Origin of the sequence: Levilactobacillus fujinensis, assembly GCF_003946335.1 — a bacterium.
GTDB lineage: Bacteria > Bacillota > Bacilli > Lactobacillales > Lactobacillaceae > Levilactobacillus > Levilactobacillus fujinensis.
Genome location: NZ_RHNX01000019.1, coordinates 1 through 55,759 on the forward strand (window position 1 = coordinate 1; position 55,759 = coordinate 55,759).

Genomic DNA, 55,759 nt, shown 5'->3' on the forward strand with positions numbered 1-55,759 from the left:
ATTGTAAGCGGACTTGGTTTGGTGTCCAAGTGCGATTAGCTGGCGACTAACTGTATTGGTTGAGACGTTGTATTGGGTGGCGATGCTGGACATTGTTCGATCTGAAGTTAACTGTTGAATGATACCATGTTGAATGTTTTGAGAGATTTGATGTTGCTTCTCCACAATTGGTGTTTGGGCAATCTGGGTGTGTCCACATGCCTTACACAAAAAACGTTGTTTACGTAAGATCAATAACGCCGTCCGTTCACTTATGTTAGGAATTCTAATGCTAGCGGTTTTACATCCGTTCTTAACGATTTCATGTTTGCCACAACGTGGGCAAACACTGATGGTATAGGAAAGATCGGCATAAATACGCAAAGCATCAGGCGAACTATCCTGGACTCTGAAATTAGTAATATTTTGGTCTTTAATCTGTAGGAGATTTCTTGTAAACTGTTCTTGGGACATATTGTCATTCTCACTTTCAATTAGTTTTGGTCGACGATGTTGATGTGGGGCAGTGTGCCCCTTTTATTATACAGAAAATGGCGTCGACAGATTTCTCTATCAACACCAAATATCATAGAACCGTTAAAATTGGGTAACGTCGTTCAGGCATCGCCTTGTTGGCCGGCAGAAATGGGTTTCTCGCGCGATTCAAAGCTGCGAATCGCACGTCTTCAAAGTTGACTAAGGTGTAGTCCGGGCAAGGCTCCTAACCCAAACCAGGACCACAGCTGGATTCGTCCCTAATCGTCATTAATTTTGCGATTCACAGACAGTACGATTTTTAGTTTAGGTATGATACAATGAAGCCGACTCATCCATTGGAGGGAATTATATTTATGGCAGATGAAAGTACCAATGACGAAGCAACCAATCCGTTGTTTTTCCGGCGAATTTTGATTACCATCGATGAAGATGACCGACCATCGACTAGTCGGGCGTTTCGTTTTGCACTGACTATGGCACGTGATTACCAGGCGCATCTGGGCATTGCGTCCGTCCTGGAAAGTGATGATATTAGTATCTATGAATCTTTAATGCCCACGAAATTAAATGAAAAGCGTGAACACTTACGGAACATTGTTCAGGAGTACGCTACGAAGGCTAAAGCCTTTGGTGTCGACGATGTTCGGTCCATTATTGCCGAAGGTGGCGATGTGGACGACGTGGTTTTACAGAAGATTATCCCGGATTTTCAACCGGACCTTGTAGTTTGTGGGGCCGATGTTGACTTCGCTAGCCATGGTCATCCCGGTGCCATCGGGTTACGCCTGGCTAAGAAGTCAGACGTTTCAGTTATTGTGATTCGTTAAACAAAAGGAGCCCTCGCGATTTAGGCGGGGGCCCTTTTGGTGTATAATATATCTTACTAAAATATTCACGGAAAGGGGAGAAGCTGACGATGCAAGCTGGTCTAATTCGAGGATTTTTATTTGATCTGCATGGCGTCATTGCGGACTCCTGGCAGTATCATTTGGCGTCTTGGCAAGCAATTGCGGTGGAGCTGAAGATTCCCTGGACGACAAAATTAACGCAGATGCTCCCCGGGATGAGTCGTCGCGATTCGCTAATAACGATTCTGGCTTCTGTGAACCGGCAAGCAGAGTTCGATGAGGACCAATTACTAGCCGTTACAGATCATGAAAATGAGCTTTACCGTCAGTTCGTCGCGCAAATGACGCCGGCGAACCGGTTGCCAGGCATCACGGCTTTTCTTGATGAGTTGCAGGTGGCCAACTATCCGTTGGCACTCGCCTCAGCTTCAACGAATGCGCCAGCCGAAATTGAAAGATTGGGATTGCGTCCGGTTTTCACTAAGATTGTTGCAGCGGCGGACCTGTCCGCCAGCAAACCAGCACCAGATGTGTATCTCGCAGCAGCTAAATTGATTGATCAATCCCCACAACGGTGTGTGGCCTTAGAGGATACCGTGACCGGCGTTCAAGCGGCCAAGGCCGCCGGGTGCCTGACGATTGGTATCAATGTCAAGCAGTTACCTGGTGCGGATGGCATGTTGTCAACGACCGCTGACCTCAGTCTTGCAGCCGTGCAGCGGGTACTCGGTCTGCCAACCGTTTGAGTAGAAACTGTTTGAGAACCACAGCTTGGTTGTGAGTCTCGTCCTTAGCGCCGTAGAGCAAGATAACGTCTTGGTCGGGTAATTGGCCCACCAGCAGGTCTAAGAAGTCTGAGAGGGCTGGATTAGCCTGTAATTCGTCCAAGTAGCGTTGCTGGAACTCAGGAAACTTTTCGGGTTCGTGGTTAAACCATTTTCGCAGGTCGGTCGTCGGACCGATTTCTTTTTCCCAAGTGGCGAGTTGCGCGTTTACTTTAGAAATGCCACGGGGCCACAGGCGGTCGACCAGGACACGATAACCAGTGAGATCAGCAGGTTTCGTGTAAATTCGTTCGCATTTAATTGCCATAAAAAATCATCTCCATGGGTTCATTTTAGCATAGCCGTTTGAGAGGAGGCGTTTTAATCATGCAGAATACGATCGGTGATTTCTATACGGGTCGGCCAACGGAACAAATTGCACGGGAGTTATTGGGGCACGAGTTGGTTTACACAACACCAGCGGGTATCATGAGCGGGTGGATCGTTGAAGCCGAAGCCTATCTCGGTGAACAGGATACGGCGGCACATGCATTCAATGGGCGCTATACGGCGGCTAACGCGGCGCTATATGATGCACCGGGCACAATTTATATTTACATTTTACGGGGCTACTATATGTTTGATGTGGCAACGCAACCTGAGGGAACGCCGCAAGGAATCTTGATTCGCGGCATCGAACCGCACCAGGGATTGGACCTGATGCAGCAAAATCGTGACAAGCCAGTTCCAGCTGTGACGAATGGGCCAGGAAAGCTGATGGCGGCGCTGGGCATTCAATCAAAGGATTTAAATCGAACCATGTTGGGAGCCAATCAATTGACGATTACAGCCGATGTGACCCGACAGCCCAAGCACATTGAAGCGACGTCGCGAGTGGGTGTGAGTGCCGGGAGTTGGCAGGATCGGCCCCTACGATACACGGTGACGGGTAATCCCTTTGTTTCTGGCAGTCGGAAGCGCGACTGGGATCGCGAAAGTCATGGCTGGCAGGACTAGTCGTCAGTCATTTGGATTGTTATAATAAGCGCATAACGTTTAAGGGATGGCTAATTTAAATGAATGTTGATATCTTTATCGAAACGCGAAAGCGACTCCATTTGTCGCAGGACCAGCTGGCCCGGGGAATCTGTACGCAGGCGACTTTAAGCAAATTCGAACGTAACGGCAAGGTGCCGTCATTAAAAATTTTACTACAACTCTGTGACCGGTTGGAACTGACCTTAAACGACCTCTTTCCATTGAATCATGATGAGGATTCTGTGCGCTCAAAGACGCTGGAACAGGCTGAGTTTCAACTGTTGCAAGGGGAGTATGACCAAGTTAAAGCTAGCTTGAAACAGCTGGGAGATCCGGCGAATGGGACGGTTAATTTTCAAATGCGGTTTTACTTTATTCGCGGCTATTTGACGGCACTCAACGGTGGGACGATTGCGGACGCCCTCTATGATTTTTCGCAAATTTTAAATCGTTTTGATGAGGGGCATCACTCGATGTACGCGACGTTAGCTTACACTGGGATGGGAATTGCTTACAGCAATCATGGTGACAACGACCGCGCGGCATTTTACTTCAACAAGGTTGCTGGTGAAGCACGCGAACTGAGTTTTAAGAATCGGCATAACATCTGGCGGGCCTTGAATGTGGTCTACTATACCGGTTGTTTCTATGGGAAAACCCATGATTTGGGCACCAGTAATGAGCTGCTGACGTACGGCGTTAAAATCTGTGCGCAGTACCACGTGACCTACTATCTAGCCCGAATTCTCTACCAACGGGCAATCAATCGCCGGGAACAGCACGCTGACCCCGTTGCTATTCGGCAGGATCTACAGGATGCGGCGGCCTTTGCGCGATTGAATGATAACCAGAAATTGTTGCAGCAGATTGCGCGTTTTTCTTTAGATTAATGGCAACACCCATGAATGGTTTGTGGAATGTTCGAATGGGAAAGGACGCGATTGAAGGCGCTTCGTTTGGGAGCACGATTGCGATTAAATTAGTGTAAATTGATTGCGCTTCGGTTGCCAGGAGTTTCGCCCGTTGTGAGAACGTTTCAGCCTGAGCTTCGAGCTTCTCGTTCAAATTGCGGTCAAAAAAACTAGAAAGCTTGCGGCCAGAGAAACCGGTCCAAGCTTTCTAGTTTTTGGTAAATCATTTAGAGGAGGGTGTCTTTATTAATTTTAAGCTAACAGCTGATTACCATTCGTAATCGGTTGGATCTTGTAACCCATTACCTGTGGCCTTATCCAACATAATTCTTTGTTCAAAGTGAGCAACGTTACGCTTAGTTTCTTTGACCATATCTGGATTAACAGAGACATAATCAATCCCACTTTGAATTAAGAAGTTAGTGAAGTCTGGGAATTCCGAAGGTGCTTGGCCACAGATTGAAACTGTCCGCCCGTCCTTGTGTGCTGTCTTGATCAAGTGACGAATAGCACGTTTAACGGCAAGATTACGCTCGTCAAACAATGGTGAAACAGTATCATTGTTCCGGTCACAACCAAGAAGCAACATGGTTAAGTCGTTGGAGCCAATTGAGTAGCCATCGACGAATTCATTGAATTTGTCAGCCAAGATAATATTCGAAGGAATTTCAGCCATCATGTAAACTTTGAAGTCTGCACTTCTGACTAATCCTTGGTTCTTCATGATTTCAGTGATCTTTTGAGCTTCTTCAACTTTACGAACGAATGGAATCATAACGTTTAAGTTCTTCAACCCAAAGTCGTTACGGACTTTCTTAACCGCTTCCAATTCAAGCTTGAAGGCCTCAATGTATTTAGGATCGTAGTAACGGGAAGCACCACGCCAACCTAACAAGTCAGCTGGTTCATGTGGTTCAAACTTTTCGCCACCCTTAAGGTTACGATATTCGCTTGACTTAAAGTCTGAAAGACGAAGAACAACAGGTCTTGGTGCCATCGCACGAGCAACTTTAGAAACACCTTCAGCCAACATGTCGACCACTTTTTCTGGATGGCCTTGTTCGATCAGGTATAGTGGGTGTTCGTGAATAAATGATGTCCAGATGAATTCTTCACGCATCAACCCAATTCCATCCGCTGGCAGGGTTGAATACTTATCAGCCAAATCGGGATCACCGAGGTTCATCATGACACCGGTTGCGGTTGGCGCAAATGTTTCTGCGGCAACGACTTGTCCGCCGGCTTGATTTGCCGAACCTGGTTTCTTAAGCAGCGCTTCAACTTTACCATTGTAGACAATACCGTTTTTGGCATCAACGGTTACGATATCGCCATCTTTCATGGCATCGGTTGCGGCGGTGCCTTTACTACCAGTACCAACGATACATGGAATCTGCATTTCACGAGATACAATGGCAGCGTGACAAGTCATACCACCGTTATTCGTAACGATTGCGGCAGCCTTCTTCATAGCTGGAACCCAGTCAGGGGAAGTCATTAACGTCACAAGGATTTCACCCTTCTTGAATTGATCAATATCCTTAGGATCGTCGATGACGTGAACGACACCACTAGCTACACCAGGACTTGCTGGTAAGCCACGGACAACAGCTTTAGCATCTGATTCTGCAACCACGTTATCATCTCCAGTATCAGTGTCTGAATCGGTTCCCTTTTTCTTTTGTGACCAGAATGTTTCTGGACGTGCTTGTACGATCCAAAGACGATTGGTGTTGACGTCCAGAGCATATTCCATATCCATATAGCAACCGTAATGCTCTTCGATCTTCTTAGCATAGCCGGCTAATTCAGTTACTTGTTCATCGGTAATCACTTGTTTGTCCTGTAACTCTTCAGGAACCGCTTTTTCTACAGTACCACCATCAGGGCCTCTCATTAACTGAATGGTTTGTTTAACAACATTCTTGTCGATAATCTTCAATGATTTCTTATCAATGACAAAGTGGTTGGGGGTGACTTTACCCAAGACAATATATTCACCCAAGCCACGAATGCCGTCGATAACAATCTTGGAATCATCACCGTTGGAAACATCAACTGAGAACATGATACCTGAGGCCTTTGAGAAGACCATCATTTGAACAGCCGCTGATAAGGCAACTTTTTCATATGGGAACTGTTGCTTGTAACGATAGTAGGTAGCACGGTCGGTGAACAGTGATGAGTAGCATCTTTGAACACGGTCAACTACATCATCTGCGCCTTTAATATTTAGATAGGATTCTTGCTGACCGGCAAATGATGCATCTGGCAGGTCCTCAGCGGTGGCGGAAGAACGAATCGCAACGAATGGATTCTCTTGCCCCATCTTTTTTGATAAATCTGCGTAGGCCTTCTTAATGTCCGCGGCCAAATCATTTGGCATCTTAGCGCCAACGATCAAATCCCGAATCTGTGTACATGCTTTGTGAAGCTCATCGGAATTCTCGTAGTCCTTGATGCCGTTAAGTAATGTGCTAACTTGGTCATTCAAGCCAGTTGCCTGCATGAAATACCGGTATGCACTTGCCGTAGTGGCAAACCCATAAGGGACTGGTAAATCCATTGAAGAAGTCATTTCTCCTAATGAAGAAGATTTACCACCAACCAGATTAACATCTTCACGATGCAATTCATTGAACCATAAAACGTTTGCTATGTCACGTGTACTCATAAAAATTGCCTCCTTTTACTTGCGAAAGAGAAGAACGAAAAAGTTATGATAGCGCTTTCAGCTATGGCTCAATTGTAAGCTACTTGTGAATAAAGTTCAATATTGTTTTTATAAAATTTGGATTAAAGATGATTCTAGAGTATTTTGTAAAGGCAGTCAGTGAGTTGCTAGGGTAGTGATGACGGCCCTTTAGCGTACGTTTTAATAAGATACTAAAGATTGAAAGCTAAGATGTTCACCTCATTCTTCTGACCGTAGGAATTGTCACCGTTAAATTAGGGACAATGGCCGTACTGCCGCTGCCAGGGATTCCGCCTACGGGGGATGCCGCCAGTCAAAGAACGGGCTTCCGGCTCGCCTGAAAGTCGCCAAGCCAAAGGAGTTCTCACGCCGCAACGTCATTGGTTGCGGAATGAGAACTCCTTTGGCTTAGCTCGTATTGGATTACTGATTAACCATGACAACTACTGTTTTAGTAAGGCTTCGTCCCGAAGTGTACAGCCGCTGCCCCCAGGTTGAACGGGGTATAGTGGACCTTGACTAAGCCAGCCTCACGAAACATCGCGGCCAGTTCATCGACCGACACAAAATGGTGTGTAGATTGCTGAAGGTAGTTGTAGGCTTGGTAATGATGTGCCACTACACGGCCCATTAAGGGGACTAAGTGGCCGAAGTATAGCTGCCAACCGGCATGCACGATGGGATTTGTTGGTTGCGACGTTTCCAAGCAGACCACTTGGCCGCCGGGTTTGACGACGCGCGTCATTTCTCGTAGAACTTGGTTGGCGTCAGGAACGTTGCGCAGGCCAAAGCCAATCGTTACCACGTTAAAGCTATTGTCTGGGTAGGGCAACTGCATAGCGTCTCCCTGACGTAGTGTGATGCGGTCCTCGCGTTTTGCTGCCCGTACTTTAGCTGTGGCCTGTGTTAACATGACTTCGCTAAAGTCCAGACCGACCACGTGACCCGCAGGACCAACGGCATTGGCCAAAGCTAACGTCCAATCGCCCGTGCCGCAACAGAGGTCCAGTGCGAAATCGCCAGGATTGATGGTCATTGCCTGCATCACGTTTTTTCGCCAGATGCGGTGGGTGCCCAAACTGATTACGCTATTCATTTGGTCATATTGGGGGGCAATATGGTCAAAAATCTGTTGCACCTTGTCCTCCGAGGTATGATTCGTCAGTGCCATGCCGTGAAGCCTCCTAGATTAGAGCAAGTATTTAGCGTCGATGTCGGGATCTTGTGACGTTAAGATCTTTGGACCGTCGTCGGTGATGACTAAGGTGTGTTCATATTGTGCAGACAGTGACCCATCAGCCGTGACGTAGTATTCCCAAGACTTGTCGTCGGTTTCCCGTGAAGCAATTTCCCAAGTACCCAGGTTGATCATGGGTTCGATGGTGATGGTCATGCCAGCGCGTAAACGCAAGCCACGACCCGCTTCGCCATAGTTAGGAACGTTAGGTTGTTCGTGCATGGTTGGTTGAATCCCATGACCAATCAATTCACGGACATCGCCCATGTGTTCTTGACCTTCTGTGTAGGCTTGGATGGCGTGGCCAATATCACCGATCCGGTTACCAACGACGGCTTGGTCGATTCCCAAGTAGAGGGACTTCTTGGTAACATCCATCAAGTGTTGCGCTTCTGGACTGATTTTACCAACGGCATAGTTCCAGCAAGAGTCACTTTCAAAACCGTCTAAGTTAACAGTCATGTCGACAGCGACAATGTCGCCTTCCTTTAGTAACAATTCCTTACGGGGAATGGCGTGGGCCACTTCATTGTTAACGCTGACACAAGTAGCGTATTTATAACCTTCAAAGCCCTTTTCGGATGGGGTAGCGCCATGTTCAGCAATATATTTATTGGCAAAGCGTTCGATTTCCCAAGTTGAGATTCCGGGTTTGATAATGTCCCGTAAGCCAACGTGCACACCGGCCAGAACGGCACCGGATGCAGCCATTTTTTCAATTTCACGATCTGATTTAAGTGTAATCAACGTGTTGCCTCCTCTAAAATTATCGTACTCTTCTAATTTACACCAATTCTGGCATTTCGGCGACTCGTGTCAGTTAAAAATGTTTAGTGAGGGCGTCTGCGGCAGTCAGATATTTTGTCCCGTGTTCTCATCTCGGCAAGACTCATCCGGACTAAGAACATCGACACTGGACGCCACACCAGACTGTCACCAACTTGGCCACCGAACATTTTTAGTTGGACTAACTCGTCATTTTTTTCAGCAGACTCGTCTCGTCGCCAATTGTAATAGAATAGGCCCCGTAGATTTGCTCCACAGCGCCCGAGTTGTTAAGCCTTCAGACTGGTGATTTTACCGTCATTGACTTGATCTAAGATTCGTTTGGCTTCGGTGATTCGTGCGTCACACAAGAAATGCATGGCGTTGTCCTTTTCTTCCTCGGCCCGATCCATTTGTTCCTTTAGAAAATTGATTTCATCCGTTAAATATGCGACTAAATCCATGTTTTACCCTCAATTCCTTGCGTAGTCCGCTGGAGTTGGTAAGGTTACCAACTGGCAATTAGTACCATTGTACCAGAGATTTACAGAGAAGTAACTTGATTGCATAAGGCGATAATGCCCCAATCATTTTACAGGACTTTCGAAAAGGACTAGAATAGATTCTAGTTAATAATGTTTCTAAAGTAGGCCTAAGGGAGTGGGAGTTACATGCAAGAAGCAATTGATTTAAATGGGCGGCCATACAGTCACCTTGGCTTTATTTGGACGTTACTAGCCGGGACCTTTACCATGTCGATCAGTCAATCGGCACTGTCGACGGCGTACCCGACTTTGATGCACTATTTCAATATTCCTGCATCGACCGTTCAGTGGTTGACGACGGGATTCATGTTGGTCATGGTGGTTATGATGCCAGTCAGTCCCTGGCTGCTGAACAACATACGCTTTCCGGTATTATTTATCAGTGTGCTTGCATTATTTGATGTTGGGACTTTCATTATTTACTTGGCGACTAGCTTTCCCCTGATGATGTTGGGGCGAGTCATGGAAGCCATGGCAGTCGGGATCATGTTTCCTTCTTATCAAACGGTTATGCTGCGGATCACGCCAGAAGCACAGCGGGGCAGTGTGATGGGTTTTGCTGGCTTAGTTATGGGATCGGCGTTAGCAGTCGGTCCGATTATTTCTGGAATTGTTTTAAAATACACCACATGGCAGGGTCTGTTCGTGGTCTTCATGCTGATCATTACGGTTGTCTTCTTCATTTCATTGAAGACGATTAAGGACGTGATGCCGCAACACAAGGCACATTTGGATTACTGGTCCGTCTTCAGTAGTTTAGGCTTCATCGGCATTCTGTACGTGGTCAATCAAATTGGTAAGGCAGCGGTCAACTGGGGTGCCATGGGTGGCCTATTGGTCGTTAGCCTGCTAGCGGTAGTCTTCTTCGTTTGGCGACAGTTCCAAGTGGATGCGCCACTATTGGACTTGCGAGTCTTGAAGACGTTTAACTTCGATTTGGCCGTCTTGTTGACCGGGACATCGTATATTGCCCTGATAGTTGTCACAATTGTTTTTCCACTTTACTATCAAGAAGTCCTGGGCATCTCACCATTTGCTTCCGGCATGGCGCTGGTTCCCGGTGCGGTATTCTTGAGCCTGTTGAACCCATTGACGGGAAAGTTGGCCGATAAAATTGGGTTCAAGGCGACCATGTTGACGGGGATGTCGATGATCGTAGTCGGTTGGTTGTGGTTGACGGTGGTTAGCGGCAAGCAGTCCTTGATCGCTATGATTCTGATTGCGGCTTTGATTGAAGGGGGCAATGCCTTTGTCATGATGCCTGCCGTCACGTTAGGAGCTAACTCGCTACCCGATCAACTGATCTCGCACGGCACGGCGGTCATTACAACCGTGCGCCAAATTTTGGGGTCAACCGGGGTTGCGGTGGCAACACTAATTTTAGCCGCCGTTACGGCTAGCCATGTGAAGGTGGAGTCTACAGCGATGGCGAATCTAGCTGGTTACCGAGCGGTCTTTGCAACGTTTTTGGCAGTGGCGGTAGTGGGGTGGATCTTTGCCGCGCTTCTCCGCGATGGTCGCAAGACCAAGGTTTAGTCGGTTACGTCTTCTGGGGCGTCTTCGGTGTGTGATCGGCGACCTGAGAAACGTCTGATTTTTATCATTTTCAGGTGAGCCGGAAGTCCGTCCTTTGGCTGAAGGCGTTTTTCGCAGCAAGCAGAATCCCTGGCAGTCGGAGGATGACCACTTTTACTAATTTCGGGGTGATAATTTCTGCTGTCACAAAGGAAACGTGAATAAGTTAGTGTTCTTTAGTCACAGAACAAAAGGGATCCGTTTAACCGTCAATTATTTGACAGCTAAACGGGTCCCCTTTGGGTTAATCAACGCGCTCAAATACTTCGCAGAGGCAAGGAATCTGTTCGTTAAATTCACGACCCATCTGCTGATAAAAAGATTTAAAAACCTTGCGATGGACGTCCCGCCAGTAAGCAAGGGTGCGATCACCTTCGCCTTCGTGGTAAGCATGTTCGGTTGAGACTAGGTCGAAAGGAACCGTCTCCACCACCTTGGTCTGTGTGACACAGACGGGCTGGTCCTGACCGTCCAAAACAATACTGTATTCGCCAACTTGAGGTCGAGCATCGTTTACATCGTAGAGGTCTAGGGCAGAAGTGGTGGCCGTCTTACGACCGATTTTGACCAGATGAGCAAGTGTATCAGCGTCAAAAAAAGCATAGGCGTCATACATATTGGTGGTTACATCGGGATGAGTCGCCTTAAACTGCTGCCAAAATTCTTCAACTGTCATGTGAGTTTCCTCCTTGAGTTGCTATATTGTGTTCAACCTTACGCTAACTAGAGGTGGAAAACCAGCCACAAAAAATACCAACTGGCCCACATGAGGCGAATTGGCATTTTGAATGCTAGTGGGTTTTCTAAGGGCTGAAAACCCACTAGCACAACTTGAGACTTTGAAAATGCTGAGCTTACAAGCTTGGCTGGTGACTAAGGCAATAGGGAAGTCACCCACCGACTGCGTAGAAACGACGCGTCTGAACCCCTATCTATCGACCTCTCGGCGCACTTGATTCTGCTTAGTGGGTTTCCGCAAAACCGCGGCGGCCACCTGGCTTTGGAATCTGGTTTTGCATCATGACGCTGAAGCCACCGTCAATGGCGATGCCGGCCGCGTTGATGTAGCTGGAGCGGTCGCTGGCTAGGAAGAGGATGGCATTGGCGATATCGTCGGTCGTCCCAATACGCTTGCTGGCAGTCAATTGTTTACGACCGGTCTCAACTTTCGGGTCGGCGTAAAAGGCAGCTGACATTGGCGTTTTGACCAGGCAAGGCTCGAGGACGTTGCTCCGGATGCCGAACATGCCCCATTCTGCAGCAACCTGCTTGGATAGCATGTTGACGCCGGCTTTGCTGGTACTGTACGCGCCACTGTAAGTTTCGGGGATGTCACTAGCCACTGTGGAAATGTGAACGAAGGTGCCGTGTTTCTGTTCGATCATGAGTTTACCAAATTCGTGGGTGACCAAGTAGTAGCCGTTTAAGTTAACGTCCAAGACCTGTTTCCAAGTGGCGTAGTCGAGATCTTCCAGGGGATCAAATTTCAAAATTCCGGCAGTATTAATGACCACGTCGACGTGACCAAAGGTGTCTTTCACTTGGTCGACGGCGCGCTGAACGCTGGTTTCCTTGGTCACATCACAGTTGACGGCGAGCCCGGCAATATGGTCATCATTGATCAATTTGGTGACCAGTTCAGCCGTCTTCGTTTGGTCCATATCGAGAGCAACCACGGTGGCTTTTTGTTCGGCCAATGCTTCACAGATCTTGGTACCCATGCCGCCTACCGCACCGGTGACGACGCAAACTTTATCTTCTAGTCCTAACCATTCTGTCATTGTGAATTCCTCCTAAAGGTTTAATTGTTTGAGCGGCATGTCTTTTCCGGTCCACAACTTAAAGGCTGCGGCACCTTGGTTAAGCAACATGCCTTGACCGTTGATGACATGGGCGACGTTGGCTTGTTGCGCAACGCCCATGAGTTTAGTCACAGTTGGTGCGTAGACGGTGTCGAAGACCGTCATATCCGGGTGAAACCAGGTTGGGTCTTCTACCAGGGCCTTATCGATCAGGTTGCCCATCCCCAGACCAGTGGCGTCGGTGTAAATATCGCTTTCACCAATAGACTGTTTGAATTGGTCACGGTCTTCTAACGGATAAAAGGTGGCGTGGCAGTTGGTCTGCTGGTTGATGACCTGGACGATATGCTTAGCGTTCTTAACGGATGGATCGTTGATGTTAAAGACGTTGAGTGTCTTTAGTCCGGAAAGGGCGGCTTGAATCGCGATTGGCGTCCCAGCACCGCCGACACCAGCCAGTGTCATGGTTTGTCCAGTCAGGCTGACGCTATCATCTTTCAATGATTCGACGAAACCAATGCCATCGGTGGTGTAGCCGGTCAGTTCGCCATTGTGATTGACCACGGTGTTGACGGCGCCAACGAGTTCAGCCGTCTTGTCAAGATGGTCTAACAATGGGATCACGGCTTGCTTAAAGGGCATGGAGACACTGGCACCAAGCATTTTAAATGCACGCATGGCGTTGATGGCATCCGGCAGCTGATCGGGGTCCACGTCGAAGGCCAAGAAACGTGCGTTAATGTCGGTCTTGGCAAACGCCGCGTTGTGCATGGCCGGTGACTTGGAGTGACCCGCAGGATGTGCGATCAAGCCAACTAAACGCGTATGTCCATCAATTTCCATAATAATGACCTCCAAATTAGTTTTTCTTGTGTAAAAATTGCATTGTTGTGCTAGGTCGTCTAGCTCTAGTCTCAGTATCGGTGTTACAACAGCCACAATAGGTGGTTTGAAACTTTCAATCCTTAGTTAAGGTAAGCTAGTTGGTTTCAGGAACAGTGTGTTTCCCGATGCCTTGGTGAATCAGGTACAGGTCGATCAGAATACCGACGATCGCGACACCAATGGCTACCAAGTAAGAGCCATAGTAGGCGTGGGTCCCGGCAGATTGACTCATGGATAGTGTTGCGATTTGTGGTCCGATCAAGGCCCCAATCGCGTAGCCGAAGAACATGATGCCGTAGTTGGTTCCGGAGAACCTTTGGCCGAACGTCTTACCCGTTAAGGTTGGGAAGACGACCAACACACCGCCAAATGAAGCGCCGAGGATGATTAAGAAGAGCGTGAAGACGGCGACATTTTCGGCAAAGCGTAAGCCCGCCAGACCAATGATGGTGAGGCAGAGAATGATGAGTAACGTCGGGGTCTCTCCCAGCTTATCAACGGCGCGACCCGTGATCATCCGACCAAAGAAGTTGGCTAAGGTGTTGACCACGACAAAGTTTGCGGCCACGATGGGCGTCAATTGCAGTTGAACTTGTGCGATGGAGGACAGCGACCCAATCAACATGATGCCGGCTGTGCAGGCAATTGCGAAAAGTAAGAGCAACAGCCAGAAATTGAGGGAGCCCATCATTTCCTTAGGCGATTTTCCGGTTGCTGCAGGTGCTGGATGATTCTGGGCCGCTGCAGGCGTTTCCGGTGAAGCCATCAGCCAACCGACCAACCAGATCAAGGCTAGGTAGGCAATACCAATTGGCATCAGCCCATTGGCGCCCATCGTAGCACATAGCCAAGCACCAGCCTTGGCTAAGACCAGCGGCCCGAGAGAAGCGGCTCCAAGGAGCAAGCCGGAAATCGTTCCGCGCTTTTCTGGGAACCATTTTAACGTGGTCAGTAGGGAAGGGTTGTACAACAGTCCATTTCCACTACCAGCTAAAATCCCAATGGAGAAATACAGGAACCAAATGTTGTGGGCGAAGGCCCCTAAGAACCAGCCGAGACCGAAGATAAAGCCACCGACATACATTAACTTTTTGGGTGAGGAATGGTCGATGATTCGACCGGAAATAATGCCAAATGCGGCCATAAAGAATTGATAGATGGTCAGGGTCAAGGCGACCTGAGAGGCCGTAGCGCTGGTTGCTTTGACCAAGGTGTCGGCAAAAACGGAGAAGGCTGCCGAAGCCGAACAACAGAAGATGATGATGAAGGCCGCCGTGAAGATGAGCCGTCGGTGACCAGAAATATGTGTCGTTTGCGTAGCATCCATGCTAAAACACCGCCTTAAGTAGAATTTGAAAGCAAGTGAATAACTGAGCTTGAATTTAGAAGCGCTTCCTTACGCCTTTTATGGTAGGCTGGAATCAAGGGAAATACCAATACCGATTCGTGAGCAATCCATAGTCTGAGGCTATGGATTGTGAAGCGAAGAACAGAGGGATACAGATGAATTTAAACCAATTACGTTACTTTGCGTGCATTGGCCGCTTAGAGAACTATACACAGGCGGCCCAAGAGCTACACGTAAGTCAGCCGAGTTTAACCAACGCTATTCATCGTTTGGAAGGGGAGCTCCAATTAACATTATTTGTCAAGCAGGGCCGTAACATTGTGCTAACTGACACAGGCAGTCAGCTCCTGAAGGTCGTGCAAAAAAGTTTACGGATACTGGACGATGGTGTGGCTGCCGTGATTGCAGAGAATTCACAACAGCCAATTACCATTCGAGTTGGTTGTATTCCGACCGTTATTGGGACATATTTACCGAAGATTCTGCACCAATTCGAACAGGAACACACGCGCCAAGTGAGTTTTGAGCTACACAGTGTGACGACCGAACGGATTCAGGCAGGACTGGCGGCCAAGACATTTGATTTGGGAATCGCAGCTGTGGACGGTCGGAAACCAGGATACTTGTACCACCCCTTGCTCAAACAACCATTCATCGTTATCGTGGCCCCCGACCACCTGTTGGCTAAGCGCCACCAATTACAGCTGACCGACCTGTTGGGGCAGCAGGTCTTGACTTATACGCCAGAACTATTGATTGGGCAAAAGGTCCAGCGAACGTTAAAGCGCCAAGGCGTGGCTGACAAGCTCGATCTGACGGCCGCCTATCCTGATGAAATCTCAATTGCGGGGATGGTTCAAGCCTCTTCAGCAGTGGGATTGGTAGCGGATACGCTGTACTTGGAAGCCTTTAATTTAGTAAAAATTCCGGTGGCTGCACCGGAGGACTTGCGGGTCATTTACGCCATGTATCAGGCAGACAACCCGCAGCACGAATACCTTCGTCAGTTATTTCACCTGTTCAGCCAGCAGGAAAAGTAAGAAGTTGCTTCCCACCAGCTCCTAAGTACGCTAAAATAGCGGATAAGTTACCTGAAGTTGAAAGCGCTCAACCACCCATCATGACCGTTGTCACAACGATCCCGAGACTAAAATTAGACAGCTTAGTACCAGCTGCCAGTTGTGGTAGGAAAGGTGCGAACACAACTTGAGACCTCGGAAATTCCGAATCTTTAAACTTGATTTTCTATTCAACCAGCCGGGAATCCACGTACTGGTATCGAGATTCAGTAGCTGCCACCACCAATTTTGAAATTGATTTTTGAACCAAACAAATTTGAAAGGGGTTTTCCCATGCAAACACCAGCACCAATCGACTTGGCTTCTTTTTATGCCAACCCGGACCGTAGCGTCGCCGTTTTGAACTATAATGAACACTTTATGACGAGTATTTTTGATCTGGTCAACAGCGATGAGTTGGCGCGGTTCGTTCAGCTCTTCTTGACTGAGCAGCGCGCCAAGACGCCGGCCGATGCCGATCCAGCAACGACCTTTAATCTGGTCACCCCGGCAGAGTATTTAACGACCATCAAAGCCGTTTTGACTGACCGGACAGACGCGTACGAGCAATTTCAGCCAGTGGAGATTTTAGCAAGCATTGAGGATCTTTATTCCTATTATCGGACCTATTTACGGGTCGCCACGATGACTATTAAGCAAAATGACGTAATGGCGAGCGAATTTATGATGATTGATCAACAATTTAACGACTTAGTCATTCGGCTGTACCGGACGATCGAAGAAAAATTACAGGGGCACGCCAACCACGTTTATCGACAAGTCAACGCTGGCTCCACGGCCTGTGTCTTGCTACAAAAGGTCGCTTGGCCAGTGCCTGCCGGGTATGAAGCACTGAAAAATATTCGTTTCATAAGTCGCCTGATGTTGCGGCCACCAATGATGTTGCACACCAAGAGTAACAAGCGAAAGGGGCATTTCACGGCAACGGCAGTCAATCCAATTGAAAACTTCACGGGTACCAATGACGACTGGTACTGCTACCCGGCCTTGATTGGGGAAAGTTTGGCCTATATTTACTTCCATCGCGACTATTTGGCATCCGGATTGGCCCTCGCCAACCTATTCCAATTGGCCGACCGCGACCAAATTGTGGGAAAGAAGCCTGACCTGGTCCTGCTGTTTGGGACACCGGGAGTTGCTGGCGATGACCAACCTGAAAATGGTCACTACTTCTATGACGAACAGAATCAACTGTATGTCGGTCAGGTACCGTACAATGATCAGACGACCTACTTTGGCTACATGAAGAAGATGTGTCTGACGTTACACAACCTGCACATGATTGCCGAGAAGCGGCTGCCAATTCACGGTTCGATGGTCAAAATTACGTTTACGAATGGTCAGACCAAGACCGTTGTATTCTTTGGTGATTCCGGTGCTGGTAAATCTGAATCCATCGAGGCCTTACAAACGGTGGCCGACGAGCAAATTGCCAACATCGAAACCATCTTTGATGACATGGGCAGCTTTACCCTGGCCGATGGCAAATTATATGCGCAGGGAACCGAGACTGGGGCCTTTGTCCGCCTCGATGACCTGAGCAGTGAAGTGGCCTTTAACAACATGGACCGTGGTATTTACATGAATCCCGAGCAGCAGAACGCGCGGGTCATCATTCCGGCCAACACCTGGCCACGGGTCGTGGCCCATCACGAGATCGATATGTGGGTCTACGCGAACAACTACGATGATGCGGTCGGCGTGCACCGGTTCGCGGACCAGCAGTCAGCGGAAGCTACCTTTGTTGCGGGCAAACGTAAGGCACTGGGGACTACTGATGAAGTAGGAATGAGTACCACATTCTTTGCCAATCCGTTTGGCCCAGTTCAAGAACAAGCCGCAACGCAACCAATTATTGACGCCGTCTTTGACCGTTTATTCAAAGACAACGTTTATGTCGGCGAAATCTACACGCACCTCGGCAACGACAAATCCCAAGATAAGTTGAATGCGTCGGCTCGGGAGTTGTTGGTGGAACTGTTGGCGCTGTAAAACAAAGCCTGTAGATTTATAGCGAACTGAGATTGAAAGTTTTGACTGTTGTCATAACGATGCGGAGATTAAAATTGGGTAATGACGTTCAGTCAGCGTTTTACCGGTTATTTAGTAGTTGGTCCGAGGCAAACACGTGCTTGCGGTCTATACGATTGGCTAATGTCGCTTTTTTAATGATATTTTGTTGTCAGATTAAAGCGCAGTGATATCCTATAATCGAACGAAAAAAACGTAGATACTATCTGTTAGAAATCAGATAATGTCTACGTTTTTATATATAATCTTAGTTAAACTGCGCGAGGAGGGCAGCCATGAAGGCTTGTGCATCCCCCACGTAGCCATAATCCGCTACGTCGAAGATTGGCGCGTGGGGATCGGCGTTAACGGCCACGATGGTCTGTGAGTCCTGCATGCCAACCAAATACTGGACGGCGCCACTGATGCCGAAGTTTAAAATCAGCTCGGGATGAATCGTGTTGCCACTCTGACCAATCTGGTCGTCGTGGGTGAAACGGTCCTGGTCGGTCAATGGCCGTGAGACCCCGATGCGACCGCCAAGCTTTTCGGCTAATTTAGTGGCGGTATCAATGCTAGCATCGCTGGCAGCGCCCCGACCTAGGGCGACAACGCGGCTGGCATCACCGACCGTGGTGGCCGTGTTAACAACCGGTCGCGCCGTCGTCACCTTGAGCCGATCGACGGGGTGGAAAGTGACCGTAGTCGTTGTGATGGTGGCATCACCGGTCGCTGGCGTGGCAACAAAGGTATTGGGCCGTACGCTTGCCATTTGTGGCCGGTGGTCTGGGCAAATGATTTCGCACATAATGTTGTCGCCGTAAGAGGGCTTGGTGGCGACCAAGGTTTCATCGTCGAAACGCAGGTCCAGACAGTCGGCGGTCAAGCCGGTTTGTAGCTTGGCTTGGAGTCGCGGGGCGATAGAACGGCCAGTGATGGTTGCACCAAATAAAATCGAGTTGGGCTGGTAAGCGTCTACCAGTTGTTTCAGGGCGTCGGCATGTTCGGCGTCGGTTGCCGTTGGAAAGCGGTCGTCACGGACGATGCGAATCTCGTCGGGGCCGTAAGCCGTGAGTTCGTTTTCCAAATGATCGGTCGTGGCTTCCAACAAAATTGTCACGACTTTAAATTGGTTACTGGCTAGGCTTTTGGCTTTTGTAATTAATTGTTGGGTCGTGGGTTCAACGTGGTCTAAGCGGCGTTCCGCAATGACCCAAAGTTCTGGTTTTGACATGGCAGATTCCTCCTTAGATGAGTTGACGGTGCTTCAGGGCCTTGATCAACTGACTGGCAGCTTCGGTTGGCGTTCCGGTCAGCGGTGTCAGTTCCCTTTTAACGGGTTCTGGCGCATAGACCTTAGTCACAATGGTTGGTGATCCGGCTTGGCCTAAACGAGAATCGTCGAGGTCAAGGTCGTCGTGATGCCAAACAGTCAGGGGTTTGGCAAAGCTCAACTGAATGTTACGTGGCGTTGGGTAGCGAGGCGTGTTTAATTCACTGCGAACACTGACTACGGCGGGCAAGGTCGCCACGAGCGTCTGCTTGGTGTCTTCCAGTAGCCGTTCGGCCGTGACTTCGTTCGGACCACTTAGGCGTAAGCTAGCGGCGTAAGTGATCTGTGGCTGGTGTAAGAATTCGGCGACGATGGGACCGACCTGACCCGTATCGGCATCGACGGCTTGACGACCAAATAAAACCAGGTCGACGGCTCCGATTTGCTTAACGGCTTGCGCAATCACGTAACCGGTCGCTAAGGTGTCGGCACCGGCAAATGCGCGGTCGGACAACAAGACACCGGCGTCGGCGCCCATCGCCATGCCCTCGCGCAGGGATTCTGCGTAGTCGTCGGGTCCCATGCTAAGGAGCACGACTTCGGCATCGTTGTTGGCGTCCTTCAATTGGAGGGCCTGTTCAACGGCATTTTTATCAAATGGATTCATGACCCCCGCCAGGCCACGGCGGTCCAGATTATGGGTGACCGGGTCGATGGTGACATCGTTTGTTTCGGGAACTTGTTTGATACAAACCACGATTTTCATGGGAAACCTCCTATTTACTGAATTCAGCGTTGGCAATGGCGGACCGCATTTTCTCGACGGTTCCTTCGGCAATTTCCATGGCCCGTGCGTCGCGAATCAAGTGCTCAACGGGATACTCGCGACTGTAACCGTAACCGGCCAAAATTTGTAGGGTATCATCGCCGGCACTAACGGCGGAGCGCGAACCGTGGGCTTTTGCCATGGCGGCTTCTTCACTGTACGGTTGACCAGCAGCCTTGAGCTGGGCGGCCCGTTGGTAGAGTAACTTCGTTGTTTCCTTACGCATGGCAATGTCGGCGACCTTGCGGTGGGTGACCTGGAGCTCGGTCAGTGGTTTGTCGCCAGCTTTGCGTTCCTTGGCATAGTCCGTTGCGATTTTTAAGTCGTGTTCCATGATGCCGGTCAGCACGGCCCCCATCAGGATGCGGGCATCATCATGCGCCGAGTCGCCAATTTTGCCACCATCGCCGAGTTTTCCCAGTAAATGATCGTCGTCCACGACTATGTGGTCCATGACGATTTCGCCGACTGGGGTGCCTCGAAGGCCGATAAAGTCTTCACGCTTACCAAATGAAAAACCGGGCATGTCTTGATCCACAACAAAGACGGAGAGCTCCTTAGGCGCAGTCTTGACTAGCACACAGTAGACTTGGGCAAGCCCACCGTTCGTGATCATGATCTTGTCGCCGGTGATGATCCAGTGATCGCCTTCGCGGGTCGCAGTCGAGCTGATGCCCATGGGATTCGATCCGCCGCTGGCTTCGGTCATGGAAAAGGCGAAGATGCGATCGTTAGCCGAGGGTAGTAATTGCTGTTGTAAGGCGGGTGTCCCGAATTTTAAAATCTGGTCGATGGTCTTGAAATGACCTTCGAGGGTCACAGCCGTACTGGCGTTTCCCTGAGCAATGTGATTTAGGGCCGTTGCCGTGACCTCGGGGCCGAAACCGGCACCACCGAATTTCTGGGGTAACATGAGGCCCAAGAAACCAGTATCTGTGAGCTTTTGGATGAAGCCTGCGGGAAAATCCCCGGCGGCGTCCATCGGCATGTCCTGGGGAGCAATCTCCCGGGCAGTGTAATCATCAACCATTTGTAACAAAAGCTTTTCTGCGGCAAGTGTTGTGACTGGCATAGTGAAGTTCCTCCTTATCAAACGATTTAATTGTGGTGTGGGTCGTCGTAGGTTGGCAAGAACTGCGCCCGGAGATTTAAAGTCAAGGGTCGTCCAGCCAGCCGATAACGACGTAACGTGAGTGAATTGCGTTTATAATCTCTGGATAGTAGCCTTTACCATAAGGTGACAAGCCGACACCCACTTCATTGTTCATCACTGAACGATGTGGCGTAAGTATAGCTAATAATCACGTGATAAGTCCAGTGCATATTTCAGTTATTAGAATATTAGATATTCTTAGCAAGAATAAATACGATTCTAAAATAATATATTTGGCTTTAACTGATGACGTTGTTATTCAAAAAAAGTAGGCGATAGTCCTTGATATAAAGGCAATCCTAAATGTCTGCTTAAAAAGGATGATTTCTACGAGAAGATTTTCCGGAGGCACAATTTTGTTTATAATTTGTGCGTGATTGGCGAGAAATTTTGGTGATTTACGCGGCCTAAACAGAAAATTAGTTTGTGCACGCTGACTAAAACGGGTGAATTTGGTTACGAATTTTGGGCCACAGAGACAAAGCGGTAATGACTGAATCTTAGCAATCAGAAAATTTTAGTAAAAAATTGGTACTTACCAGCGGAGTATTATACAATGAAACCGGATTCTTTTAATTTGGAGGTGCCATTTTTTATGGAAATTACCACAAGCGCTGCTGGGATGTTGCACCAGCAAGAAGTTACCAAATACTTATTGACCAATCAACAAGGGACACGGGTCGCCATTTTGACCTGGGGCGCGACGCTACAAGAATTTAGTGTCGATGAAGATGGTCAACGTCGTCAATTGATTGTGAACTTACCTAATCTAGCTGATTACGATCACAACCCCTATTACTTATGCCAAACGTTAGGCCGAGTTGCTGGCCGAATCGCCGGTGCGCAATTTGATCTGGATGGCCGAACGATTCATTTGGATGCTAACGAAGAACCAAATGCTAGTCATGGTGGGCCACATGGGTTTACCTTCGTCAATTGGGCCGCCACGACGACACAGACCGCTGATACCGCAAGTGTTGTGCTGACTCATACGGCCACAACTGCCGATGACAAGTATCCGGGTAACCTCAAGACGACGGTCACTTACACGTTGACCGAGGAAAACCGGCTAGACATTACCTTTGACGCACAGAGTGATGCTACCACCCTGTTCAACCCAACAGTCCACACCTACTTTAACGTCACCGATGACCAACATAGTCTGGATGATCAGTGGTTGAAGCTGAGTGGCGACAAGCGTTTGGTCTTAGACCAAGCCAAGATTCCAACCGGTGAAATGGCCGCCACTGCGACTACCGGTTATGATTTCAGCAAACCACGGACGATCAAAGATGGCTTAGACCAATTACACCGAACGGGGCAAGTCGAATATGATGATGCCTTTGTTGTGGAGCCTAGCAAGGACACCCCAATTGCCACGATTGGGGACACTACCGGCCACCGCGAAGTCCAAGTTTATTCCGACCGCAACGGGCTAGTTGTCTTCACAGCCAACCCAACGGACGAAAAGCGTGCTGACCAACGGGACTACAATGCACTAGCCATGGAAGCCCAAACATTACCAGATGCCATTCACCATACGGACTTTGGCGACGTGATTTTACCGGCTAACCAACCCGTCACCCATTTAATTAGCTATCAGTACATTAGAAAGTAAGAGGAGAGATTACAATGAGTTGGCAAGAAAATTACCAAGTGTGGCAACAACAACCGACGATGATTCCATACATCAAGGCCGAGTTAACGGCAATCGCCGATGACGACGCTGCGAAAAAGGCGGCTTTTACGGGGCCAATGAGCTTTGGGACGGCCGGCATGCGCGGGGTTATGGGACCAGGAATCGGTCAAATGAACGTCTACACGGTCCGGCAAGCCACTGAAGGGGTCGCCCGTTATCTGGATACCCTGGATGAAGCCACAAAGCAACGCGGGGTCGCCATTAGTTTCGATTCCCGTTACCACTCCAACGAATTCGCGCATGAAGCGGCCCACGTTTTGGGCGCCCATCACATCCCAAGCTACGTTTTCGATGACATGCGGCCCACACCAGAATTGTCCTTCGCCGTTCGTCATTTAAACACGGCTATGGGGATCATGATTACGGCCAGCCACAACCCTAAACAGTACAATGGCTTTAAGATCTATGGCCCAGATGGTGGGCAAATGCCACCTAAGGCGTCCGATATGATTACCGAGTTCGTCCGTTCTGCCAAGGATGTCTTCGGCATTGCGGTCGCTGAGGAACAACATCTACGTGCCGACAACACACTCCAGATTATTGGGGAAAACGTTGATCAACCTTACCTGAAAAATGTCGAGAGCGTTACCATCAACGCTGACCTGGTTCACAGTGTGGGGAAGACCATGAAGTTGATCTACACACCGCTTCATGGGACGGGGAAGGTCATCGGCGAACGTGCCTTGCGTGGCGCCGGCTTTGAAAACTTTACCATGGTTCCCGAACAAGCCATTGCCGATCCTGAGTTTCCAACTGTGCCGTTCCCGAACCCCGAGTTCTCGCAAGCCTTTGACATGGCGATTGCCTTAGGAAAGAAGGAAGGGGCTGACTTACTAGTCGCTACCGATCCCGATGCCGACCGCTTGGGTGCTGCTGTTCGTGAACCGAATGGGGACTACCAATTGTTGACGGGAAACCAAATTGCCTCGATTCTGTTGGCATACATTTTAAAGGCGCGTAAGCAGTCTGGACAGTTGCCAGCTGACGGGCGAGTCGTGAAGTCCATCGTTTCGACCGAGCTGGCCACCAAGATTGCGGCCGCTTACGGCGTTGAAATGAAGAACGTGTTGACTGGGTTCAAGTTTATTGCTGAACAGATTCACCAGTACGAAACCAATCACGATCACACCTTCCTGTTTGGCTTTGAGGAAAGTTATGGCTACCTGATCAAGCCATTCGTCCGGGACAAAGACGCCATCCAATCGACGGTCTTGCTGGCCGAAGTCGCTGCTGATTACAAGCAACGGGGGATGACCCTTTACGATGGCATCGAGGAACTTTACGCGACCTACGGCTACTTTGCCGAAAAGACCACGTTTGAGGAATTCCCTGGTGTTGACGGTGCCGACCAAATGGCCCACCTGATGAGCGAATTCAGAGAAAATGCACCGAAGTCCTTTGCCGACACAACGATTGCTGCCGTCGAAGACTTCTCGACGGGTGTGAAGACGGCGGCTGATGGGACGACCAACAAAATCGATCTGCCACAGTCAAACGTTTTGAAGTATTGGCTGAGTGATGGCACTTGGATCTGCATTCGGCCTTCAGGGACCGAACCTAAAGTCAAGTTCTACATTGGAACCAGCGATAAGACCGATGCAGCTGCCCATGCGCGACTGGACCGGTTCGAACAAGCTTTGAAGGCTTATGTTAGTTCTGTAAAATAGGGCTTGAACTAGGTCACACGGTGGTTGCCAGAGATTCAGCTGCACTGGTTGGCCGCCACAATACACATTAAAATTCATAGGAGCTCGTCTAACCAGAATGGGGTTGGGCGGGCTCTTTTATGCCTTATCTGCACGACGAGAGTTTTAAAAACTTCTTATGGTGTCACAACGATACTGAGACTAAAATTAGACCGCAAATTGACGAATCTGAGCCGACGGAATTCCTGACAATTGCAATGTGGCCAATTTATCCTCATTTGGGAATGCCAATGGCTGCTAACACTGGATTAAAGCACACAATGCCACTTTCTTTAGGCCGTATTGAAAACGTAGAAGCACGATTAAGCGTAAATATTGGTGAAATAGCAGATGCTAAATATATGTTTAGTAAATTTTTAGTCAACAAAATACAACCGGTTGCAATGCCTGCGTAGAACATGTTTGGCAAATACTTAGTAATTATTTACACAATAAAAAAGGTTGCATCTTATGGTCCAGACCGTTATTATTACCACTGTAAAGCGCTTACATTTAAGTAAAATGTTAAACGTGACTTTACTAGATTAGTTAACTAACACTTATCTACTCAGGTTAAACCGACTTACCGTGACTGATGTAATCGATTGTATTCGCCGAGAAGCGGCCGTTGATGGGTAACCTAAGTGGATAATGAGATAAGACTAAGGAGTGTTTCCAAATGGCTAAGAAAGACGAGAAGATTACTTTAGACCCGAAAGAATTTGCTGCAGCTGTTTTGGGTGGTAACGCACAGCGACCGGATGAGGAAAATAAATTGTACATCAAGCGGCAATTGACCCTCTATTTGGAAGCCACGCTACTTGCACAGGACTTTAACCACCTCGAAGAATCACAATTCGATATGGCTAAGGCTCAGCAACGGGAAGAGGTTCTTTCTAAGATTATCGAACACCGGTACCACTAAATCCTAGTGGCCACTGGGTTGTCAGTTAAGTTCCCCGTTGAAAGGTGTGGAAAAAATAATGATTAAGCAATATGTCTCATATGCTCTAGGGGCGTTCGGGCACGATGCGTTCTATGCAACTCTTAATACTTACTTTGCAATGTTTGTCACAAGTGCCTTGTTCGTTGGCAATGGTGCGGCTGCTGAAGCCGGGATCGTCACCACGATGGTCGTTGTCATTCGGTTGGTTGAAATCGCCTTTGACCCGATGATCGGTGGGATGGTCGATAACACCGATACCAAGATGGGAAAATTCAAGCCGTGGCTGCTTGCCGGGGCCATTGTCAGTTCCATTGGGATCATCCTGATGTTCTCCAGCATGTTTGGGCTAGCAGATTCCAACAAGACGCTTTACTTCTTAGCCTTTGGAATCGTCTTTGTCATTATGGATATTTTCTATTCGTTTAAAGATATTTCATTCTGGTCTATGCTACCTGCTTTGAGTGTTGATACTAAGGTTCGTAACAAGTTCGGGACGGTTGGGCGTTTCGGTTCTACCTTGGGTTCTCAAGGGGTCATTATGGCTGTTATGCCATTGGTCATCTTCTTCTCACAGAAGTTCTCTGGGTCACATGGGAGTACGCAGACCCGTGCCGGCTGGTTAGGATTTGCTATTGTTATTGGGGCCGTTTCCTTGTTAGGAGCCTTAGCAACCTTCTTCGGGACGAAAGAAAACAAGAGCCTGATTCGTGAAAATACTGAAAAAACGCGTTTTCGGGATGTCTTCAAGGTTATCGGTGAAAATGATCAGCTGATGTGGTTGGGGTTGTCCTACTTGTTATTTGCCCTCAGCTACGTGGTCACCAACTCCCTCCTGATTTATTACTTCCGTTATGTCATTGGTAACTCCAATGCCTACACAGTTATTGGTGGGGTCACCGCCGTCTTAGGGGTACTTTCCGTTCCCTTATTCCCAACGATCGTGTCAAAGATTACCCGGCGTGGTGTTTACGTCGGTGGTATCTGCATGATGTTGCTCGGGTACATTCTGTTTAACTTTGCCGGGACCAACATCATCATGATGTACATTGCCGATGCCGTCTTCTTCTTCCCATACCCCATGATTTTCTTGGCCGCTTTGATGACCATCACGGACAGTGTGGAATATGGTCAGTACAAGAACGGGACGCGGAACGAATCAGTGACGTTATCCGTTCGGCCATTGATCGACAAATTAGCAGGGGCCTTCTCAACGGGGATCGTGGTTATTGCCGCCGTTCACGCTGGGATGACTGGAAACGCAAAACCAAGTGATATCACAGCTCATGGCATGTTCATTTTCCATTCCTTTATTTTCTACATGCCAATGGTTTTGTTGATCTTGTCGGCGCTGATCTACCAATTCAAGGTTACCTTGTCAGAAAAGAAGCACGCGGAAATCGTCCGTAAACTTGAAAAGAAACTTGAAACCGAACAGGCTGAGGAAGAAGCTTCAGCCAAGTAAGTCAGTACTAAGGGCCGCGGGCAGAACATGTCTGTGGCCTTTAGTTTAGGGTCGTGTGAACGGGGTTCCGCTTGAAAGCGGGCCAGTCTTCTCGCTTGCTTTTAAGTCGCGAAAAACACGTGTCTTAAAAGTCGTCTATTCTGTCGGCTGACAAAGGACGCCAGCTGATACTATTTCCACGAGCAGCAAGGCGAAGGGGATAGCTATCTTTGTACCGATAACTGGGTGCTAGCGTGAAGGAAAGCGCTTTATTAAATGATTGACATAACTGCTAAACGCGGTTATGATAGCTGTAGTAAAAAATTTACTAAAAAATTTATTAAGGAGTTAATCGCCATGGATTTCGCCAGCTTAGCAACTGAATACCAAGAAAAGTTTGATGTCACCCCACAACGGGTGTTCTTCTCACCAGGCCGGATCAACTTGATCGGTGAATACACCGACTTCAACGGTGGGCACGTTTTCCCAGCCGCTATTAGTATGGGAACCTACGCCGCATTTTCAGCGCGTGATGATCGCAACTTCCGTGTGTATTCTGCCAATGTACCGAATGCCGGAATGTTAACATTCTCACTGGATGATTTGAAATTTGATAAGGCTGATAACTGGGCCAACTACCTTAAAGGGATGTTGTTCGAGCTGGCGAAGCAGAATCTGACCATCGACCATGGGTTTGACCTCTTCGTCCACGGGAACTTACCAGATGCTTCAGGGCTATCTTCATCGGCCTCAATGGAAATGTTAATGGGAGAAATCCTGCATGCCGGTTATGGTATGCAGCTCGATGAAGTCGAAATGGTTAAGGTCGGCCAACAGGTTGAAAATGACTACTTCGGTCTGAACACTGGAATCATGGACCAATTTGCTATTGGGATGGGGAAGAAAGATCAAGCCATCCTGCTTGACACGAACACCTTAGATTACCAATACGCGCCACTTGCTTTGGGCGACTACGTGGTAGTTATCATGAACACCAAGAAGCGTCGTGAGTTGACGGATTCTAAGTACAACGAACGCCGTGCCCAATGTGAAGAAGCCCTCCGTCGCTTGCAAGTGAAGCTGGATATTAAGACGCTAGGTGACTTGAGCGAAGACGAGTTTGACGAAAATGCCTACCTGATCAACGATGATATCTTGATCAAGCGTGCTCGTCACGCTGTGTTCGAAAATCAACGGACGTTAAAGGCCTTCGAAGCGCTACAAGCCAACGACTTGAAGCGCTTCGGTCATTTGGTCAACGCCTCACACGTTTCCTTACATTACGACTTTGCTGTAACTGGAAAGGAACTCGACACGTTAGTTGAAACGGCTTGGGAACAACCAGGCGTCCTGGGTGCCCGGATGACCGGTGCCGGTTTCGGTGGTTGTGCGATCGCTTTGGTCAAGAAGACCAATGTCGATGAATTTGAAAGTGCTGTCGGTAAGGTCTATGAAGACACTATCGGCCATCCAGCCGAATTCTACGTTGCTGAAATTGCGGACGGCCCTAAGGAAATCCAAGCCTAAAGATTTAGATTGTACTGGATTGCTCGCGTTGCGATTCCCGGGGGCCCTGCCTGCTGTGGGGATGCCTCAGTCTGAAAAATCACCATTTTTTCTTGCGCATTCCTAAGCCGCCGTGGCGTAGAGGCCGACAAAAGAAGCTGGCCAATACCTCTATCACGGCTGGACGCAGTAATCACATTAGAGATAAAATGAAACAGTAGTAAAAGTTTAGTGTTGCCATAGCTGGAGGTGGCGTACCCGACCACCATAGGCGACAACTGCTAAACATAAAAATGGTAAAAACATTAATTTGAGGAGGAATTGATCAATGACAGTTTTAGTCTTAGGTGGTGCCGGTTACATCGGCTCACACGCCGTCGATCGTTTAGTTGAAAAGGGTTACGATGTTGCCGTCGTCGACAACTTGGTAACGGGGCACCGGGCCGCAGTAAACAAGAAGGCACGGTTCTACGAAGGAGACGTACGTGATCAAGACTTCCTGAACGGTGTTTTTGACAAGGAAGATATCGAAGGTGTGATTCACTTTGCTGCCTTCTCCGTGGTGCCTGAATCCATGAAGAAACCGCTGAAGTACTTCGATAACAATACGGCCGGTATGGTTTCTTTGCTAGAGGTCATGAATAAACATAACGTGAAGCGCATCGTCTTTTCATCGACGGCTGCGACTTACGGCGAACCTAAGCAGATTCCAATCAAGGAAACTGATCCCCAGATTCCAACCAACCCATACGGCGAAAGCAAGTTAATGATGGAAAAGATCATGCGTTGGTCTGACGAAGCTTACGGGATTAAATTTATTGCCTTACGTTACTTTAACGTTGCCGGTGCTAAGGAAGACGGAAGCATTGGTGAAGACCATCATCCAGAAACCCACCTGGTGCCAATCATTTTACAAGTGGCTGCGGGTGAACGGAAAGAATTAGCCATCTTCGGTAGCGACTACCCAACAAAGGATGGGACCAACGTACGGGATTATGTCCACGTCGTTGATTTGGCCGATGCGCACATCTTAGCTCTGGAATACCTAAAGGCTGGTCATGACAGCGATGCCTTTAACCTCGGTTCTTCAACTGGGTTCTCTAACAAGGAAATGTTAGAAGCCGCACGTAAGGTCACGGGCAAAGAAATTCCCGCAACGATGGCGCCACGGCGCGCCGGTGACCCAAGTACGTTGATTGCTGCTAGTGACAAGGCCCGCAAAGTTTTGAATTGGCAACCCCGGTTTGATAACGTTGAGGACATCATCCGAACGGCCTGGAACTGGAAGCAAACGCATCCACAAGGCTACAATGATCGGACTGAGGAGAAGTAAACGATGGCTGAAGATACAAGTCAAAAATTTATTGATTACATCGTGTCTTCACCGGCGCCTTACACGGAACTCGACCGGCAATACGTCACGAATCGCATCTTCGCTTTGGTTGGCGACGGTCAGGCCAAGCCCGCTAAGGCGGATACGCCTATCGACCTGGTCAACGCCTTGATTGAAACGGCGATTGCGCATGGTAAAATCGAGGATTCTCCAAGTCCTAAAGAAATTTTGGAATCACAATTGATGGATTTGATGACGCCGCTTCCTTCTGCCGTTAACCGCGGTTTTTGGGATCGCTATCAGGAGAGTCCCTCTAAGGCGACGGACTGGTTCTACCAGTTGAGTCAAGACAATAACTATATCAAGACACGCAACATTGCGAAAAATGTGGTCTTCCCGGCCAAGACGGTAGCGGGTGAGTTGGAGATTACCATTAACCTGTCCAAACCGGAAAAGGATCCCAAGGCCATTGCAGCAGCTCAGACGCAAAAGCAGACGAGTTATCCCTTGGATCAGCTTTGTATGACCAATGAAGGGTACTTGGGCCGACTCGGTTATCCCGCTCGGAGCAATCACCGAATCATTCGGTTGATGTTGGGCGGCGAAACCTGGGGCTTTCAGTACTCGCCATATGCTTACTTTTCGGAACATGCCATCTTCCTGGCCAAGGAACACCGGCCAATGGTCATCAACCAACACACGTTTACCAATCTTTTGGAAATTGTGCAGACGTTGCCGACCTACTTTGTCGGGAGCAATGCCGACTTGCCAATCGTAGGGGGGTCCATGCTGACTCACGATCATTATCAGGGGGGAAAACATACCTTCCCAATGATGAAGGCACCGATTGACCGACCAGTGGACTTAGGCGTGGCTGGTGTCACGGCCGGAATCGTTAAGTGGCCAATGACCGACATCCGGTTGACCGGGAGTCAACCGGAAGCACTGATCAATGCGGCCACGAAGGTTTTGGACAGCTGGATCGACTACTCTGACGCGTCCGTTGATGTACGGGCCTACACAGATAATGTGCGTCACCACACAATTACGCCAATTGCGTACCGCGATGGCGCCGACTACGTCCTGGACCTCGTGCTGCGGGACAACCAGACATCCGCCCAGTATCCGGATGGTATTTTCCATCCGCATCAGGACGTCCAACACATTAAAAAGGAAAATATTGGTCTGATCGAAGTCATGGGCCGGGCAATTTTACCAGCACGACTCAAGACAGAAATGGCCGAGGTCACCAAGTACTTACTAGGTCAGCCGAACCAAATGGCCGACATGCACAAGCCTTGGGCCGATAGTCTCAAGCAAGATCATTCGTTGACGGCAGAGAACGTTACGCCGGTCTTACACCAAGCCATTGGTGACGTCTTTGCACGGGTCTTAGCCGACGCTGGTGTCTTCAAGCGCGATGCTGAGGGTCAAGCCGCGTTAGATAAGTTTATTGCACAGATTTAGTGAGCCGGCAACGGTTGACGATGAATCTGTGAATGGTAACGTTATTTGGAAACTGGGTGGCTTGTAAGCCGATAGTTTCGGTAGCGCAACAGTAATTGTAGCCGTGGGCAGTTAGGTCCGTAGCCCGGTGTCGGTGGTGCAAGACCGGTGTTCTGCTGGTCCCCACAGGACGGAGAACCTAACTGACAAGGCGGCCAAGAAAAGGGAGGTGATGGCAATCGCAGCCACGTTAAAAGATATTGCGAAGTCCGTTGGTGTTTCGCTGGCCACGGTGTCGCGGGTGTTGAATTATGACCGGACACTGTCTGTCAGTGACTCAACGCGAAAGCAGATTTTTGAAGTTGCCGAGGAGTTGAACTACAGCAAACTCAAGCATCGGGCGAGCGCGCCAACTAAACAGCTTAAGATTGCCATCGTTCAGTGGTATTCCAAGACCAAGGAACTAGATGACTTGTACTACATGTCGATTCGCTTAGGCCTGGAGAAGCGGAGTGATGAGCACCATTTCTTAGCGACCAGAACGTTTCAAAACGACTTGCAGGCCATTGAACCCGATGTTGACGCCATTATTGCCATCGGTAAGTTTAGCGATTCACAGGTCGCAGCAATGGCCCAGTTAACCCCCAACCTGGTGTTTGTGGACCAAGACCAGCTTTGCCATGGATATGACAGCGTGGTCACGGACTTCCGGTTCGCGGTGCGCCAAGTCATTGATTTCTACTGGCAACGCAACCAACGGGAAATCGGGTTGTTGTACGGGACGGAATGGACGACGGATGGGCAACTGGAAGTTGTCGACCCCCGGTACAATGCTTTTAAGCAGGAAATGAAAGCCCGGAATGCCTTTGATGATCGCCTGGTATTTGCGGGCGACTACACCAACCATTCTGGCTATCAGGAGATGCAAACGGCAATTGCGGAGTTGGGTGACGACCTGCCGTCGGCGTTCTTCGTCACCAATGATCCTATGGCGGCTGGGGCGTTGAAGGCACTTCACGAGAACAATATCGACGTGCCAAGCAGAGTTAGTTTGTTCAGCTTCAATGACACGACGATTGCCAAGTACGTCTTTCCCGAGCTGAGTAGCGTGCACGTCAACACCGAGCTTTTAGGTGCAACGGCTGTGGATTTGGTGGAAAATCGTCTCCAAACCGGGCGTACCACACCCCAATTGGTTACGATCGGCACGACGCTCGTTTCACGTGAAAGTACCCAATCAGATAAGAAGTAAAAGAAACTGAGAGAGAACGTTGTCACCAGCAGACTATCTAGTCTACGGCGGTAACGTTCTTTTTATGATCGTTAAATAAGGTCGTACTGTGGTGGTCAAAGATTCCGTCTGAAAAGCAGTCTTCCAGAATGCGTCAAAGAAACGAAAAGTAGGTGTCGCCGCGGTTGTCTCCTATCTGCCAGTCGGTCCGGTGACGGGGCCAACCTGGTTGTTCACCTCCAACATCTAGTAGGCCGTCAGATTAAGATTTGCTAATTCAGCGATACAAAAAATAAATAAAATAAATTTCTTAAATCAGAAAAATTATGACCCATTTAATTGTGTCAGCGACGGGTCGTTTACTACTTAGGGGAGTTCTCGTTTGGGATGGCATGAGCTGGCCGGTTAAACGGGTTTATCATTTTTTGTCCACTTACAGTTAACTGCTAGGGAGGAAAACTTGTACCGCACCCGTTAACTATGTTACATAGCGGCGCGATTTGAAATGTCTAGGGGCAATCCAACTTTTTCTACATATTGTATTTGCATTCTATTTTTGATACCATATATGGTGCATTATTGTTGAAGGAGCGATTGATATGATGAACACAACAACGGCCGCAGCAGTCACATTGACGGCGGATTTTATTGAAAAAGTGGAGCAAGAGGTTACCCCCCACTGGGGTGAACTGGGCTGGGTCACCTATAAGCGGACCTATGCGCGCTGGTTGCCAGACCAACAGCGGACCGAAGAATGGCCCGAGACGGTTAAACGGGTGGTCGAAGGTAATATCAACCTTGACCCCCGGCTACATGCGGACAACGTCGATGGACAAGTGGTCGCCGACTTAACGCAAGAGGCCCAACGGCTCTTTAAACTGGTCTACGGCTTAGCCGCAACGCCTTCTGGCCGTAATCTCTGGATCTCTGGAACCGATTATCAACATCGAAATGGAGATGCACTAAACAACTGCTGGTTCGTCGCTATTCGGCCACAAGCCTATGGTGACAGCCATATCGTGCCAAGTTACTTAAAACCCGATCAAATTGTGGCATCCATGCCATTTTCATTTATGTTCGACCAACTCATGAAGGGCGGCGGTGTCGGTTTTTCCGTTACACCAGATAACGTTAGGCAGATGCCTAAGGTCGATCAAAGTGTAGAATTGACCATAGTGATCGACGCCGACAGTGCCTCTTACGACGCCTCTGTAGCCTTGGGAGCTGTGGACCGGTCAACGTGGATGCACAGTCATTCCTTGGCTGACGCACGCTATTACCGGCTACCAGACACTCGTGAAGGCTGGGTCTTAGCCAATGCCAACATGATCGATGCCCATTTTAATGCTAGCAATCCCGACCATAAGACCCAAGTTGTCTTGGATATCAGCGATATTCGGCCCAAGGATGCACCGATCCATGGCTTTGGCGGGACCGCTTCTGGTCCAATGCCACTGGTTGAAATGCTCTTTGACATCAATCAAATCTTAAACGACGCGGTGGGCCGGAAATTGACCGCCGTGGACTGTACGGACATGGGCAACATGATTGGCAAAACCGTCGTGGCTGGGAATGTCCGGCGTTCGGCTGAACTCGCCTTGGGTGGTGCCGAAGACGATGACTTTATTACCATGAAACAGGATAAAGACAAGCTCTACCATCACCGGTGGGCGTCCAATAACAGTGTGGCCGTCGATAGTCAATTTAACGACTATCAGCCCGTTGCCGACTCCATCCAACATAACGGGGAGCCCGGGATTGTTAATTTGGAGCTGTCGAAGAATTACGGTCGGTTAGCCGATGGGCGTCAAGAAGGCATTGATGGCGCCGTTGAGGGCACCAACCCCTGTGGGGAAATCTCACTGAGCAATGGCGAACCCTGCAACCTGTTTGAAGTCTTCCCAAGTGTTGCTGAAGAACAAGGCTGGAATTTGGAAGATGCCTTTGGTTTAGGCGCCCGGTATACCAAGCGGGTCACGTTTAGCCACTATGATTGGGAAGTCTCCCGCAAGGCCATCCAGAAGAATCGGCGTATTGGGGTTTCCATGTCGGGGATTCAGGACTGGATCTTAAAGACCTTCAAGCAACGCGTGGTTACTGGCTTCGAGGCCAAAAAAGATACCACAACCGGCAAGACGTTCATGCGTCCCGTCTACAATCAAGCAGCCGTCAAACGTGTCAACGACCTATATCAAGCCGTTGTTCAAGCCGACAAAAACTACTCCGAAACGCTGGGTTGCCAACCATCCATCAAACACACGACGGTCAAGCCGTCCGGGACGGTGGCCAAATTAGCTGGGGTGTCCGAGGGGATGCATTTCCATTACGCGCGTTACCTGATTCAACGGATTCGGTTCCAAGACAGTGATCCCTTGTTACCAGCCTTAAGGGCCTGCGGTTACAAGGTCGAACCCGATGTTTACAGTCAGAATACGATGTGTGTGGAGTTCCCAGTGAAGGCTGCCCACGCCGACGAAGCTGCATTTGCATCCGCTGGTGAAGTGCCAATGGCGGAACAATTTGCTACCCAAGCGTTCTTGCAGACGTACTGGTCCGACAACGCCGTTAGTTGTACGGTGACCTTCCAACCCGAAGAGGGCAAGGACATCAGTAGTCTCTTGATGCAGTACCGCAACACCATCAAGTCCACATCCTTGCTGCCATATAGTGGTGCTGACTTCAAGCAAGCACCAAAGGAGCCTATCGATGAGGAAACGTATCGTCAACACTGCGCACAAATCACGGGTGACGTGGCGGCGACCTTTGCTGAAATGACGGGCAACCACGATCAAAAGGACGTCGAATTGGTCGACCAATCCGATTGCGAAAGCGGCGCCTGCCCTATCCGGTAATCGTGAAATATCTGGGGTCAGCCGCCGCGCCAGTCAGGTGGATGTTGACCTAGCTGATGGTACATCGCGGCTGGCGATGTCAGATTTGACGAAAGCATAATCATGAAGCGTGGAAGCATTGACTGTAACTGGGTCAATGCTTCTTGTGTTATCTGGGTAAAATTGGTCGAGCTTGTGGCTACCTCGAATAGCAATTTATCGTTAACGACTTAGTAGATGACATGTATCCAAATAGTTTGCTAGAAAGGATGCTGTTTCAGGGAGCAGATGTTTCTGTAATGAAGGAAATCAGTTTGAGCCGGAGGATGATGGGATGGAGCTAGCGGTAGTGCGGCAATTTTCGGCTAACTTTAGACTGGACTATTGCCGCGACTTGAGTCAGAATGCTAAGAGGTGGTTAATGATTAAGTGGTACATAAGATGGTTGTGAAAATGAAGGGATGATGGGCATGAAGATTTATACGCGAGTCGGAGATCAAGGCATGACGAAACAAGTTAGTGGCAAAATGGTGTCCAAAACGGATGCACAGATTGTGACGCTGGGGGATGTCGACGAACTACAATCTTATTTAGGGGTTGTTATCGCCAGTTTCAAGTCCGACCAAACCGACCTCATCGATGAACTGAGTGAGGTTCAGCGAAAACTCTACGTGTTGGAGGCTGACATTAGTGTAAAACGGCATCAAGAGATGAGACCAGCCGACACGACGCAGTTGGAACATCGGGTCGACTACTTCATCGCTAATGCGCCAGAATTAAAAGAATTTATCTTACCTGGGGGTTCACCAGCAGGTGCCAATCTCCACTATGCCCGCACGGTAGCCCGTCGCGCAGAACGTTCAGCGGTTGCCTTAAACGCAGAGCAACCTTTGGAGCCAGCTATCCTAACGTACCTCAACCGACTATCAGATTACTTCTTCGCCATGGCCCGCTACGTCAACCATCAAGATGGCGTCGAAGAAATTCTCAGCAACAAGGAAAAGGCTGACCGTAAGGCAGCTAGGGATGCCAAGCGCCAAGCAAAATTAAATGAAACGACCGACTGATCATAAAACAGGTCAAAAAAATCCCAGCAATCGCGACGACTGCTGGGATTTTTTAGTAAGGTCATTTGAAAAATTAAAAACATCGTTAACAATTGAACTGTGAAGACACAATTACCAGATCTTAACGCGGTCAGCAGGGGCGAGGTACATGCCATCTCCCGCCTTGACCCCAAACGTCTGATAGAAGTCGTCCAGGTTCTTGACCTGAACGTTAGCTCGTAGTTTAGCGGGGGCATGCACGTCGATCGATAACAGCAATTGCATGTACTCCGTTGTGGCCTTCATCCGCCAAACGTTGCCCCAGTTGATGAAGAAGGCACGCAGGTCAACATCTGGTTCGGATTTAGCGGCTTCCAGGGCACAGCTTAGGCCACCACCATCGGCAATGTTTTCAGAAACGGTCAGCTTCCCATTGACCTTTTGGCCAGCAAACTCGATGCCATCAAATTCCTTGATCATAGCTTGGGCGAGACCCTTGAAGTGGTCGAGGTCGGCGTCGGTCCACAAGTTGTTCAGGTTCCCAAATTCATCGAATTGGGAGCCGTTGTTGTCAAAGGCGTGAGAAATTTCATGGGCGATAACGGCCCCGATCCCCCCGTAGTTGGCGCTACTGGATTGTTCCAGACTATAGAATGGGGCTTGCAAAATGGCAGCCGGGAAAACAATTTCGTTGTTCGATGGGGAGTAGTAAGCGTTGACCGTGTCAGCACTCATGTCCCACCGTTCGCGGTCGACGGGATGGCCCCAATGACCGAAGTGATTGTCGATGATGATTTCGGTAATGGCCTGCAAGTTGTCAAAAAGGGACTTGGTTTCGTCGATCTTAAACTTACTGAAAAGGGCGTCGATCTTGTCAGGGTAGCCTACCTTGATGGTCAGCTTCTGCAACTTGATGATGGCCTTTTCGCGAGTCGCAGCACTCAACCAATCATTGGTCTTGAGCCGTTGTTGGTAAACGTTGGCCATCTTCAGAACCATTTGACGAACGTCGGCCTTAGCTTTTTCACCGAAGTACTTGCGGCCGTAGTAGTCACCAACGACTTGGCTGAAGGTGCCAGTTGCCAGATAGAAGGCCGCCTTTTCGCGAGACTGAGCCTGTTTTTGCCCGGACAAAGCTCGGTTGTAGGTGCCACCGACTTGGCGGAATTCTTCAGTCAGAGCCCCTCTAGCACCCATTGCGGTCTTGACCAGCATCCAACTCTTGATCAACGCGAAGTTGGCTGGCGTCAAGATGTCGTTAGCGGCGTCAAAGAAGAGCGGTTGTGGCAAGATGACTTGATCTGGCGTGTCGTTGATGAGGCCCTTAACGACGGCGGTCAAATCAATGTGGTCGAGTTTAGCGTCGACGTCGGCCAGTGGGAATGGGTTGTACATTTTAACGTAGTCGGCGGCTTCTTCGGATGACTTCACATGCGGTGCGATTTGTGCATCGAATTGCTTGGCTTGTTCGACGACGGTCGTGGCCTTGTCTTCAGTGTAGCCGGCGAGTTCAAGTAGTTTAACAGCCGTTTGCGTGAAAATCGGTAAGAGTTGTTTAGCGGCCGGATTGTCCTTGGCATAGTAAGTCTTGTCGGGCAGGAAGAGACTTGGGGCGTCCACATAAAGGGCATATTGGCTAGTGTTCTTCATGTCGGCGTCGACCCCGATGTCAATTGGCGTTGGCAAGTCCGTCTTGAACCATTCAACTAAATGTGCGTTGAGGTCAGCGAAGTCTTTGAGCGCTTCGATCTTGGCCAAAACGGGCTTAAGGGGCGCGGTGCCCACCTTTTCTCGTTCGGCGGAATCACTGGTGAGGGTGTAGAGCTTTTTAAACTCTGCCATCTCAGGATTAGCTGGTTCGAGCTTCCCAGCAAGCAGATCGCCAAAGTCGTGCATCAAAGTCTTTTCGATGTTGTCGGCCAGATCACGGAAACCACCGGTCGTCGCATGGTCACCAGGAATCGTGGCCTGTTCAGCCCACTTGCCGTTAACGGCCTCATAAAAATCTTGGGTAACTTGAGACTCGTCGACAGGGAACCTATCAGCACCACCAGCTGGTGAAACAGTCATTAAATGGTTAAGTCGCATACGGAATCCTCCTTAAAATAATCGTTACAAACAGAGTAACCCTTTTAACTACAAAAGGGAATTTTTTTATCATCAAAATTTAATAAAAGCGGATTTTCCACCCAGAAAGGCGCGGATAAGAGCCAGATTGCAGCTCTGACTAAAAATGGGGCGCTGACGATTGGGTCAGACCCCCATTTACCGGCGTTATTCTTCACCGAGAACCTTCTTCTTGGTATGCAGAACGGGACGACGGAACTTCGGCCGTGTCCGGTCCCAAATGGCAATGTTTTGTTGGTACTGGGTAAAGAAATCGTTGATATTTTCGGTGGTCAGATTAGTTGGAATCTGGTCCCAGGCTTCAGCACTTTGTAGAAAGGCCTGGTGGATGTCGTGTTCAACGTTGGTCCCTTTGGTGGTTAGCCGCAGGTACTTCACGCGTCGATCATCCAACTTTGCTTCCTGTTCAACGAATCCATCAAGTAGTAGCGCCCGTAACTTGCGGGCCGCAGCGGAACGGGTCGTGTGGGTTGCATCTGCCAACTCACTCAGCGTAATGTTGCGTTGCTCATGAATTTGTTTCAGCAGTAAATACTGTTCGAAGCTTACCGAGTACTGCCCCGTAATTTGTTCGGCGGCGTTGATCAACACCCGAAAAATTTCTCGGTACTGGCGTAAGAACGCTTCAAATACTCTCTCTTCATGTTGCATGAAAACTCCCCCCTAGGAAAAACATGGTCTGCTGGTTTAGTGAACTTTGCCAACAAAATAACGGTCGCTATTCACTACATCAGCATACCGTTATTATGCCGCCTGACTGGTGGGGATAAAAATGATTGCGCTTGGAGACGGTGGCTAAGATAAGTCACCTTGTATTCTAATGAGTAAAGGTAAGCAGTTATTGCGCGGGTTGAAGGAAGGCAAGGGTGTCGCTTGGCTGCCAAACGTAAAGGTCGTCACACCGGTAACCGCGCAGCCAGAGGGTATCGTCGATGCGTCGCAGATAGAATCCTTTGGGCAGATTAGGGTCGTTATTTGCGATTGGCGACATCACAGTGATTGCTCCCTGAGGTGCTTCGTGCTTGCTTAAAATAGAATTGGTACTCCGGACTTGCGTTTGCCACTGCAGTCGAAAGTCAACGGCTAGGGCTAACGGACAAAGCTGTAAGCCAAGCTCGGATGCCCGCCGGAAAATGGTGGGGAGCGTGGCGGGCGTCACTAACGTTAACTCGGCCACAGTTATCACTCGTAAGTGCTGTGTTTGGCCGGCAGACAGCGGGTGAAAGCGTGTGTCGGCAAATAAGTCCTGAGCATGGTGATTCAACGAAATCTGTTGCGCAGCGAGTTCCTGTTGAAATTGTTTGGCAGAAAAGCCACTGGTTGTCAAAGCAATGGTGTAAGCCATGGTAACCCCTCCTTAGAGTCTAAAAGGTTGAAGGCCAAAATGTTTGCGTTACTATTTGCGACAGTAGGGATTATTACGGCTAAATTAGTGAAAACAGCCGCACTCCGGCCGCCAGGGATTCCGCTTGCTGTGGGGAACGCTTCCAGCCAAAGGACGAGCTTCCAGCTCGCCTGAAAGCCGCCAAAATCAGGCGTCTCCCAGGTCGTCCCACGATGCAAGCCGGAAAGAACGCCGATTAACATCGTCGACACGGCTAGCTGCATCTCTGGCTGCCTCCGGCTCTGATTGTACATGTCAATTCCAATCACTGAATCCCAAGTGGTCGCTAAAGTTTAAGCATAATTCAATAGCGCTTCAAACGGCATGATCCATGTTGCCTCAGACCAACTACGTCAGCCGAGAGGTCGGCAGATATGGGCTCAGGCGCGTCGTTCTACTTAGTCGGCAGGTGGGTTCCCTGCTGGCTTAGTAGAAAACCAAGCTTGGAGACTCGGCATTTTCGAAGCTTCAAGTTGTATTCGCACCGTTCCAGCCCATATCTGCCGGCCGGTAAGGCGATGGTTGGACAACGTTGCCTAATTTTAGACCCAGTATCATTGTGACAACGGTCATAACGTGTGTTTGGGGACTTTCAACCTCAGTTAGAGTGAAAGAAAGGACCTAACTACCAGTGAAAACGGGCAATTAGGTCCTAATTTGTTTAAGTTAAAATTGGAATACGGCTTGCTATATCTGCCAGCCGGTAAGGCGAAAGAGCATCTATTTCGTCATGTAGATATAAAGGTGGTCGGTGGAGAAGCCGGTATTAAACCGAATGCCATTCGACCGAATCGTCTTCGTAGTGGTCGAGGAACTGTTCTTCTTAGCGTCTTTCAAAACCTTTTCAAACTTGTTGATGACGTACTTCGGCTTGGCACCTAAAGTCGTTCCCAGTAGAGCAAAGGTGGTCCCAAACTTCTTTTGACCGGACTTGGTCTTCATTTGCTTAGTAGGTATGATCATGGCTAAGCTCATCAGCTTGCCGTCTTGAACGTTGCCACGCACGGTGACGTCCTTGGTAGCAATCAAGTTCTTAAGACCGGATTTCGCAGTGGTTGGGAGTAGGTCGTCCTTGGCCTGTTTTTTGGCCGTGGCCATTTCGGCTTGAAGCTTTTTAGCGGCGGCTTGTTGTTGCTGCATGGCTGCAGCAGCGGCCGTTGGGTTAGTTTTGGCTAAGGCTGTCAATTTTTTCTTCGTGGCGGCCTGGCTCTTTTGGGCCGCTTGAAGTTCCTTTTGAACTTTGGCAGGCAGGTAGCTACCGATGACCATTTGGTTGTATTTAGCGGCGACCTTCTTGTAGTTACCTAAGGCCTTGACCTTCTTCACGGTGACGGACTTAGTCGCACTGCCAGCCGTGATTTTGACCTTTTGGTCGGTCGTGGCGGCAGGAACCTGGAAGAAATAGGTGCCACCGTTAACCTTCGTACTACGTTTGGAACCATTTGCAATTTGATAGCTGACCGTCTTGGATTTGGCTTTGCCCTTGATGACTGCAGTCAAAGCAGTTGGGCGATAGCTGGTCTTATTCGTAGTAAGTGTGTTATTCGAGCAGCCGGCAAGGGTCAAGGCTAAAAGACCCAGGGCGCCCAACAAAAACTTCTTCAATTATATCCATCCCTTTAGTGATTAATTTACTTGATTCATCTTACCACAATCTGTCAGAGAAGCGAGAATGAGAATTGCCTAACATTTTACCGGGAAGCCTAAAAATCTCGTGAAAAATGACGCAATTAGCTTTCACTGTCGCAGCAGAATTGTTATCATGAAGTTGTTGAAAGCGATACCACATTGATGGTTTACTATGGGAAGGACGGGATATGATGTATGAACGGATCTTAGTACCGATGGATGGCAGCAAGAATGCCCACGCGGCGTTAGTGGAGGCCACCAAACTAGCCCAAAAATTGGGCGCCAAACTGTTCATTGTTTCCGTCGCTAGTGATCAAACCTATGCCCACTACGGCGCGGAATTCGGTAGCGAAATCATTACTCACTTTAAAGACGCGGCGACGACATTTCTGGAAAGTGCCGTTGAAGAGGTGAAGCAACAGGGAGTTCCGGTTGAGACGAGTTTCAAAGTTGGGCTTCCTAAACCAACCATTGCCAAGACATTGCCGGCGGAATTGAACACGACGTTAACCGTCATTGGTCGTTCCGGTGTCCACGGTTTAGGGAAAGCGATTATGGGATCCACCACCAACTATGTTGTTCAGAATTCAGAGACGAGTGTTCTGGTGGTTGATTAGTTAATTTAGCAATTATTGAGAGGTGCGGTCCTAGTGGCCGGGCCTCTTTTCGTGTAGATCAAAATTTACAGTGGATTGAAAGAATCATCAGGTTTAGTATCAAAATGGAAATGAACGCAAAAAAACACACCGACAGTATCGGTGTGTTTTCAGTAATGACTTCAGCTTACTTCTTGTTCTTTAACCAACGTTGTAAGTCTGAAATTTCGTCGCGGCGCTTCCGGTCCTTTTTACGGTTAACCTTCCGACGGCCTTGGACGCCATTTGGATGTGCTTTTCTCATTGTAAAAACCCTCGCTTAATTAAAATAACAATCGACTGTAAGTTTACTGGTTTTCCTAGCAAAATGCAAGCTCTATACAGGATCAACTAGTTTTAAACCACCCGGAAGCGTTGACAGGACAACGTTTACTGTGATTTGTTTAAAATTTTTATTGGGGTCCAACCAACCTGCCAGAAAGTGGTATATTGGAATCAATTCGCTAAAACGGCGAACGCCAGGTTCTCGACTGATGACCTGAGTTGCGTGATTTTTAGCCGACGATTTAGCTGTCGTAACCGTGATATAACGCGGATAGCGTGCGTACTGTTTGCGAATGGACATTGCACAGGCATGCTCGTACCGCAAAAGCAACCTATCTGTAAAAACCACGTTCTGTTTTAAATCACCCAATCATCAATTTTATCACCAACAGTTTTACATAGGCCTGAATGCAACCGAACAGAATAGGCGACACTAATCTTCATTGTGACTTAATATTTGGCTAGGGTCAATGGCGCAAGGGAGAGTGTCGGTGAAACTTTGGGCATAGCGCCTAAAGAAGGATAACGCGTTGCGTCGTATTTGGCAAGCTAGCTGATGTTCTAAGACACGATAGAAGGAGCTGGTTCGGCGCATGCGGGTGGGTTAAGCATTCGCCGGCATTCTTGCCCAAGTTACAGCATGGGCGACCTGAAAGCCCGTACTTCAGGCTGAAGGCGTTTCCCGCAGCAGGCGACGTACGATTATGGTATGCGACTCTAATCTTCAAATGATTTTAGTATCTAAGGAAAGGGACGGCGAGAATGCAAGTTCTAAAAATGAAACGCGGATTACTCTGGGCATGGCTTATTGCGATGGTCGTGGGCGGTATCTTGGTGTGGGGAACCGCCCACGATGCAGCGTTTTACCGTGACCCCATCATGCAGGTGACCGGCGTGACGACAGGCAAGACGACTAAGGAGACTGATGATTTTCACAATGTCGATAGCCAGACGAAACAGGTCCTGTCCGGAAAAATTTTAAATGGAAAGTATCAAGGCCAGCACCTGACCGTTAGCAATGTTTATTCCTACTCACGGGCGATGGACCAGAAGTATCACGTGGGAAGCCAACTCTTTGTGGTCGTCCACAGTCGTAACGGTCAAAGCCTGACCGCGACGGCCAAGGACAGTAAGCGTGACACCACGTTAGTCTTTATGGTCTGGTTGGTCGTAGCACTACTGCTATTAATCATGCAGTTCAGCGGTTTCATGGCCTTTCTAAGTGTGGCGGCCAACGGGGTGCTCTTTTTCCTGGCCATCGTCCTCAATGGGTCGACGCAGGGGGCACAAGTCCTGTGGATCTTCGGTAGCCTTGCCGTGGTCTTTGCGGCATTGACGCTGTGGTTGGTAATTGGCGCCAACCGACAGATGTTGATTACGTTTGCGACCACGCTTGGGGGGACGGCGTTTTCTATCATTGTGGCGTTACTAGTCTTTCACGTGACCCATGAACGCGGTATGTACTACGAATCCATGCAGTACGTCACCCAACTCCCACGGCCATTGTTCTTGGCAGAAACGCTGCTGGGATCGTTAGGAGCAGTCATGGATGAGTCGACCGATATCATTTCGTCGCTGTTTGCCTTGAAACGGGAGCGTCCGGAGCTGTCGGCTAATCAAGTTTTCAAGTCCGGTCGTCAGATTGGGTCGACCATCATGGGGCCATTGATCAACGTGTTGTTCTTCATCTTCGTGGCCGATACGTTCCCGATGGCGATGCTGTATTTGAAAAATGGCAACAGCTGGGGCTACACGTTCTCAATGAACATGTCGATGGGTGTCGTTCAGAGCCTGATTAGCGGTATCGGTATCGTCTTGGCGGTGCCCCTTGCTAGCTTTCTGGCGAGTCGCTTCATGGATAAGAAGAAGGTGACAGCATGAGTACGATTACGGTATTAGGATTGGTCTTGCTGATCCTCATGGTGTTGGTTGGTGGTAAAGCCGGTGCCCAGTCATTTCTAGCGTTGATTCTAAACTTTGGTCTGCTGTATTTGGCTATCGTGTTGGTTGCATTTCACTTCTCACCGCTAATTGTGACGCTGGTCGTGGGGATGTTGGTCCTCGCATTAACCATCTTCATGAGCAGTGGTGACGACCTGTCGAGCACCGTGGCGTTCATTGCGTCTGCGGTGGTGCTGGTGGTCTTGGTCCTGTTGATTGTGCCGGTGGAAAATTGGGCGCTGGTTCAGGGTTTCGGTCCAGAAGATAGTGAGGACTTGGAAGGCCTGTCAGTGCTGGTCGGGATAAAATTTGTGCAAGTCACGACCGCCACGGCCATCTTGAGTACGCTAGGTGCCATTGCGGAGGCCGCTATGGCCATTTCGGCTGGCCTCAGTGAGATTCTCGAGCAACACCCGCAAGTGAGCACGACGGCCCTGCTAGGGGACGGTATTGCCGTGGGTAAGCAGATTATTGGCACGACATTTAATACGCTGTTCTTTGGTTTCTTCGGTGGTTTCTTGGCCCTATTCATCTGGTTTACGGGGGTCCACTACTCATTTGGTGAAATTTTAAATGATAAGATCTTTGTTTCGGAAATTCTAATGATTCTCTTTGCCATGGTCAGTGTAATCCTGACGGTGCCAATTACCACGTGGGTCATGACTCGGGCGGTGGCTGGTCAGCGTAAACGGGCGGCTAAGCAGGAAAATAATTAAAAACTAGTGTGGTGCCCTTGACGAGCATCACACTGGTTTTTAGTTTGAGCTGAAGGTTGAAAGCCAAAATATTTTCGTTACTCTTGCGACATTAGGAATTATCACGGCTAAATTAGTGAAAACAGCCGCACTCCGGCTGCCAGGGATTCCGCTTGCTGTGGGGAACGCTTCCAGCCAAAGGACGGGCTTCCGGCTCGCTGCATCCCTGACCGCCTCCGGCTTTGATTGTGCGCGTCAATTCCAGTCACTGAATCCCCAAGTGGCTGCTAAAGTTTAAACATAATTCAGCAGCGTTCCTAGCGGCTTGATTCATGTTGCCTCAGACCGACTACGTAAGGCGATGATTGGACAACATCTCCTTACCGGTCGAAATCCGCTAGAGCTAACGGATCAAGGGTTTAAAAACGCAAAAAAAACAGCCTCCCATACAGATTATGGGCGAGCCGTTTAATAGTCACAATTTAGTTGCTACTGCTAGCACTGCTGGTACTGGTTGCGCTGCTCTCAACGGTACTGCTACTAGAGCTAGCAACGCTGGAAGAAGTGGCAGCGGACTCACTGGACGCACTGGTACTTGTAGCGGTGGCCGTCACAACGTTAGTGATGTTGGTCAGGTTGCCAGAGTAGACCCAGTAACGCTTGGCACTATTCTTAGATGGGCGAATTCGGTACCACATTGATCCGTTACTCTTCTTTGCGGTCATATCGATGTAGTAAGTCTTGCCAACCTTAGGAGAAATCTTGGACCAGCTTTGACGTTTGGCATTCTTGTTGGAGCCTTTGACGTGATTGTAGAGATAGTTTTTCTTGTACGTACTGCTCAACTGAGCCTGCTGGTTGACAGAGGTGTAAGTTGCGGACATTAACTTCGTGTGGCTCAAATCAAGATTGTTGTAATACTTCTTAACCATTTGATAGAACATTGCCATGGTGTACTTTTGACCGAAGTAGGTGCTCCCGGCACTGGCGTAGTAGCCAACGGGATCGGTATGGGTAGAACCACCGAGATACTTCGCAACGGAACCATGGGACCAAACCGTTCCCTTACCGTCATAGGCGGCATCGTTAGGCTTCAAGTTGTATTCATTTAACAGGTAAGCGGTATACCAGGCAGCGTTCGCAATTTCATGGGCGAAGGCCGACTTACTGTGGACTTCGACTTGTTCAAATTGAATGAACCGCGCGTTACCTGGGTAGCCAACACCCCATGATAAGTAGTCGGTATTGGCAATGTTGATGATGTTGGAAGCGTCAACGAAACTGTGAACGAAAGCGTTGTTGTAGTTGCGCTTCATGTAGGCAATTTCATTGTAAATAGTTGAAGAAGGGTTGGCCGTTTCATGAATGACGACCCCTTCAGGCTTAGCTTTACCATTTCGATACGCGTTTTTTGGAAAGCCACTCCAAATAGCTTTTGTGACTTTCGCTGGCGTAATGTCCTGACTATTAATATAATCATTGACGTTGGAACTGGCAGCTGAAGCCGTAGTCGTTGACATACCGAAGATTCCGGCTGCCCCCAGTGTGGCCAGTGCGGTTAAAACTACTTTATGCATTTTCACCCTGATCATCCCTCATATCTTTCTTCTAGTTTATTTATGACAGCCGTGCTAGCGGTTGCTCAGTCGATGTTATTCGTTATCAACTATATACATGATTCGCGCTGCCGACAACCGCCATATTGGGTTCTATGCGTAATATTACGGGGCTAATAACGAGCGCTATGGGCTTTGCTGGCGGTGTTTGCAAATAGATTAAATGTTGGTGTCCCCTGTAACTTATCTGTAATATTAAGTGTCAGCGTTTATACATTTTAATGTGGTTAGTGATGTTGAGGGCATCGAATCGCTTAAAAGATGGTGCCGATAATTGCTGATTATACTGGTATGATAGCGTTTCCCGCTGGTTTCTGAAAATGCCAAAAGCATGTCAGTGACCGTATCAAAAATGGCTTGGTTTATCATCCGGCAATCTGTTCAGTGCAGCAAATAGTTAGTGGAAATACACAACTGGGTTTATAATTAACAGTTCCACAAGTCAAGACCCGTTACTGAGAAGGAAACCATCTAATCTCAATGGCTGGAAAAATTTGCTTTGCTGGACAACGTCGTCTAGTCTCAACACCTTACCATCCGGCAGATATGGGCTAGAAACAGTGCGTACACAACTTGAAGCTGCGAAAATACCGAGCTGCCAAGCTTGGTTTTCTACTAGGCCAGTAGGAAAGCACTCGCTAACTAAGTAGAATGATAGGCCTTGGCCCTTATTTGTCGACCTCTTGGCGTACGTGGTTGTTCCGAGACAACATAAAAAGGCGCGTGACTATTTGAGTTCAGTAGTCGTGCGCTTTTGACGTTGTTTAGTAGTTAACGACAGAATTTCTGGTAGCCAGGGCGCGGTCATTTACGCAAAGGTGAACACGACCACTATTCCGCAGTAGCCCAGTTCTGTCGTTTCCGGTCGATGTGTAATTTCTGTTGGCATTCGGGGCAGAGACCGTAGACTTCAACGTGGTTGCTGGTCACCAAGTACCCAGTTTGCTGGCTGGCCTGATGATTCAATTCCTGTTCGATCTCGTCAAAGTCTGGCGCGAAGACATCGGTAATCTTACCGCAGTTCTCGCAGATGACGTGGTAGTGAGGGCGTCCATAGAAATCGTAGCGAATGCCACCATTATCGTTCGGTAATTCAATGACGATACCCAGGTCCACTAAGAGGTTAAGCGTGTTATAGACGGTTGCCATGCTAAGGTTAGGGAGTTGGTCCGATAGCGCATTAAAAATGGTGTCGACCGCCGGATGGTTATGGTGGGTCACCAGATAAGTTAAGATAATTTGTCGCTGCGGGGTCACCCGGACGTGGTGCTCTTTCAGCGTCTTCAAGGCCTGATTGAGAAGTTGTTGCTGACTAGCCATTGGGAATCCCTCCTTTAATTTATAATCAGTCTAGTTTGACTCTATTAAACCACATTTTGGCGACAGGTCCAACATTCCGCTCTAGTTTAGAATAAATCGTGATTAAAAATTTAAAAGTTGCCGGATTGGCGTTTACTTTTCCAGAAATAGTGAGTACAATAGATCCGTTAGCAAGTGAGAATCATTCTAAATTAGTCAATATTAATTAGATACACCTAACTTTTGTTTCTAACTAGTGTTAAACTATATTATGATTGTATGAACGGAAATATTTTGGGGGCGAAGTAGTTATGAAAAAGGTAAAAAAGCAAGCGACGTTGGCACAACGAATCAACGTGCTACGGGCTAGTGTGATGGGGGCCAACGACGGTATCTTATCCGTCGCCGGTATCGTTATTGGTGTCGCCGGAGCGGCAACTAGCAGTTATGCCATTTTTATTTCCGGAATTGCGGGAATGATTGCCGGGACGGTGTCTATGGCGATGGGGGAGTACGTCTCGGTTAACACGCAAAAGGATGCGCAACGAAAGGCCATCGAAACGCAAACGGTCGCATTAGACGACAATTACGAGGGGGAATTTTCCTTTGTACGTGACAAGTACACAGCAACCGGCATCAAACCGGAGCTAGCTGAACAGGCGACGAAAGAAATGATGGCAGATGATCCTGTAAAAACGACCGTCCGCGAACGTTTCGGCTTTAATGTCGGTGAGTATACCAATCCGTTTTCTGCAGCTATTGCGTCAATGATTTCATTTCCCACCGGGTCAATTCTGCCATTGCTATCGATCAGTTTATTACCAGCAAAATGGCGGATTTTAGGCACCTTCTTGGCCGTGGTCGTAGCTCTGTCGATTACGGGTTACGTGGCGGCGCTGTTGGGAAATGCCAATCGCCGGAACGGGACGATGCGTAATGTCATCGCCGGAATTTTAACGATGCTGGTCACTTACGGCATCGGCAGTTTATTTGCCTAGGGGAGGCACAATTATGGTCGCAAATCGAGAATTGAAGAAAGCTAAAAAGCAACACCAGACAATGGAAGAAAAATTAAATACGTTACGGGCCGGTGTTCTGGGCTCTAACGATGGAATCTTGACCGTTGTTGGGGTGTTGTTCAGTGTCGCCGCAGCAACGAATAACCAGTTTACGATTTTTATCGCCGGGTTATCCGATCTGCTGGCCTGCGCCTTTTCTATGGCGTCTGGCGAATATGCCTCCGTCAGCACGCAAAAGGATACCGAAAAGGCGGCCGTGGCAAAGGAAGAACGGTTGCTGGGAACGGATTATGCGAGTCAATTGAAGTCCGTGCAACAATTTTATCTGGATCGTGGTGTCAGCGAAGGAACGTCCCTGGCGATTGCCAAAGACCTGATGAGTAAGGACGCATTGGGTACGGTCGTTAACGTTAAGGAAGACATTCAGCTTGGACACTACATGAATCCCTGGGATGCCGCGTTCTCTTCACTGGTTGCGGCGTCGTTGGGTGGGGCCTTTCCATTGGCGGCCATGACCCTCTTTCCTGCCGCAACGCAGTGGCCAGCAACCATCGTGGCCGTGCTGTTGTCCGTGACGTTAACTGGATTTCTGAGTGCTAAATTAGGACATGGACTGGTGAAGACAGCCATTATTCGTAACGTGATCGTCGGGATTATTACCATGTTCATTCACTACTACGTCGGTCAGTTCTTCTAAGCAGATTATTTCCACTTTCTTATGGCATTGCCAGAGAGCAAGTGTAAAATGAGCCGAACACGTCAGATTGGGTTGGGAGAGTGGGACAAAAGGCGATTAGCTGGCGAGCGTTAAGACTGATAACCGAATAATCCTGGACTTGGGTTATTTGGTTATCAGCTTTAAGCGGAGTCAGCTAATTTTTGTCCCACGTTTCAGCACTGTAAATTTGGAGCTGCCAGAGGAGCCTGGAGTTTTGTCCCAGGTTCTTCTGAGAGTGACCAAGTGTTCGGCCTTTTGTGTCCAGTTTTCAGTTTAAAGGAAGGCGACGGAATCAGCTGTCATGACTCGGTTACCCATCAGCTACTGGCGGATTACTTTTTGAAATTGGGGGAATTTGGCTTGAAGCGCAAGATGAGTTTATACTCGCTAGTCATGTTAACGCTGAGTGCCATTATTGGCTCGGGATGGTTATTTGGGGCCGGAATGGCCGCACAAATCGCTGGCCCAGCCGCAGTTTTATCATGGATTTTAGGGGCCGTCGTCATTGGTCTGATTGCAGTAAATTATATTGAATTGGGAACGATGTTTCCCACAAGCGGTGGGATGAGTCAGTACGCCGCGTTCTCCCATGGGCCCTTACTCGGCTTTGTGGCCGGGTGGTCGAATTGGCTGTCCCTCTTAACAATTATTCCGATTGAGGCGGTGGCGGCGGTCCAGTACATGAGTTCCTGGCCGTGGTCCTGGGCCAACTGGACCCGTGGCTTCTTGAAGGATGGCAATATCACCAACCAAGGACTGTTCATCGTCTTCCTATTCATTTTGGCCTTTACCCTCCTAAACTTCTGGTCGGTAAAGTTGTTAACGCGATTTACGAGTTTTATTTCAATCTTTAAATTAGCTATTCCGACACTGACCATCATTGTCTTGATGTGGACGGGGTTTGAGCCACAAAACTTTGCGCACGCCGCGAGTTTTATGCCAGCAGGGAGTGCATCGATTTTCTCGGCGACCACGGCCGCTGGCATCATCTTTTCCTATAACGCCTTTCAGACGACCATCAACATGGGCAATGAGATTGAACATCCGGAGCGTAACATTCTTTGGGGCATCGTGATTGCTTTTGGAATCAGTACCGTGATCTACACGATGTTGCAGGTCGCCTTTATTGGGGCCGTGCCAGCGGGGATGCTGCAACATGGCTGGCAGGGGGTCAACTTTCAGTCGCCATTTGCCGATCTCGCCATCCTATTGAATTTGGGTTGGTTGTCAACACTGCTGTACTTGGACGCCTTTGTGTCGCCATTTGGCACTGGAGTTTCCTTCGTGGCAACGACGAGTCGGGCGCTGGCTGCGATGACTGGGACCAAGCACGTGCCGACAAAATTAGGTGAAATTAACCGAAAATACCAGACACCAAGACGGGCGATGATCGTCAATATGCTACTCGGCGTTGTACTGGTCGCGGGCTTTCGTAATTGGAGCACGCTGTCTAATGTGATTTCGACGTCCACGCTGATCGCCTATCTGACCGGTCCGGTCACGGTAGCGGCTTTGCGTCATCAAGGACCGAAGTTTGTCCGGCCATTTCGACTGCACGGTCTAAACTGGTGGGCGCCGCTAGCTTATGTGTTGGCGAGCCTGGCCATCTATTGGGCCAAGTGGCCGACCACGATTGAGGTCTTCGGTGTGATTGCGTTGGGCCTAGTCTGCTACGTGTACTATGAAATCAGAAAACCAGCGGGGTGGCAGTCGTTACGGGCAAGCCTTAAGGGGAGCCGGTGGTTGCTCGCCGAAATGGTGTGGCTGACCATCATGTCGCTGATTGGAAGCACGGAATTTGGGGGAATGGGCACGATGCCTTATCCACTGGACTTCGTGTTTGTAGCGGCCGGCAGCTTGGCCTGTTACTATCTGGGCGTGCACGACGCCTACTACAGCGAGTCGTTTCGCATCGCTGAGGAGTTGAACCAACGGGTTAGTGAAGAGTAAGAGTAAACTTGTGTAAAATGGCCACGTTCTGACTGGGCACCGTCACCGCACCGTCACCGCAGCGGCATAGCCTGCAGGTCACGATGTGATTGTCAACGAGTTGCGTAGTCATTTTCCTAGTTGACAGAAAATTATTGTGTAAGCCGAGAGGTCGCCAGTTATACTCGGGTACTTAACTTACACTGCAATTAAAACAGAACTAAAATAAGTTCCCTACACATCAATTTGGTAGGAAACTTTTTCATGGGGAAATTCGAAAGAACTGGTAACCGTCACCAGGGGTGTGCTACGCTGAGGACAGCTTACAGAGGAGGCTGGCAAGAATGTCTAAACAGATTTGGCAACACGTCGCGATGGCCGTTGTGGCGGCGGGGATTGTGTCAACGGGGCTAACAGTGACTGCAGCGGCGAAGGCTCAGTATTCGGCACAGCGGTCAAATGCAATCAGGTTAATTTGGCGACGGTCGATGGGCCGGCACGCGGTTCATGCCACGGGTGAAGGCGCCCGTTACTCGAAGCACTTGGGCTATCGCTACGGGGATTTGAGCACCCTAACTAAGCTGACATTTTACACGGATGCTCACGAAAAGGTCCAGGTCAAGGCGACCGGCAAGTATCGGATTTACTACCACGTGAAGAGCAGCAATGGGTTGTTCGCGGCGTGGGTGTGGCGTGGTTACCTACAGGATGGTGTGGCAGCGACCCTGGGGCAGACCGGGACGGCTAAGCCAATGACCGGCAAGCTGAACTTGAACAGTGCACAGAGTACGGCGCAGTTTGACAAAGACGTGGTCGCCTACATCCAGCAGACATACCCCACATTCAAGTTCAAGGCGGGAGTGAATGCTTACGCACAGCTTGAGAGTGAACAGTTGTACTTGAATCCAGATTTCAACAGTGAACAAGCCGTGAAAAAGTTAAAATTAGATCCGCACAATTTAAACGGCAGTGTAGCCTACATTACGGAACAGGACTTCCAATCACGACTAGCGCTGTCGCAGACTTACGCGACACAGGTCAAGAACATGGCCCAAAACTTCGAGGACCTCTTACCAAGGTCTGCGTCACCACGGGTGGGGATTGGGTTCCACACGGTACCGAACGGTCAAATGAAAGATCGGTCGGCGAAAGCGATGCGCGCGTATTATGCGGTAGCGTATGAAGATGACAGTGAGTAAGGTACATTAAGAGAGAGGTGGTCACCAGACGCTAAACGGTACGGTGATCACTTTTTATTCGTTCCAAGTGAGACCTAATTTTTTTACTATACATTGAGGACATGTTTTCTTTAATTTTCAGAAATGATTTAGGGGATTAGGTAGTTTTCAAACTAGGTTCTGACTAAACTAGAAGTAGAAATAAGGAGGTCAGAACATGAAAAAGATGATTAAAGGCATCATTGCGTTGGGTGCCGGGATGAGCTTAATGGGGAGCTTGAGCACCACGGCAGCGGCCAGTTCGCAATATTCGGCCAGTCGGTCCAACTCGGTGCGTCTAATTTGGCAGCCGCTACTCGAAACACTTGGGGACTTGGTACGGCTACAACAGCAGTCTGTCAGATGTGACGTGGTATACCAATGCGCATGAAAAACTGGTTGATGTGGCTACCGGGAAATATCTGATTTACTACCATGTCAACAGTGCCGATGGGCAACACGGTGGTTGGATCTGGCGTGGCTATTTAAAGTCAGCAGCCAGTACTCCCGTGACACTGACAACGACGACGATGAACTGGGCAACCGCAGCGAAGTCGGCGGGACTACAGTCGGCTGATATTAAGTTGATGAAATTGTTTCCCCATGCTGCTTACGATGCCGATTTGATGGCCGTCGTCAATCAGGTCTTTGCGTCGACCGAGAATCAGCCTATTTTGACGGAAGAAACTTCAACCGCGAATGATGATTTCAATCAGCTGTTAACCGTAAATCATACCGATTACAGTGCGGTTTACCTGGTTCGGTTTAACGTTAATAATCCAAATAGCTTGGCTGAGGTTAAACAGGCGGTGAACGCCAACCTTGATGCTAACGGACAAGCCGACTTGCAACGGTGGCATATTGCTGGCAAAATTGCGCCCATTGGCACCGCAACACAGGCGTCTGGTTTAAAGGCCGGCAGCGGTTTGCTTGTCTTTGCGACGAAATAACTAAAAAGCACATTTCTATCTGAGGGGGTTCTCTCAACACAGAAATGTGCTTTCGTTTACAACTATCTATTTTACCGTCTAAGTGTCCAGCGCCACTGGCCATCAGTTTGGACAAAACCAGCGGCGGCCAGGACCGCGTTATCCAAGCGAGTGGCGTCTGGTAAGGTCAGTTTGGTCAACTGAAGTTCCTCACGGCCAAAGCTGACGAGCCGATCGACAATCTCTTGCTGTTCGGCGGCGGGGAGGCGCTTGCCAGTCAAGCAAGCCTGCCCCTTATGCGCGATTAAATCGAGGTCAGTGAAGCCGCCCCAACCAATTAGCTTGTGGGTGCGGCGGCGTTCGATGCCCCAAGTCAAAGCAGTGCGGCCCATGGTGTTACGCATGGTAGTGTTGACCCAGTCTGCTGTTTCACCGAGGTCCTGATTGGTCAGGTCGGCCACGTTTTTTAACTTGAAGCGGGTGAGCCAGTCGAAACGAAAAGTGGGGGTTAAAAGGGGATGATACCCTTCGAAGCTAGACATGTGCGGTGATTCCTTTCTGAATCTGTTTAGCCCTATTGTACCGGTAAATGCCGCTGAACGCTAGTGACTTCCTCGGTGTTAATTGGCCAGCTGTGCTATACTTAAAAGTGATATTGGCAAGTTGAAAGGGGTAGCACACATGACGGAAGATTTTTATATTGGAACTTACACCAAGCGGATTAGTCGCGGTATCTACCGGGTCAGCGTGGACACCAAGGCACCGAAGTTAACGGATTGTGAATGGTTAGCATCAGCTGGGAGCCCAACCTACATTGCAAAGGCTAAGGCTAAGCGGCTGTACGTCATCAACAAGAAGGAAACCGACGGGGCAACGCATGGTGGGTTGATCATCTACGATATGAGCGAAGATAAGCCACGGGCCATTCAACAGGTTTTGGCTACGGGTTCCTCACCAGCCTATGTCGCGGTCGACGAAGCCCGGCAGTTAGTCTACACGGCCAACTACCACACCGCTGCGGTTCAGGTCTACGCCATCGCTGCTGACGGCACCTTGACGGAAACGGATGAAGTGATCGATCAAGATCCAGTTGGTCCAGCACCTGAACAAGCTGACGGTCCGCACCCCCACTTCGCTGACTTGACTCCAGATAACCGGTTAGTCGTTTGTGACTTGGGTTCAGATAAAGTTTATCTGTACGACGTGTCCGACGCCGGCAAATTAACCCCCGTTAGCCACGTTGACTTACCAGCTGGCTATGGTCCACGGCACATCGTTTTTGACGCTAAAAAGGGTGTTGCTTACTTAGTCGGTGAATTGAGTAGTAACGTGGCCACTTTGGCTTACGATGCCGCTGCCGGCAAGTTTACGGTGAAGTCGATCATCTCAACGATTCCAGACGATTGGACGGCGCACAACGGTTCTGCGGCCATTCGGTTGAGCAGTGACCGTCGCTTTGTCTACGTGTCCAACCGAGGCAACAACTCCATCACGGTCTTCGCGGCCGCTGAAGATGGCACGTTGACCACGGTTCAACGAATCTCCACGGAAGGTGACTTTCCGCGAGACTTCAACTGGACTTCGGATCAGAGCTTACTCTTAGTCGTTAACCAAAATTCCGACAATGCTAGTCTGTTCCAACGGGACGCCCAAAGTGGGAAGTTGACCTTGGTTCAAAAAGACTTCATGGTACCGGAAGGTGTTAGCGTTTTACCAGCTTAGAAAAGTAGAGCGGATGCAAGGGTGGCTAGTTGTCCTTGAACGCATGTTGTAACACTATAAAACATGAAAAAATAGCCTGGAACATAACTCAAAAAGTTGCTCCTTTCAGAATCGTTAGATTCTGAAAGGAGCAACTTTTATTGGCTCTTTGTCAACCGGTGTTGATGGAGGGAATTTCGGAGGTTCAATTCATTTACGAATTGGGCCTCTTTTTTGTAC

General features: G+C 49.0%; 49 protein-coding genes. 28 read left to right on the forward strand and 21 right to left on the reverse strand.

Translation table 11 applies throughout. The features are described 5' to 3' along the window. Positions 1–453 (reverse strand): transposase family protein (locus EKM89_RS07945; protein ID WP_164510547.1); only part of this gene is annotated, 453 nt, incomplete at its 3' end. Between the two features lie 377 nt (positions 454–830). Between EKM89_RS07945 and EKM89_RS07950 the strand changes: the two genes are divergently transcribed. Continuing rightward, entirely contained in the window at positions 831–1,304 is a 474-nt protein-coding gene (locus EKM89_RS07950) for a universal stress protein (protein ID WP_125687400.1), read from the forward strand. Positions 1,305–1,393: 89 nt separating this feature from the next. Then, a complete protein-coding gene (locus EKM89_RS07955) occupies positions 1,394–2,071 on the forward strand; it encodes an HAD-IA family hydrolase (protein ID WP_125687402.1) in 678 nt (225 codons plus the stop codon). On the opposite strand, the gene EKM89_RS07960 is transcribed toward EKM89_RS07955, so the two are convergent. Further along, entirely contained in the window at positions 2,025–2,417 is a 393-nt protein-coding gene (locus tag EKM89_RS07960) for a DUF488 domain-containing protein (RefSeq protein WP_125687404.1), read from the reverse strand. The two genes, EKM89_RS07955 and EKM89_RS07960, sit on opposite strands and share 47 nt — an antisense overlap. Positions 2,418–2,476: 59 nt before the next feature. Between EKM89_RS07960 and EKM89_RS07965 the strand changes: the two genes are divergently transcribed. Next, complete coding sequence (locus EKM89_RS07965; protein ID WP_125687406.1) at positions 2,477–3,106, forward strand: DNA-3-methyladenine glycosylase; 630 nt, start codon at positions 2,477–2,479, stop codon at positions 3,104–3,106. Positions 3,107–3,165: 59 nt separating this feature from the next. Beyond that, positions 3,166–4,017: a helix-turn-helix transcriptional regulator gene (locus EKM89_RS07970; protein WP_125687408.1), complete on the forward strand. Its 852-nt coding sequence runs from the start codon at positions 3,166–3,168 to the stop codon at positions 4,015–4,017. Positions 4,018–4,306: 289 nt separating this feature from the next. On the opposite strand, the gene ppsA is transcribed toward EKM89_RS07970, so the two are convergent. The 4 genes from ppsA to EKM89_RS14080 all read right to left on the reverse strand — a co-directional run bounded on the left by ppsA (position 4,307) and on the right by EKM89_RS14080 (position 9,199). After that, positions 4,307–6,712, reverse strand: a complete 2,406-nt coding sequence (gene ppsA, locus EKM89_RS07975) for a phosphoenolpyruvate synthase (protein WP_125687410.1) — start codon at positions 6,710–6,712, stop codon at positions 4,307–4,309. Positions 6,713–7,184: 472 nt separating this feature from the next. Further along, the gene (locus tag EKM89_RS07980; RefSeq protein WP_125687412.1) at positions 7,185–7,904 is read right to left on the reverse strand and encodes a demethylmenaquinone methyltransferase; all 720 of its coding nucleotides are present in this window, start codon (positions 7,902–7,904) and stop codon (positions 7,185–7,187) included. Between the two features lie 18 nt (positions 7,905–7,922). Then, complete coding sequence (gene map, locus EKM89_RS07985) at positions 7,923–8,717, reverse strand: type I methionyl aminopeptidase (RefSeq protein ID WP_125687414.1); 795 nt, start codon at positions 8,715–8,717, stop codon at positions 7,923–7,925. Positions 8,718–9,025: 308 nt separating this feature from the next. Further along, complete coding sequence (locus EKM89_RS14080; protein ID WP_164510548.1) at positions 9,026–9,199, reverse strand: hypothetical protein; 174 nt, start codon at positions 9,197–9,199, stop codon at positions 9,026–9,028. 207 nt (positions 9,200–9,406) lie between these two features. On the opposite strand from EKM89_RS14080, the gene EKM89_RS07990 reads away from it, so the two are divergent. Next, positions 9,407–10,816 carry an MFS transporter gene (locus tag EKM89_RS07990; RefSeq protein WP_125687416.1) on the forward strand — a complete coding sequence of 470 codons (1,410 nt, stop codon included), beginning with the start codon at positions 9,407–9,409 and terminating at the stop codon, positions 10,814–10,816. Positions 10,817–11,099: 283 nt separating this feature from the next. Here EKM89_RS07990 and EKM89_RS07995 read toward each other — a convergent pair whose 3' ends face one another. The 4 genes from EKM89_RS07995 to EKM89_RS08010 all read right to left on the reverse strand — a co-directional run bounded on the left by EKM89_RS07995 (position 11,100) and on the right by EKM89_RS08010 (position 14,869). Further along, positions 11,100–11,531: an ASCH domain-containing protein gene (locus EKM89_RS07995; RefSeq protein WP_125687418.1), complete on the reverse strand. Its 432-nt coding sequence runs from the start codon at positions 11,529–11,531 to the stop codon at positions 11,100–11,102. Between the two features lie 286 nt (positions 11,532–11,817). Further along, positions 11,818–12,636, reverse strand: coding sequence for an SDR family NAD(P)-dependent oxidoreductase (locus EKM89_RS08000; RefSeq protein ID WP_125687420.1), 819 nt, complete (start codon positions 12,634–12,636; stop codon positions 11,818–11,820). 12 nt (positions 12,637–12,648) lie between these two features. Next, positions 12,649–13,500: a quinate/shikimate dehydrogenase gene (locus EKM89_RS08005; protein ID WP_125687422.1), complete on the reverse strand. Its 852-nt coding sequence runs from the start codon at positions 13,498–13,500 to the stop codon at positions 12,649–12,651. A 136-nt stretch (positions 13,501–13,636) separates the two neighbouring features. Next, positions 13,637–14,869, reverse strand: a complete 1,233-nt coding sequence (locus EKM89_RS08010; protein ID WP_125687424.1) for an MFS transporter — start codon at positions 14,867–14,869, stop codon at positions 13,637–13,639. Positions 14,870–15,045: 176 nt separating this feature from the next. Here EKM89_RS08010 and EKM89_RS08015 point away from each other — a divergent pair, with 176 nt between their 5' ends. Beyond that, a complete protein-coding gene (locus EKM89_RS08015; RefSeq protein WP_164510549.1) occupies positions 15,046–15,930 on the forward strand; it encodes a LysR family transcriptional regulator in 885 nt (294 codons plus the stop codon). 312 nt (positions 15,931–16,242) lie between these two features. Continuing rightward, positions 16,243–17,961, forward strand: coding sequence for a phosphoenolpyruvate carboxykinase (locus tag EKM89_RS08020; protein WP_125687428.1), 1,719 nt, complete (start codon positions 16,243–16,245; stop codon positions 17,959–17,961). Between the two features lie 286 nt (positions 17,962–18,247). On the opposite strand, the gene EKM89_RS08025 is transcribed toward EKM89_RS08020, so the two are convergent. The 3 genes from EKM89_RS08025 to EKM89_RS08035 are packed head-to-tail and all read right to left on the reverse strand — an operon-like array spanning position 18,248 to position 21,150. Further along, the gene (locus EKM89_RS08025; RefSeq protein WP_125687430.1) at positions 18,248–19,213 is read right to left on the reverse strand and encodes an electron transfer flavoprotein subunit alpha/FixB family protein; all 966 of its coding nucleotides are present in this window, start codon (positions 19,211–19,213) and stop codon (positions 18,248–18,250) included. 13 nt (positions 19,214–19,226) lie between these two features. Further along, positions 19,227–20,018: an electron transfer flavoprotein subunit beta/FixA family protein gene (locus EKM89_RS08030; protein ID WP_125687432.1), complete on the reverse strand. Its 792-nt coding sequence runs from the start codon at positions 20,016–20,018 to the stop codon at positions 19,227–19,229. Positions 20,019–20,028: 10 nt separating this feature from the next. Continuing rightward, positions 20,029–21,150: an acyl-CoA dehydrogenase family protein gene (locus EKM89_RS08035; protein ID WP_125687434.1), complete on the reverse strand. Its 1,122-nt coding sequence runs from the start codon at positions 21,148–21,150 to the stop codon at positions 20,029–20,031. A gap of 676 nt (positions 21,151–21,826) precedes the next feature. Between EKM89_RS08035 and EKM89_RS08040 the strand changes: the two genes are divergently transcribed. The 11 genes from EKM89_RS08040 to EKM89_RS08090 all read left to right on the forward strand — a co-directional run bounded on the left by EKM89_RS08040 (position 21,827) and on the right by EKM89_RS08090 (position 36,416). Beyond that, a complete protein-coding gene (locus tag EKM89_RS08040; protein ID WP_125687436.1) occupies positions 21,827–22,849 on the forward strand; it encodes an aldose epimerase family protein in 1,023 nt (340 codons plus the stop codon). A gap of 14 nt (positions 22,850–22,863) precedes the next feature. Then, positions 22,864–24,597 carry a phospho-sugar mutase gene (locus EKM89_RS08045; protein ID WP_125687438.1) on the forward strand — a complete coding sequence of 578 codons (1,734 nt, stop codon included), beginning with the start codon at positions 22,864–22,866 and terminating at the stop codon, positions 24,595–24,597. A 119-nt stretch (positions 24,598–24,716) separates the two neighbouring features. Further along, positions 24,717–25,031: a hypothetical protein gene (locus EKM89_RS08050; protein WP_125687440.1), complete on the forward strand. Its 315-nt coding sequence runs from the start codon at positions 24,717–24,719 to the stop codon at positions 25,029–25,031. Between the two features lie 263 nt (positions 25,032–25,294). Beyond that, positions 25,295–25,540, forward strand: a complete 246-nt coding sequence (locus tag EKM89_RS08055; protein WP_125687442.1) for a hypothetical protein — start codon at positions 25,295–25,297, stop codon at positions 25,538–25,540. Between the two features lie 58 nt (positions 25,541–25,598). Continuing rightward, on the forward strand, positions 25,599–27,023 hold the full coding sequence (locus tag EKM89_RS08060; RefSeq protein WP_125687443.1) for a glycoside-pentoside-hexuronide (GPH):cation symporter: 1,425 nt from the start codon (positions 25,599–25,601) through the stop codon (positions 27,021–27,023). Positions 27,024–27,359: 336 nt separating this feature from the next. Then, the gene (locus tag EKM89_RS08065; protein ID WP_125687445.1) at positions 27,360–28,529 is read left to right on the forward strand and encodes a galactokinase; all 1,170 of its coding nucleotides are present in this window, start codon (positions 27,360–27,362) and stop codon (positions 28,527–28,529) included. Between the two features lie 307 nt (positions 28,530–28,836). Further along, positions 28,837–29,841, forward strand: a complete 1,005-nt coding sequence (galE, locus tag EKM89_RS08070; RefSeq protein ID WP_125687447.1) for a UDP-glucose 4-epimerase GalE — start codon at positions 28,837–28,839, stop codon at positions 29,839–29,841. Between the two features lie 3 nt (positions 29,842–29,844). After that, on the forward strand, positions 29,845–31,308 hold the full coding sequence (locus EKM89_RS08075; RefSeq protein ID WP_125687449.1) for a UDP-glucose--hexose-1-phosphate uridylyltransferase: 1,464 nt from the start codon (positions 29,845–29,847) through the stop codon (positions 31,306–31,308). 211 nt (positions 31,309–31,519) lie between these two features. Continuing rightward, entirely contained in the window at positions 31,520–32,539 is a 1,020-nt protein-coding gene (locus EKM89_RS08080; RefSeq protein ID WP_125687451.1) for a LacI family DNA-binding transcriptional regulator, read from the forward strand. A 581-nt stretch (positions 32,540–33,120) separates the two neighbouring features. Next, positions 33,121–35,370 carry a ribonucleoside-triphosphate reductase, adenosylcobalamin-dependent gene (gene nrdJ / locus EKM89_RS08085; RefSeq protein ID WP_125687482.1) on the forward strand — a complete coding sequence of 750 codons (2,250 nt, stop codon included), beginning with the start codon at positions 33,121–33,123 and terminating at the stop codon, positions 35,368–35,370. A gap of 443 nt (positions 35,371–35,813) precedes the next feature. After that, the gene (locus EKM89_RS08090) at positions 35,814–36,416 is read left to right on the forward strand and encodes a cob(I)yrinic acid a,c-diamide adenosyltransferase (protein WP_125687453.1); all 603 of its coding nucleotides are present in this window, start codon (positions 35,814–35,816) and stop codon (positions 36,414–36,416) included. 111 nt (positions 36,417–36,527) lie between these two features. Here the strand turns inward: EKM89_RS08090 and EKM89_RS08095 are convergent, their stop codons facing one another. From EKM89_RS08095 to EKM89_RS08110, 4 genes are all read right to left on the reverse strand, one after another. After that, positions 36,528–38,483, reverse strand: coding sequence for a M13 family metallopeptidase (locus tag EKM89_RS08095; RefSeq protein ID WP_125687455.1), 1,956 nt, complete (start codon positions 38,481–38,483; stop codon positions 36,528–36,530). A gap of 186 nt (positions 38,484–38,669) precedes the next feature. Then, a complete protein-coding gene (locus tag EKM89_RS08100; RefSeq protein WP_125687457.1) occupies positions 38,670–39,173 on the reverse strand; it encodes a MarR family transcriptional regulator in 504 nt (167 codons plus the stop codon). A gap of 187 nt (positions 39,174–39,360) precedes the next feature. Continuing rightward, positions 39,361–39,867: a hypothetical protein gene (locus tag EKM89_RS14205; RefSeq protein WP_225421849.1), complete on the reverse strand. Its 507-nt coding sequence runs from the start codon at positions 39,865–39,867 to the stop codon at positions 39,361–39,363. A gap of 759 nt (positions 39,868–40,626) precedes the next feature. Continuing rightward, positions 40,627–41,511, reverse strand: a complete 885-nt coding sequence (locus EKM89_RS08110) for a hypothetical protein (RefSeq protein WP_125687459.1) — start codon at positions 41,509–41,511, stop codon at positions 40,627–40,629. Between the two features lie 212 nt (positions 41,512–41,723). Between EKM89_RS08110 and EKM89_RS08115 the strand changes: the two genes are divergently transcribed. After that, entirely contained in the window at positions 41,724–42,152 is a 429-nt protein-coding gene (locus tag EKM89_RS08115; RefSeq protein WP_318530996.1) for a universal stress protein, read from the forward strand. A gap of 355 nt (positions 42,153–42,507) precedes the next feature. On the opposite strand, the gene EKM89_RS14085 is transcribed toward EKM89_RS08115, so the two are convergent. Continuing rightward, positions 42,508–42,756, reverse strand: a complete 249-nt coding sequence (locus EKM89_RS14085) for a hypothetical protein (protein WP_164510550.1) — start codon at positions 42,754–42,756, stop codon at positions 42,508–42,510. Positions 42,757–43,217: 461 nt separating this feature from the next. On the opposite strand from EKM89_RS14085, the gene EKM89_RS08120 reads away from it, so the two are divergent. Together EKM89_RS08120 and EKM89_RS08125 are read left to right on the forward strand one after the other, a co-directional pair. Continuing rightward, the gene (locus EKM89_RS08120; RefSeq protein ID WP_125687461.1) at positions 43,218–44,336 is read left to right on the forward strand and encodes a YibE/F family protein; all 1,119 of its coding nucleotides are present in this window, start codon (positions 43,218–43,220) and stop codon (positions 44,334–44,336) included. Continuing rightward, a complete protein-coding gene (locus EKM89_RS08125; protein ID WP_125687463.1) occupies positions 44,333–45,112 on the forward strand; it encodes a YibE/F family protein in 780 nt (259 codons plus the stop codon). The genes EKM89_RS08120 and EKM89_RS08125 overlap by 4 nt, the downstream gene beginning before the upstream one ends. 461 nt (positions 45,113–45,573) lie before the next feature. Here EKM89_RS08125 and EKM89_RS08130 read toward each other — a convergent pair whose 3' ends face one another. Together EKM89_RS08130 and EKM89_RS08135 are read right to left on the reverse strand one after the other, a co-directional pair. Then, positions 45,574–46,668, reverse strand: coding sequence for a peptidoglycan recognition protein family protein (locus EKM89_RS08130; RefSeq protein WP_125687465.1), 1,095 nt, complete (start codon positions 46,666–46,668; stop codon positions 45,574–45,576). Between the two features lie 870 nt (positions 46,669–47,538). Continuing rightward, complete coding sequence (locus tag EKM89_RS08135) at positions 47,539–48,027, reverse strand: Fur family transcriptional regulator (protein WP_125687467.1); 489 nt, start codon at positions 48,025–48,027, stop codon at positions 47,539–47,541. 290 nt (positions 48,028–48,317) lie between these two features. On the opposite strand from EKM89_RS08135, the gene EKM89_RS08140 reads away from it, so the two are divergent. From EKM89_RS08140 to EKM89_RS14215, 6 genes are all read left to right on the forward strand, one after another. Further along, positions 48,318–49,004, forward strand: a complete 687-nt coding sequence (locus EKM89_RS08140; RefSeq protein WP_125687469.1) for a VIT1/CCC1 transporter family protein — start codon at positions 48,318–48,320, stop codon at positions 49,002–49,004. 13 nt (positions 49,005–49,017) lie between these two features. Further along, positions 49,018–49,722 carry a VIT1/CCC1 transporter family protein gene (locus tag EKM89_RS08145; protein WP_125687471.1) on the forward strand — a complete coding sequence of 235 codons (705 nt, stop codon included), beginning with the start codon at positions 49,018–49,020 and terminating at the stop codon, positions 49,720–49,722. A 393-nt stretch (positions 49,723–50,115) separates the two neighbouring features. Beyond that, complete coding sequence (locus tag EKM89_RS08150) at positions 50,116–51,693, forward strand: APC family permease (protein WP_164510552.1); 1,578 nt, start codon at positions 50,116–50,118, stop codon at positions 51,691–51,693. 323 nt (positions 51,694–52,016) lie between these two features. Beyond that, positions 52,017–52,871 (forward strand): hypothetical protein, encoded by an 855-nt coding sequence (locus EKM89_RS08155; RefSeq protein WP_125687475.1) that lies wholly within the window; start codon positions 52,017–52,019, stop codon positions 52,869–52,871. Between the two features lie 196 nt (positions 52,872–53,067). Next, positions 53,068–53,280 (forward strand): hypothetical protein, encoded by a 213-nt coding sequence (locus tag EKM89_RS14210; protein WP_225421850.1) that lies wholly within the window; start codon positions 53,068–53,070, stop codon positions 53,278–53,280. After that, positions 53,255–53,839: a hypothetical protein gene (locus EKM89_RS14215; RefSeq protein ID WP_225421851.1), complete on the forward strand. Its 585-nt coding sequence runs from the start codon at positions 53,255–53,257 to the stop codon at positions 53,837–53,839. Before EKM89_RS14210 ends, EKM89_RS14215 begins: the two co-directional genes overlap by 26 nt. 71 nt (positions 53,840–53,910) lie before the next feature. Here EKM89_RS14215 and EKM89_RS08165 read toward each other — a convergent pair whose 3' ends face one another. Then, positions 53,911–54,360, reverse strand: coding sequence for a GNAT family N-acetyltransferase (locus tag EKM89_RS08165; protein WP_125687477.1), 450 nt, complete (start codon positions 54,358–54,360; stop codon positions 53,911–53,913). A 139-nt stretch (positions 54,361–54,499) separates the two neighbouring features. On the opposite strand from EKM89_RS08165, the gene EKM89_RS08170 reads away from it, so the two are divergent. Further along, positions 54,500–55,540, forward strand: coding sequence for a lactonase family protein (locus EKM89_RS08170; protein ID WP_125687480.1), 1,041 nt, complete (start codon positions 54,500–54,502; stop codon positions 55,538–55,540). Positions 55,541–55,759: the final 219 nt, after the last annotated feature.

Bases quoted from the DNA above. Each gene is read 5' to 3' on its own strand.
- ppsA (WP_125687410.1), bottom strand. From the start codon at position 6,712: ATGAGTACACGTGACATAGCAAACGTTTTATGGTTCAATGAATTGCAT.
- EKM89_RS08130 (WP_125687465.1), bottom strand. From the start codon at position 46,668: ATGCATAAAGTAGTTTTAACCGCACTGGCCACACTGGGGGCAGCCGGA.
- EKM89_RS07980 (WP_125687412.1), bottom strand. From the start codon at position 7,904: ATGGCACTGACGAATCATACCTCGGAGGACAAGGTGCAACAGATTTTT.
- EKM89_RS08145 (WP_125687471.1), top strand. From the start codon at position 49,018: ATGGTCGCAAATCGAGAATTGAAGAAAGCTAAAAAGCAACACCAGACA.
- EKM89_RS07960 (WP_125687404.1), bottom strand. From the start codon at position 2,417: ATGGCAATTAAATGCGAACGAATTTACACGAAACCTGCTGATCTCACT.
- EKM89_RS07995 (WP_125687418.1), bottom strand. From the start codon at position 11,531: ATGACAGTTGAAGAATTTTGGCAGCAGTTTAAGGCGACTCATCCCGAT.
- EKM89_RS14205 (WP_225421849.1), bottom strand. From the start codon at position 39,867: ATGGCTTACACCATTGCTTTGACAACCAGTGGCTTTTCTGCCAAACAA.
- EKM89_RS08000 (WP_125687420.1), bottom strand. From the start codon at position 12,636: ATGACAGAATGGTTAGGACTAGAAGATAAAGTTTGCGTCGTCACCGGT.
- EKM89_RS08015 (WP_164510549.1), top strand. From the start codon at position 15,046: ATGAATTTAAACCAATTACGTTACTTTGCGTGCATTGGCCGCTTAGAG.
- EKM89_RS14085 (WP_164510550.1), bottom strand. From the start codon at position 42,756: ATGTCCATTCGCAAACAGTACGCACGCTATCCGCGTTATATCACGGTT.
- EKM89_RS07955 (WP_125687402.1), top strand. From the start codon at position 1,394: ATGCAAGCTGGTCTAATTCGAGGATTTTTATTTGATCTGCATGGCGTC.
- EKM89_RS08120 (WP_125687461.1), top strand. From the start codon at position 43,218: ATGCAAGTTCTAAAAATGAAACGCGGATTACTCTGGGCATGGCTTATT.
- EKM89_RS08060 (WP_125687443.1), top strand. From the start codon at position 25,599: ATGATTAAGCAATATGTCTCATATGCTCTAGGGGCGTTCGGGCACGAT.
- EKM89_RS07990 (WP_125687416.1), top strand. From the start codon at position 9,407: ATGCAAGAAGCAATTGATTTAAATGGGCGGCCATACAGTCACCTTGGC.
- EKM89_RS08045 (WP_125687438.1), top strand. From the start codon at position 22,864: ATGAGTTGGCAAGAAAATTACCAAGTGTGGCAACAACAACCGACGATG.
- EKM89_RS08155 (WP_125687475.1), top strand. From the start codon at position 52,017: ATGTCTAAACAGATTTGGCAACACGTCGCGATGGCCGTTGTGGCGGCG.
- EKM89_RS08055 (WP_125687442.1), top strand. From the start codon at position 25,295: ATGGCTAAGAAAGACGAGAAGATTACTTTAGACCCGAAAGAATTTGCT.
- EKM89_RS08135 (WP_125687467.1), bottom strand. From the start codon at position 48,027: ATGGCTAGTCAGCAACAACTTCTCAATCAGGCCTTGAAGACGCTGAAA.
- EKM89_RS08005 (WP_125687422.1), bottom strand. From the start codon at position 13,500: ATGGAAATTGATGGACATACGCGTTTAGTTGGCTTGATCGCACATCCT.
- EKM89_RS08165 (WP_125687477.1), bottom strand. From the start codon at position 54,360: ATGTCTAGCTTCGAAGGGTATCATCCCCTTTTAACCCCCACTTTTCGT.
- EKM89_RS08035 (WP_125687434.1), bottom strand. From the start codon at position 21,150: ATGCCAGTCACAACACTTGCCGCAGAAAAGCTTTTGTTACAAATGGTT.
- EKM89_RS14210 (WP_225421850.1), top strand. From the start codon at position 53,068: ATGAAAAAGATGATTAAAGGCATCATTGCGTTGGGTGCCGGGATGAGC.
- EKM89_RS07950 (WP_125687400.1), top strand. From the start codon at position 831: ATGGCAGATGAAAGTACCAATGACGAAGCAACCAATCCGTTGTTTTTC.
- EKM89_RS08115 (WP_318530996.1), top strand. From the start codon at position 41,724: ATGATGTATGAACGGATCTTAGTACCGATGGATGGCAGCAAGAATGCC.
- EKM89_RS08170 (WP_125687480.1), top strand. From the start codon at position 54,500: ATGACGGAAGATTTTTATATTGGAACTTACACCAAGCGGATTAGTCGC.
- EKM89_RS08050 (WP_125687440.1), top strand. From the start codon at position 24,717: ATGCCTTATCTGCACGACGAGAGTTTTAAAAACTTCTTATGGTGTCAC.
- EKM89_RS08100 (WP_125687457.1), bottom strand. From the start codon at position 39,173: ATGCAACATGAAGAGAGAGTATTTGAAGCGTTCTTACGCCAGTACCGA.
- EKM89_RS08150 (WP_164510552.1), top strand. From the start codon at position 50,116: ATGAGTTTATACTCGCTAGTCATGTTAACGCTGAGTGCCATTATTGGC.
- EKM89_RS08090 (WP_125687453.1), top strand. From the start codon at position 35,814: ATGGGCATGAAGATTTATACGCGAGTCGGAGATCAAGGCATGACGAAA.
- EKM89_RS08040 (WP_125687436.1), top strand. From the start codon at position 21,827: ATGGAAATTACCACAAGCGCTGCTGGGATGTTGCACCAGCAAGAAGTT.
- EKM89_RS08065 (WP_125687445.1), top strand. From the start codon at position 27,360: ATGGATTTCGCCAGCTTAGCAACTGAATACCAAGAAAAGTTTGATGTC.
- EKM89_RS08075 (WP_125687449.1), top strand. From the start codon at position 29,845: ATGGCTGAAGATACAAGTCAAAAATTTATTGATTACATCGTGTCTTCA.
- EKM89_RS08030 (WP_125687432.1), bottom strand. From the start codon at position 20,018: ATGAAAATCGTGGTTTGTATCAAACAAGTTCCCGAAACAAACGATGTC.
- EKM89_RS08140 (WP_125687469.1), top strand. From the start codon at position 48,318: ATGAAAAAGGTAAAAAAGCAAGCGACGTTGGCACAACGAATCAACGTG.
- galE (WP_125687447.1), top strand. From the start codon at position 28,837: ATGACAGTTTTAGTCTTAGGTGGTGCCGGTTACATCGGCTCACACGCC.
- EKM89_RS14080 (WP_164510548.1), bottom strand. From the start codon at position 9,199: ATGGATTTAGTCGCATATTTAACGGATGAAATCAATTTTCTAAAGGAA.
- EKM89_RS08025 (WP_125687430.1), bottom strand. From the start codon at position 19,213: ATGTCAAAACCAGAACTTTGGGTCATTGCGGAACGCCGCTTAGACCAC.
- EKM89_RS08010 (WP_125687424.1), bottom strand. From the start codon at position 14,869: ATGGATGCTACGCAAACGACACATATTTCTGGTCACCGACGGCTCATC.
- EKM89_RS07965 (WP_125687406.1), top strand. From the start codon at position 2,477: ATGCAGAATACGATCGGTGATTTCTATACGGGTCGGCCAACGGAACAA.
- nrdJ (WP_125687482.1), top strand. From the start codon at position 33,121: ATGAACACAACAACGGCCGCAGCAGTCACATTGACGGCGGATTTTATT.
- EKM89_RS08095 (WP_125687455.1), bottom strand. From the start codon at position 38,483: ATGCGACTTAACCATTTAATGACTGTTTCACCAGCTGGTGGTGCTGAT.
- EKM89_RS07970 (WP_125687408.1), top strand. From the start codon at position 3,166: ATGAATGTTGATATCTTTATCGAAACGCGAAAGCGACTCCATTTGTCG.
- EKM89_RS08125 (WP_125687463.1), top strand. From the start codon at position 44,333: ATGAGTACGATTACGGTATTAGGATTGGTCTTGCTGATCCTCATGGTG.
- EKM89_RS08080 (WP_125687451.1), top strand. From the start codon at position 31,520: ATGGCAATCGCAGCCACGTTAAAAGATATTGCGAAGTCCGTTGGTGTT.
- EKM89_RS08020 (WP_125687428.1), top strand. From the start codon at position 16,243: ATGCAAACACCAGCACCAATCGACTTGGCTTCTTTTTATGCCAACCCG.